Raw genomic sequence first — 54,105 nt, 5'->3', positions numbered from 1 at the left:
CCCATTCGTGAGTTTTGGCGTATTTCAAATTCTTTGGAACGTTCATGGGCCTTTCTTGAGAATTGGTTTCTTCTGGATAACCGCCGGGAACCTTTTTCCACGAATCTCGATTTCAATCTGCGTACCGACAGACGCGCAAGCCGTTTCCACGTAACCCATACCGATACCTACGCTCAAGGTGGGCGATTGCGTGCCGCTTGTGATTTCGCCGACCTTTCGGCCGTTCGCCAGAATAGCATAGTGCGGTCGCGGCGGCGGCGATTTCTCGGCCATCGTGAAGGCGACAAGCTTGCGACCGACTCCTTTCGCCCTCTGCTCCACGAGCGCATCACTTCCAATGAACGCGCCTTTGTCAAATGAGACAAACTTCCCAAGGCCCGCTTCCAATGGCGTGGTCTCCTCGCTAAGGTCGTTCCCGTGAAGCGGGTAGCACATCTCCAGGCGCAGCGTGTCGCGGGCGCCAAGTCCGCACGGCTTGATGCCAAATGGCTCACCCTTGGCCAGCAACATCCGCCATAAATGCGGCGCGTCGGCCGCTTCGCAGAAGATCTCAAGCCCGTCCTCACCGGTGTAACCCGTGCGCGCGACCCAGCAGTCCTTGTCAAATACCTGGTGTCGCTGCACATGGAAATGCGGCAGCGTGGCCGAAAAGTCAAAGAACTTGCTCGCCGCCGGTCCCTGGAGCGCCAGCGCTGCAAAGCGATCGCTTAGGTTCCCGATTATCACTGACACCGTCGTTTCAGTGTTCATCCACACGAAATCTTTCTCGATGTTGCCCGCGTTTACGATGACGAGATAGACGCTCGGCTCAAGACGATAAACGATCAAATCATCCAAGACGCCGCCCTGATGATTGCACATCAGCGTGTATTGGGCCTGACCGACAGAGAGTTTGGTCACATCGTTGGTCAGCAAGCCGTTGAGCGCTCGTTCCGCGTTCGGCCCCGCAACCAGAAATTCCCCCATGTGCGAAATGTCAAAAAGCCCAACTCGCTCGCGCACCGCGGTATGCTCCGCAAGAATCCCCGAGTATTGCACTGGCATTTCCCATCCACCAAACGCCACCATTTTCGCGCCGCACTCAAGGTGCGCCGCGTACAAAGGCGTGCGTTTGAGGGTTTCAGCGGTGCGCATGGCGGGTAACGTTAACGGGGGGCTGCATCGGAGTCAATTTAGGAATCTGCGGCATGAATTTGTGCCCTAAACCACCAAGTTCCCAACGTGTGAGGCCTCGAAAACCCCTGTAAAATGGGTTCGTTTTCCAAAACGAACCCATTTGCAAACGCCTCTGCAAACGGCATAAGTGCTTGTGGGTATCGGAAATACATAAACAAGTCCTCGAATTTGAAATGGGTTCGTTTCGCAGAAACGTATAGGGACCCTCGTTCCCCGCAAAACCACCGACGGAACGCCACTGTGGCCGAATCCGACAAGACCCGGCACGCTGTGATTTCGCCGCAATTTCCCGGTAAGGAACCGTCCCGGTTGCCGCCTTCGCTTTCCATAGTTTGTCATTCTGAGCGAAGCGAAGAATCTCTCATTCGCAGATCGGCGCGAGCAAATCACCTCCGGCCCTACCTCGCTAATTAACCTCCCGCACGAGATCTGTTTGCCGCATTCGGCTTCGCCAAACGAACCGGATTCAATTTCCTCATCTCTCATCGCGTAACCCATTGTGCCCCTAATGATAAATGCTATTTTCCATCAAAAATAAATCCGGTTCGTTTCGCAGAATCGCATGCTTTCAAACCCCTTTGGCCTCCCGAAGGTTTTGGTAGGGTGCGGTGGCCCACCGCGCCGCAGGTTGCGACCAAGCCCCGGCGGAGCTGGATCCGCCACAAACCACTCTGCCAGATCCCCGACCCCATGTTCCCAACATGTTCATACAAGGCCCCTTAACTGGGGGGTTCGTTTCGCAAAAACGTGTTTTGCCGGCGTCCGTCGTCTCCGCTGTAGCCGCGCTGTAAGGCGCGGACATGACGCCGGTGCCGATAGAATTTGTAGCGCGCGCGGCGCGCATGCCGTCGTTGGAAAACCTGCTCCGAATCCTCTTCGAACGTTCAAGGTTCATCTTTGCACCGAGTATACCCACCCGGGAACGCCGTGTCCAGCGCAAATATCGATTAACGATACATCCTTGGCATACTTGTTTGTCATGGGCTTACCGACGACGGAATACAGAATACGGATTCCCTTCTTCCGAGGGGATCTCGAGGGTTGTTCGTCTGGCGAGAGGCATGCTTGATGCTCTAATTCAACCGACCGCGACCGCTAAGGTGGCTCGTCGTGGCTGAAATTTATCATTAGATAATACAAAACGTCATGGGCAAAATTTTCCTTACCTACGGGGCGGTTCCAGAGCTTGCACCGTTGTCTCCTGCCAAGCGCATCGAGGTGTTGCTGGCCAGCGGCGGAAGATTCGGAAAGACGCCACTGCACAAACGCGTTTGGTGGCTCGGCGTCATTTTGAGTGTCTATATTCCGGCGACCGTGGGTTTGTTTATCTATCACTGGAGTAATAATCCTAGTTGGGCCTGTTGGATTTCTGTTGGTCTCGGACTTTTGGGCTATTCCACGTGGTTTCACATTCGCACGAGTTGTCTTCGGCCATATATGCGGGCGTATTTGGCGGAGAATGGGACACCACGGAAGGCTCCCATCAAATTCTATTGGTGGAGGGGTATTCTAGCTATGGTGTTAGTATTCAATATTCCTCTGGCGTTGGTCTCTGCCGCCTTCGAGCGGAGCGTGACAGTGTGGACGTTTTTGCCAGGCTTAGTCATCGATCCTCTGTTGCTTGGCTTCGTGTATGTGCGAGTACGGCGTCGGGGTAATGTGAGTCAGTAAGTATTACGGCAACCCTCGCGAGTACAAACCGCAGGGGTTGCAAACCGTCCAAAGCGGGGATATGCTATCAACTTCGCTCCCACCTCACTCAAACATTTTTAGTTGAGTCTCCCGGCGCGACTTACTACCGTTGCGTGCATGAGTGATACGGTTCTGGTGGGGGACGTCGTTACCGAGAAGACATTCGTGGGCAAGGTGCGCTTTCCGTCATCCGTGCCCGAAAGCTTTGTCGATCATCTGCGCTTTCCAGAAGACCTGTTCGAGCACGCGGAAAAGATGGGCTTGAACGAACGGACCGTGAAATTCCTTTTGGCAGCGCTCAACGGCAAGTGGTCGCTCACGGCCTCGGCTGACCTGCAAAATATCGCCATCAAGACCGCCATGCAGTACGCGGAAATGGACGCCATCGTCCGCGATCTCATCGAGAAGAACTACGCGCGCCTCGATAAGCGCCTCGACCTCTACCGCTTCTGGGTCGTCCTGCTCCACGTGAAGGGCGTCCACTTCAAAAAGGGCAGGGGCTAGTGTCGTGTCACAGAAATGACTTGGCGCTTTTCCGGCTGTCCCCCTCACCTTAATCCTCTCCCCCGGAGGGGAGAGGAAAAGCACTATTGCCTTCCATGGTTCGCCTCTCCCCTTGGGGGAGAGGGTTGGGTGAGGGGTGTTGTTATCTCTCGGCCTGATTGTAAAGCCACGACTGCTACGCCGCACTAGCCGCGCCCGGCGTTTGCCTTTCGCCACAGTTGTTGGTAACCTTGCAGTTGTTGTCATGAATGAGCCATCCCATAAACAGGCGTTCCGCTTCAATTCGATTGAGGAATGCCTAGAAGATATCCGCCTCGGGCGCATGATCATCGTCACGGACGACGAGGACCGCGAGAATGAAGGCGACCTCATCATGGCTGCGGAAAAAGTCACGCCGGAAACCGTCAATTTCATGACGAAACATGGGCGCGGCTTGATCTGCGTCCCGTCTACCGAATCACGCCTCAAGGCGCTCGGCATTGGTCGGATGGTTGCCGAGAATCGCGAGAGCTTCAAAACCGACTTTATGGTCAGCGTCGATGCGCGGGACGGCATCACCACGGGTATCAGCGCCCCGGATCGCGCCCGTAGCATCCGCGTACTGGCTGATCCGAACGCTGCTCCAGGGGATCTCGTGTCTCCGGGTCACATCTTTCCGCTCCAGGCCCGGGAAGGCGGCGTGCTGCGTCGTGCCGGCCACACCGAGGCGTCAGTCGACCTCGTGAAAATGGCGGGACTGTTTCCCGTCGCGGTCCTTTGCGAGATTCTAAACGAAGACGGCACCATGGCGCGCCTGCCCGACCTGATGAAATTCAAGGAAGAGTTCGGGTTGAAGATCTGCACGATTCGCGATTTCATCGAATATCGCCGTCTGCGCGAGAAACTGGTTGCGAAAGAGCAGGAGGTTGCGCTGCCGACCGCCTACGGCGAATTCAAACTGCATCTTTATCGTTCCCTCGTGGACGGCCAGCATCACGCCGCGCTGGTGATGGGAAACGTGCGCGGCAAGGAGAACGTTCTCGTCCGCGTCCACAGTGAATGTCTGACGGGCGATGTGTTCGGTTCGCTGCGCTGCGACTGCGGCCCGCAACTGCACGACGCCTTGAAACGGATCGCGGAAGAGGGCGAGGGCGTTCTGGTTTACATGCGGCAAGAGGGGCGTGGCATCGGCTTCGCCAACAAAATCCACGCCTACGCGCTCCAGGAAAAGGGCCTCGACACGGTCGAAGCCAACGAGAAGCTCGGCTTCAAGCCCGACTTGCGCGAATATGGTCTCGGCGCGCAGATTCTGGTCGATCTCGGCTTGCACAGCATTCGCTTGCTCACGAACAATCCGAAAAAAGTCGTGGGCCTGGAGGGCTTCAACCTCGAGATTGTGGAACAGGTCCCGATCCGCTCCGAGCCGAACACGCACAACACCAAATACCTCGAAACCAAGAAGACGAAAATGGGCCACGCCCTGTAATCATGCTGCGCGCAAAGAAAACTGAACGGCGACTCTCCGCCGCGGGTCTGCGCTTCGGCATCGCCACCGCGCGTTACAACACCGACCTCGCGGACGCGTTGCTGGCAAACTGCATCGACACGTTGGCGAAAGCCGGCGCGGACACGTGCGATATCAAGGTCCTGCGCGTTCCCGGCAGTTTTGAAGTTACCGCGGCCGCAGCTCGCCTCGCCAAGAGTGGCACGTGTGATTGCGTCATCGGTCTGGGAATCTTGCTGGAAGGCGAAACCCGCCACGCGCACCTCATCGGCAGTGCAGTGGCCCACGGCCTTACGAACATCGCGATTCAGACCGGTGTGCCGACCGTCTTCGGCATTGTTGCGGCGAACAAGATGAAGCAGGCGCGTGTGCGTTGCCTCGGCAAGAAACACAATCGCGGTCGTGAGGCGGCCCTGACCGCCATTGAAATGGCACGGTTATGGAAAAACCTGTAAAGCCGCACGGGAAACGCCGCATCGCGCGCGAGTTGGCCGTGCAATTCCTTTATCAATTTGATCTCAGCGGCGGATCATTAGAGGAGGCGCTGCCGCTGTTCTGGGAAACACAATCGGAAGTCGGCGAAGACGGTCGCAAGTTCACCGAGGAACTCATCCATGGCGTGGTTGAGCGCAAGGTGGCCATCGACGAACGGATTGCGAAATACACAGATAATTGGGATTTGCCCCGCATCGCCGCCGTTGACCGCAACATCCTGCGGCTCGCCATGTACGAGATGCTGTTCCGAGACGATATCCCGCCCGTGGTCAGCATCAACGAAGCGGTCGACATCGCGAAGAAGTTTTCCACGCGCGAATCGGGCGCGTTCGTCAACGGCATCCTCGACCGCCTGAAGGCTGACCTGACCCGACCTTCGCGCACGGCCGCGTCTGCGCAATGACTTCCGCCGCGACTCCATCGCGCTTCGCGGATCTGCATCTGCACACGCGCTATTCAGACGGTACCTTCACGCCACGCGAACTCGTCGAGCACGCGCTCAAGCTTGGTTTCACGGCCATAGCCGTTACCGACCACGACACGCTCGACGCGATTCCCGAAGCGCTCGCAGCCGGTCAGGAGCTGGGCATCGAAGTCATCCCCGGCGTCGAAATCACCAGCCGCATTGACACGCAGGAACTTCACATGCTCGCGTACCTGTTCGGTGATTCGTGGCGCGACCCGAATCTGCGCATGGTGTTGGATCACGCCACGCGCGTGCGGCGAGAACGCGTCGATCAATTCGTGGCAAAATTGAATGAGTTGGGCGTCGCGCTGACAGTCGAAGATGTGTTCGCATGCTCTGATTGTGGCACGGTCGGCCGCCCGCATGTCGCCCAGGCGCTGGTAAAGCGCGGCTTCGTCGCCAGTGTGGAAGAAGCGTTCAACCGCTTTCTAAAACGCGGCAAGCCCGCCTACGTCGAACGCTATCGGATGGAAGCTGCCGAGACCATCGGCCACATCAAACGCGCAGGCGGTGTGGCGGTAATCGCGCATCCGGGCCTGAACTATCTCGACAAACGCCTTCACGAAATGGTCGATCAGGGGATGAGCGGCATCGAAGTGTGGCACTCCCGCCACACGCCTGCACAAGTTGAACACTACGAAAAGATGGCGGAAACACTTGGCGTCTGCGCCACCGGCGGTAGCGACTGCCACGGCCTTGGACGTGATGGCATGCTTCTCGGCAGGATCAAGTTACCCTACGAACGCGTCGAGGTGTTGAAAGCCCGCGCACCAGCGAAATCGTAATGGATCTCTTCCAGAAATTCCGCGACGGCCTGCGCAAGACGCAGCAAAAACTTGCCACCGAGATCACGCGTATTGTCACCCGCGCCCCGAAACTCGATGCCGATTCCCTCGAAGAACTCGAAGCCGTCCTCATCTCAACTGACATCGGCGTCGGTACCGCCACAAAGATCATCGAGCAAACCAAGGAAGCCGCCAAACAATCCGGCCAGGTCGATGTCTTCGCCATCGCCCGTGCTGAAATTGAACACGAACTGGGCGTATCATCGCACGGACTGATCAAGGCTTCCGCTCCACCGACAGTCATCCTCGTAGCAGGCGTTAACGGTACGGGCAAAACGACCTCAACCGCAAAACTGGCCCACTGGCTGAAGGGGCAGGGGAACACAGTGTTGCTCGCCGCGTGCGACACGTTCCGCGCCGCAGCCATCGAGCAACTGAAGATCTGGGGTCAACGCGTAGGTTGTGACGTGATCGCCGGTCAATACGGCGCCGACTCCGCTGCGATCGCCTACGATGCCCTCGAAGCCGCCATCAATCGCAAGGTCGATTACCTGATCATCGACACCGCCGGTCGCTTGCACACGAAGAAGAATCTCATGGAAGAGATGAAGAAAATGCACCGCTCGCTGCAGAAGAAGGTGCCCACCGCGCCCCACGAGATTCTCCTGGTGCTCGACTCCACCACCGGCTCCAACGCCCTGAATCAAGCCCGTGAATTCAATCAAACGCTAGGCGTCACCGGTCTGGTCGTCACCAAACTCGACGGCACCGCCAAAGGCGGCATCGTCGTCGCCATTGCCCGTGAACTAAAAATCCCCGTAAAATTCATCGGCCTAGGCGAGCAGGTCGACGATCTCCAGCCGTTCGACCCCAAGCAATTTGCGGAAGCCCTGTTTGCAGAGAGCGGTTCTTGACTGGTAGAATTAACCTCATGGCTTTCACGCCGCAAGACGAACAATTCATGCAGCGCGCGCTCGCACTGGCGCGGCGTGGATTGGGAAAAACAAGCCCGAATCCCGCGGTTGGTGCTCTGCTTGTCCACAATGGCCGTGTCATTTCCGAAGGGTGGCACAAGAGCGCGGGCGGGCCACATGCCGAGGTGCTTGCATTGCGCAATGTGAAGGCGCGGGGCGCGACATTATATGTGACGATGGAGCCATGTTCCACGTGGGGGAAGACGCCGCCGTGCACCGATGCGATCATCGCCGCGGGCGTGAAGCGCGTGGTTGTCGCGGCACTCGATCCAAATCCCCGGCACAATGAGCGCGGGCTGAAGTTGTTGCGCCGCGCGGGGATTCGCGTCGAGGTTGGTTTGCTGGCCGACGAGGCGACCACCTTGAATGAAGCTTTCAATAAATGGGTCACGTCTGGAATACCGTTAGTGATCGCCAAGGCGGCGATGAGTTTCGATGGCAAGATCGCTACGCGCACCGGTGACTCGAAGTGGATCACAAGCACGGCGGCGCGACACGAAGCCCATAAGTTGCGTGCAAAGGCCGATGCGATCATGGTCGGCGCAAACACGGTGATTCGCGACGATCCGCGATTGACGGTACGGCGTGTTGTGCGCGGCAAACAGCCGTGGCGCGTGGTTGTCGATGGCCGTGGGCGTTGTCCTCTGGCCGCGAAATTGTTTACCAACGGGCATCGTCAACGCAGCATTGTTCTAACAACATCCTCTTCCTCTCCGCGCTGGCGAAGAGACCTTGGTCGATCAGGTGTCCGTGTACTCGTCATAAAAGGAAATAAAGGACGCTCGCACTTGCGTGCGGCGCTGCGCGTACTCGGCAAAATGGGCATCACGAGCGTGTTGGTGGAAGGAGGCGGCGAGTTGCTTGGATCGCTCTTCGACAAACGATTGGTGGACAAAGTCGCCCTATTTTTCGCGCCCGTCGTCATCGGCGGTCAAGACGCGGTTACGGCAGTTGGAGGCGAAGGTTCACCAAAGGTTAAGAGCTCTGTGCGTTTACTGGACTGCCACTGGCGAAGAATCGGCAAGGATGAAATGCTCGTGGAAGCGAGAGTCAAGAGATGATCCTGGTCGTTGGTTTGTCTCCTGCGTGGCAACGGACGCTGGTGTTTGAACAGGTTGTCTCCGGCAAGGTCAACCGCGCCACGCGAGTTAGCGAAACCGCGTCCGGCAAAGGAGTAAATGTAGCGCGAGTGGTGTCGATCCTCGGCGCGGATGTGAAACTATTGACCATCGCAGGCGGCGAACGTGGACGGCTGTTGAAAGCGCAGTTGAAAAAGCAGGGATTGAATGCACGTGTCGTACCCGTGAAGGCGGAAACACGGATTTGCCAGACCCTGCTTTCCTGTGACACGACAACAGAGTTGGTGGAGGAAGCGGGGCCGCTCACCTCCGCAGAGGTCAGGGAAGTGCTGCGCGCATTTAGCCTGGACGTACGAAAGGCTGACCTGGTTGTCCTGACAGGAACGGTGCCGAAAGGTTGCGGTGATGATTTCTATGCCCGTCTGGTCGACGAGTCCACACGTCGTGGCGTGCGGGTATTGATCGACGCGCAGAAAGCGCAACTGCGAAATGCCCTCAAGCGGCAGCCCTTTCTCGTCAGAATAAACCGAGATGAACTGGCGGCGGCCACCGGCATCGAATGCGCAGGACGAAAGAGTGTTTTGCCCGCGGTGGGTAAGTTGATGAGACGCGGTCCACACTGGGCAGTGATCGGCGACGGCGCAAAGAGCATTTACGTGAGCGAGATGCCCGGTGTTCAGGCATCGACTTTCACGCCTCCGCAGGTGGAAACAAAGAACCCAATCGGTTCCGGCGATGCCATGATGGCTGGCATTGCATTTGCCTTGGTACGCGGGCAGCCGGTACCCGAGGCCGCGCGGTTTGGCGCAGCCTGCGGCGCTGCCAACGCGATTACTGCCGGGCCCGGTTTCGTGCGAATGCGAGATGTGAAAAGACTTTGCTCGACACTCACCAGACGCGTCTTTATCGTCTAGGGATGTTCACGGGAATCGTTGAAGTGGCTGGTCAAGTTGTGCGCATTCGTTCGGGCAAACACTCGACCGAACTGACGGTTCGCGCCTCCAAGATTGCCCGATCGCTGCATGTGGGAAGCAGCGTGGCTGTCAACGGCGCATGTCTAACGGTGGTCGCAAAAAGCCGAGGCGCGCTCCGTTTCGATGTGCTCAATGAAACTCTTGAGCGGACAAATCTTGAGTTCGTACGGGAAGGCTTTTTGGTGAATCTCGAACGTCCGCTCCGCGCGGATGCACGGCTCGATGGCCACTTTGTGCTCGGTCACGTTGATGGGCGTGGAAAGATTCGCCAGTTCGACCGTAAGGGCAAGGATTACGTGCTCGACGTCGAAGCCCCGTCATCAGTCATGCGGTACATCGTTGAAAAAGGCTCCATCGCCGTTGATGGAATCAGCCTGACGGTCGCCAGTGTGCGTCGCAACTGGTTTCGTGTCTGGATCATCCCACTCACGCGCAAGATCACGAACTTGCGATCTTGCCGCACCGGTGATTTTGTTAATCTTGAAGCCGATATTCTTGGCAAGTACGTCGAGCAATTGATGCGGAAACAGTCGCGGGCGGGGCGTTGACACTCCGCGCGCGGCCCTTTACACTGAATACCAGGAAAAGATTTCATGCTGCCAGTCCTCGAAAAATTGTTGATACTACAGGATCGGGATCGTCGCATCGCCCAGCTCAAGGCCGAGCGCATCCGTATTCCCGAGCAGGTCGCCGCGACGGAACAAAGCCTGAAGGCTGAGTCCGCACGCCTCGATTCCTTGCGCGACCAGGCCAAACATATCGAAGCCGACCGCAAGAAGTTGGAAATCGACGTGGAAGCCAAGCGCGGGCAGATCGCGAAATATCGGACGCAACTTTCACTCATCAAGTCGAACACCGAATACCAGGCCTTGCTCAAGGAAATTGCCAAGGCCGAGCAGGAGATCGATGTCATCGAGACGCATGAGCTGGAAGTGATGGAGAAAGGCGACCAACTTCAACCGGCGGTCAAGCAAGAGCAGGCCACCCTAAAAGAAATCGCCGCGAAGGCAGAAGCGGAACGCGCGGACTTGCAGAAGCGCATCGCGATGGTTGAACAGGAACTGGCACGGCTGCAGGCCGAACGCCAGGGCCTTGTGCAGGAGGCGGACCCGGACGCGCTCAACCGTTACGAACGTCTGATGCACAGCAAGAGTGACTTCGCGATTGTTCCCATCCGCAAGGGTACCTGCGGCGGTTGTCATCTGAATATTCCACCGCAGCTTGTGCATAATGCCAAAAACGGGACTACGCTAACCAGTTGCGACTACTGTGGTCGTATCTTATATTGGCAGCCAGAGTAGCGGGTGCGGGCGCCGTTGGCTCATGCCCTCGGCGTTGGTTGTTTGATTTATATCGGTATTTGGAAGGGCGGATAGTCGCTGTCCCGACACCGTCGGGATGGAGGAAAGTCCAGACTCCACAGGGTGCGATGCCTTTCGCAAGCGAGGGCAGCTCGATGTAATGTCGGGTTGACAGACAGTGCCACAGAAAATAAACCGCCTGCCTCGTCAGCTTCTGGGGCGGGTAAGGGTGAAAAGGCGGGGTAAGAGCCCACCGCGTCGATAGCAATGTCGGCGGCACGGAAAACCTCATCGGGAGCAAGACCAAATAGGCGGCAAGACGCGGCCCGCGTCGTGGTCCCGAAGCAATTCGGGATGAGAGCTGCGGGTACAGGTCGCATAGATAAATGACTATCGATAACAGAATCTGGCTTATAGCCCTTCCAATGAACGAACGACGGGGGTGACGATCGCGTCACCTCCGTCACCAATTTCTGCAGATGCGTTACCCACTTTTTCTCGATCTCTCCAAGCAGCCTACTGTCGTCATCGGCGCGGGCCGTGTCGCCACGCGTAAAATTCGCATGCTGCTGCGGGCTGAGGCCGTCGTGACGGTCATTAGCCCACAAGCAACCACGTCCGTGCGCAGTCTCGCCCAAACCAAACGCCTGCGCTGGTTACGACGACGCTACCGCCATGGTGACCTTCGCGGAGCGCGCCTCGCCATCGCCGCCACTGATGATCTTGCAGTTAATCAGGTCGTTTGCGCAGAGGCGAAACGCCACAAACTGTTGGTGAATTGTATCGCGCCGCCTTCGGCGGGCAACTTCTTCGTGCCGTCATTGGCACGACGCGGTGGGATCTCACTGGCCATCTCCACGGATGGAGCCAGTCCCGCCTTCGCCAAGCGCCTGCGCCGCGATCTTGAACACTTCCTCGGCGACGAGTATCCTCGGCTCCTGAAGGCGATGAGCGCGAACCGCCGCGCAAAGAAAGCACGATGACCGACCGAACAGTTCTCTGGCTCGCCCAGGCATTCTACGCCGTGAGTTGCGTTCTGACGCTGCGCCGACTGCGCGCCGGTGGCAGCGGAGCAACGCTGCAACGGCTCAACTACGCGGCGATGGCGGCTGGCTTCGCGCTGCATACCTTCTTCCTCTACCTGCGCGGCCAGTCCGATGGGCGTTGCCCGCTTACGAACCTTTTCGAGACGCAGGCGTTTATCGCGTGGGCGGCGGTTTTGTTTTTCCTGCTCATTGGTCCGTCCTACCGTGTCTCGTTTCTCGGTGCGTTCACCGCGCCACTCGTATTACTGATTTGCCTCGCGGTATTGATACTTCCCATCGATGTGGTACAGGCGCAACCGGCCACGCGTAGCGCATGGGTTGAATTTCACGCGGCCATCGCCATTCTCGCCTCCGGCGCCTTCGCGTTGGCGTTCGTGACAGGCGTCATGTACCTGCGCCAGGAGCGGCAGCTGAAACGCCGCCAGCTCTCGTCATCCTTCCTGCTTCTGCCGTCCATTGAACAGCTCGATTTGATTCATTACCGACTCTTGATCATGGGATTTGTGATGCTCACGGCGGGAATGATCGGCGGCTTGGTCTCGTATCACATCGTGGGGCATTGGACGACACCCAAGATCATTTGGGCCGTGTCCGTATGGCTGCTGTACGGCGCGCTCGTGCTGGCGCGAGGATTGTGGACGCTGCGCGGACGCAAGGTTGCCCTGGCATCCATGGCGTCGTTTGTCTTCATGCTTGCGGGCTTTTGGGGAGTGAGCCTTCTCTGGCCATGAACCTGATCGTCATCGGTTTGAACCATCGCAGCGCACCTGTGGAAGTGCGCGAACGGCTGGCTTTTGCTGAAGGCCGGCTCGGCGAAGCGACCCGTGCGCTTCTCAACGCCGCGCCTTTGCATGAAGCGGCGATTCTTTCCACTTGCAACCGCGTCGAGATCTACGGTCTTGCCAATAACGCCACTGAGGCCACAAAGGCGGCGCGTCGGTTTCTCCACGATCACCACAAACTGGCTGATTCGATTGACGCCTATCTCTATGAACACCACGACCACGAGTGCATTCAACATCTTCTCGAGGTCGCCTGCGGGCTCGACTCGATGGTGCTGGGCGAGACGGAGATTCTCGGCCAGGTCAAGGACGCGTACCACGCCGCGCAACAGGCCGGCGCGACCGGCGTCGTCCTCAACCGTCTTTTTCAGAAAGCCTTCTCCGCAGCCAAGCATATTCGTTCCAGCACCGCCATCACGCGCGGTTCCACCTCCGTCGGCACCGTGGCTGTCGATCTCGCGGGAAAAATCTTCGGCAAGCTCGGCAAATGCACGGTCATGGTCATTGGCACGGGTGAGATAAGCGGGGTGACGGCACGCGCCTTACAGAGCCGGGGCGCGGGTACGATCCTGGTCTGCAGCCGAACGCACGATCGCGCAGAGGCTTTGGCCACGCAACTACAAGGCCGTGCGATCTCATTCGATCAGTGGCCGGCCGAATTTCCTGTGGTTGATATCGTCATCAGTTCAACGGCTGCGCCGCATCCGATTGTCACGAGGGAGAAACTCATCCCGCTCATGAAAGCCCGACACCAACGCCCGTTGTTCCTCATCGACATCGCTGTGCCGCGCGATATTGAGCGGGCGTGCGGCGAGTTGGAGAGCGTGTACCTTTATGACATTGACGATTTGGAGCAAATTGCGCGTGAAAATATGACCGCTCGTGAACGGGAGATTGCCGCTTGCCAGGTCCTGATTGCCCAGCACCGCCAGCGCTTTGCCACATGGCTGGAAAGCAACCGCGCAGCGCTCGAAGAACGCTACCGCAACCACGTGGTCGCCGCCCGCCCGCCAAAGCCGGCCCATACCCACGTATCATGAAGCCCTTGATTATTGGCACGCGAGGCAGCCCATTGGCACTGGCGCAGGTGGAGATCGTCCGCAATCTGCTGCAGAAATACAGCCCCGCGCTTCCCGTCGAAACGAAGATCATCAGCACGAGCGGCGACAATTTTACAAACCTCTCGCTCGCCGCAGGTGGCGGCAAGGGATTGTTCACGAAGGAAATCGAAGACCAGCTTCTTCGCGGTGAAATTCACGTCGCCGTGCACAGCTTGAAGGATTTGCCCACAATTCTACCAGAAGGTTTGGTGATTGGCGCCGTGCCAACGCGCGAGGATCCCCACGACGTCTTTATTTCGAAGAAGTTCGCGTCAATCCAGGAATTACCGAACGGGGCTCGGGTGGCGACGAGTAGCATCCGACGGCGCGCGCAGTTGTTGTTGAAACGGCCCGACCTGCAGATCGAGGAAATCCGTGGCAACGTGGAAACGCGATTGCGCAAGCTGGAGGAGAACAGTTCGCTGGATGCGCTCATCCTCGCGGCAGCCGGCTTGCGCAGACTTGGGCTCTGGAAAACCTATGGCGATCTCCATTGGCAGGAGATTGATTTCGCAATGATGATTCCAGCTGTGGGGCAGGGGGCTATCGCGTGCGAAGTTCGGGAGTCCGATACAGCGACTTGTGAAGCCATGGCGCTCATCAACGACCCCGGCGCGGCTGCCTGTACGACCGCTGAACGGGTGTTCCTACAAGCGCTCGGCGGAGGTTGTCAGGTGCCTTACGCGGCGCACGCGACTGTGGAGGGCGAACACCTGCGGATGCTTGGCGCTACATTCAGTCCTGATGGGAAGAAAGTCAGCCGCGTTGAGATTGTCGGGTCAAAGAATGATCCGCGTGACGTCGGGGAGCGAGCGGCAAAGCAGGTTCTTGGATGAAGACCAAAGGTAAAGTCTACTTGGTGGGGGCGGGACCTGGCGACGCTGGTTTGATCACCGTGCGCGGTGTGGAATGCATTCAGGCGGCGGACGTGATTCTGTACGACAATCTGGTTAATGCCGCGTTGCTTCGCCATGCGCGGCCGGATGTGGAACTGATTTTCGCGGGGAAGACAGCCAAAAAACATACGCTTACGCAGGATGAGATCAATGCGTTGCTTGTCGAGAAGGCACGCGAGGGCAAAGTCGTCACACGTTTGAAGGGTGGCGATCCGTTTGTCTTTGGTCGTGGCAGCGAAGAGGCTGAAGAACTGCAAAAGGCCGGGCTCGAATTCGAAATTGTGCCGGGGATCAGTTCGTCGATTGCCGCGCCGGCCTACGCCGGGATTCCTGTGACCCACCGGGGTGTGGCGACGGCGTTCATGGTGATTACGGGACACGAAGACCCGACCAAGGAAGAAACGCAGGTGGATTGGGCGAGCGTGGCGAAATTTTTCGGAACACGCGTGATCCTTATGGGTGTAGAGCGCATCGGAATCATCGCGGACGAACTGATGCGACATGGCGCGACGCCGGAAACGCCCGTCGCGATGGTGCGCTGGGGCACGACTGGGAAGCAGCAAACGATTCAGGGCACGCTGGCCACCATCGCCGACGTAGCTGCCGGGGTCGATTTCAAGCCACCGGCCGTCACCGTTATCGGGGAGGTCGCCCGGTTACGCGAAAAGCTAAATTGGTTCGAACGTCGCCCGCTCTTTGGCAAGCGGATTGTCGTGACGCGCAGCCGCGAACAGTCCAGTGAACTGGTCCGTCAGCTCGCCGACCTCGGCGCCGACGTGCTGGAGATTCCGACCATTCGCATCCAGCCACCAAAAAAGGTCGCCCCGTTGCGCGAGGCCATCGATGGCATCGGGGTCTATGACTGGCTGGTCTTTACGAGCCCGAACGGCGTGGACGCGTTCTTTAAGTTATTTTTCGCGCGGTACAAGGATCTCCGCGAAATCGGCGCTGTGAAGATCGCGACTATCGGCGCCGTGACGGCCCAGAAGATCGGGGAATTGCGCCTCGAGGTGGATTTGCAACCCGAGGAATTCACCACCGAGGCGTTGCTGGCGGAGTTCAAGAAGTCGGTAAGCGTTGAAAACTTGAAGCTCCTTCTTCCGCGCGCCGATCTGGCCGACGAACGCCTCGCTCGCGGACTGGAAGACCTCGGTGCCATCGTCGACGATCTGGATGCCTACCAAACCGTGTCCGATACAGAAGACCGCAACGGTCACCGCGCCCTGCTCCTCAATGAAGGCGCCGATCTGGTAACGTTCACCAGTTCGTCGACCGTAATCAATTTCTGCAATCTCCTCGACGTGCCCGGATTGCGTGTGAAGTTTCCACAAATGCGCTTCGCCAGTATCGGCCCGCAAACATCACAAGCGGCGCGCGACAAAGGTTTGGAGATCGCCGTGGAAGCAAAGGTGCACACAATCCCTGGGCTGGTGGACGCCATCAGTACGCTCATGGTAAAATAATGCTCGGCGCAATTCCAATCATTGCGGACAACCGGATCCGTGCAGCAATGGAGCAGGGGATGTTCGACCGCCTCGAAGGCGCCGGTCATCCGCTGTGCGACCTTGATGGCCATTACGATCCCAACTGGTGGCTCAAGCGCAAATTGCAACGTGAAGAACTGGCCGACGACGACATCGTCCTCGCCCGTGAAACACTGAAACGAGCGCACCCCCAAAGGAACTCATGACCAAGGAAGAATACTACGACGAGGGCATGGCGGAGTTCGCGATGGCCGAGTATGAAAAAGCCATCGGGTGCTATCGCAAAGCCGTCGAACTCGCCCCCGATTATTTCGATGCGTGGCACGCGCTCGGCATGGCCTACCTCCGTGCCAACAAAATCCCCGACGCCATCGAAGCCGGCAAACGCGCCATCGAAATCAATCCCAACGACATGCTCGCGCACACAAGTCTCTCCATGTACTACATGAAGGCCGGCGACAAGGCCGCCGCGGAAAAAGAAAAGGGCCTAGCGACCGTGCTCTCGTGGGGTGGAAAAATCGATCAACTCCAGGATCCGCCCAAACCGTAGCCGCGCTCACTGAAACATGTACGACGGCAGGAAGTACAATTTTCCCGACTGCACCTTGAATTGATTCGGTGTCAACTGAATCTGGATCTTCGCCCGGTCGTTCTTGCCCCACAACCGAAACAGGTTGCGTATCGAAAACGGTTCCGTATAGCGAATGACCTTGGCCTTTTTGATCTTGGCCAGTTCCTCAGCCTTGTTGATGGCATCGTCGAAATAACCCACGTCATCCACAAAGCCGGCCGCCTTCGCCTGCTTGCCCGAGAGAATGCGCCCATCCGCCAGGCCATTCTTCAGTTCATCAACCTTCATATCCCGCTCCTCGGCCACGATGCCGACGAACTTCTCGTAAACTTCCATAATCAGTCCCTGCACCAGCGCCTTCTCATCTTCCGTGGGCTCGCGAGCGGGATTCATGATGTCTTTGTACTTGCCCGACTTGAACGTATAAAACTTAACCCCGATTTTTTGCGCCAGGTCGCCGTACGTGAAGCTCTCCATGATCACCCCGATGCTGCCGGTGATGCTGAGCTCGTTGGCCATCAGGTAGTCCGCGCCGACCGCGATATAATACGCCCCCGACGCCCCCACCGTGTCGATGCTGGCGACGATGGGCTTTTTGTCGCGCGCCGCCACTACCGCCTGGTAAATCTCGTCTGACGCGACCACCTCGCCGCCCGGCGAGTTGATCCGCAAAATAATCGCCTTCACGTGTTTGTCATCGACGGCCTGCTGAAGCTGGTCTTCGATGTCCGCCACCATCCCGCCCTCGCTGCTGTACCCGTCCTCCTCCGAGCTGATCACGCCCGATATATAAATCACCACGATCTTGTCCTTCGCCTCTTCTTCGCCGTCGACGAACCGCTCTTCGTAGTGGCGTTGCTGGCTGACGGCGATACCGCCGCCGTGGCCTTTGCCAAACACCCAACCAAACAACGCCAAGTTCGCCAAGACGCTCACGAAAAGGAAAAAGGTGATGATCACCGCGTAGACAATCCAACCCGTCCGCCGGCGCGGCTGCGGGCTCTGGCCGACCGGATAAAATGGAGGCGCATCCATAGGCTGTACATTGCACAACGACCGGGGCCGCCGCAAGTGGAAAAGCACAACGTCGGTTTTCACTTGGTCGCCGCGCAAAAGTGGCGTAGCTTGTCCCGCCATGTTGCTGGTCATCGACAATTACGACAGCTTCACCTACAACCTCGTGCAGTACCTCGGCGAGTTGGGGGTGGAAATGAAAGTGTTCCGCAACGACGAGATCTCCATCGAACAGATCCGCGCCTTGAAACCAGCTCGCATTCTCATTTCTCCCGGCCCTTGTTCCCCGCGCGAATCCGGCCTGTCCAACGACATCATCAAGACCTTCGGCCCCACCATCCCCACCTTCGGCGTCTGCCTCGGCCACCAATGCATGGGCCACGTCTTCGGCGGCGAAGTCGTCCGCGCCGAGCGCCTCATGCACGGCAAAACCTCCGAGATTTACCACAACGGCCGCGACCTCTTCGTCGGCATGCCCAACCCCTTCACCGCCACCCGCTATCACTCGCTCCTCATCAAACGCGACACGATCCCCGACACGCTCGAGATCACCGCCGAAACCAAACCCGAAGGCGAAATCATGGGCATCCGTCACAAAACTCACCCCATCTGGGGCGTCCAATTCCACCCCGAATCGATTTTGACCGAAGAGGGGAAAACCATCCTTTCTAACTTCTTGAAATTGACGAAATAGCTGTAGCGGCGGTCGGCGCCTGCCCTGAGCCCGGCCGAAGGGACCGCCGATTTCCGAGGTAGGGACGGCTGGCCCAGCCGTCCGCTTCACGTTCAAACCGACCCCAATTTCCCTCTCAAAAGTCCCTTGAACCATCAATTTACCCCCTCCCGGTGGGTTCGTTTTCCAAAACGAACCCACCGTTTTCTCTCACAAATTGCCATCGTAACTCCTTGTTCCCCTGAAAGATAACCCCTGTTTGGCATCGCAAAATCGGTGGGTTCGTTTGGTAGAATGGCACATTTCTTTCGAGCTGCGCACAGCAGCGAGTCGCGCCATAGCGGCCTCGCGAAGGCGGAGGGTTGGGTAAATGGAGGCTGGTGTAGCAGCGCGCGTCCCGCGCGCTTTCCTCTTCCGAGGCAGGGACGGCTGGCCTAGCCGTCCGCATTTCCATCTTGCGCCTCTTCCGGGTAGAAAACATGCCCGCACGATACCATTATCGAAATACGATGTCTAGAAGAAATATCGCGTATTAATATCTCAAGCCGTGTTTGTCTCCCTGTAGCCGCGGGCGCTGACCGCAGTCCGCCGTCTGCTTCGGTACAGTGTTCTACCACGGCCCACAAGGGCGTGTTTGTCCGCCGTAGCCTCGGCAAAGGCGGAAGCTCGAAGAGCGAAGGCGGATCACTGATTCGGCGACGGCTCAAGCATCCGGTTCATCCGCTCGCGCTCCTGTCCTTCTGGCGAGTTAGGCCCGGTCTCTGGATCCGGCTTGACCGACGAGCAGCCTTGCACAAAGGCAATGAACATCACCGCGAGAATAAATCGAACCGTTATCCGTTTCATTGGTCCGTCTCCTCCAAACGCCGACAGAATCTGCCTCGTTTTCCACCACGCTTCAAGAAAATTGCGGCCTTTGTAGCCGCGGGCGCTGGCCGCGGGCCGTTCCGGTTGTAGCCGCGCTTGCTAAGCGCGGACCGTTTCTGCCTTGAGTGCTTGCCCCGAATCCTTTTCGGGGTTGAACGTTGAGCGTTGAGTGTTGGAAGTTGAGCGTTAAGGTGTTATTCTTCTACTCATGGCCATTGAATTGACCAAAGAAGAGGTTGCCGACGTCATCCCTTCACTCCGGAGATATTTCAAGGAAGAACTGGAACTGGAAATCAGCGAGATGCGGGCGAAATTCTTGTTAAGCTACTTTCTGAAGGAGATCGCCCCGTTTGCCTACAACAAAGGCGTCAAGGACGCCGAAACGTATTTTCGCGGAAGAGTCGAAGATTTGTCCGGCACCTGCTTCGAGCCCGCCCTGACCTATTGGCTCAAGAAAAAGAAGTGAAGGACAGAAGCATCCCGAGGACTACATGAGTTACTCGCGCGTCATTCTGATCGGTGGCGCTCCGATGTCGGGCAAAACGACGGTTGCCCGCATGCTCGCTGCCAAACTCGGCTATGGCTGCATCTCAACGGATGATCTCGGTGAGGCCATTCGCGCCACCACTACCAAAGACTCGCATCCACATCTGCACCCGATGGATGGGTACGACTACAGAGAATACTATGTCACCCGCTCGGGCGAAGCACTCATCGCCGACATCAACCAGGAACACCGCGCCATGTGGCCTGCGGTCCAGAGCGTGATTCGCAAGCATGCCACCTGGGGCGAACCAACCGTTATGGAAGGGTGGAGTCTCTGGCCGGAGGAGGTCGCCGAATTACGGCTGCCCAGCGTGGGCTCGCTGTGGCTCGCGGCCCAGGAGCAGACCTTACGCGAACGCTTGATCAAGGCGGTAGAGTTCTATCGCGGTGCGTCAGACGAAGAGGCGATGATCGATCATTATCTGGCCCGTAGTTTCTGGTACAACGCGCGACTGAAGGAGGCGGTCAAAAAGTTCGGGCTCACCAGTATCGAACTCCCCCCGCAAGCACCCGTACAGAAAATCGTTGAGTTGTGCCTTGAGCAGCTAAAAAGATAGCGCAACATGAATGACCCAGATCAATATGCTCACAAGGCATCCATAGCGGGCGAGATCATCGCCAAACTGGCGAAAGACGGCTTTGCGGTAGCTGCGTTGGATGGAAAAAGGCACGACTTGTTCCCTGTCGCCATGGATCCCAGGGAAGGCATGGCCCTTCAGGATTGGATCAGGAAGGAAAAGCCCGCTTCGGTTATCGACATAGGGCTCGGATATGGGTTTGCGACGATCAATGCCGTTAAGGCGCTGCTGGAAACCCATGGAGAGGATTTTTTCCTGTTCACAATCGACCCCTATCAGGACAGGCGCTTTTCCGATCTCGGCCTTCAGTTCATTGGCGAGATTGGCGTCAATAATCAAATCGAGTTTTGCAAGCGCCCCTCGGAATTTATTCTGCCTGAACTTCAACAGCAGGGCAGGAAATTCGATTTCGCCATAGTTGATGGCACCCACCGTTTTGAAGGCGTTTTCATTGACCTTCTCTACCTCAACAATCTGTTGGCGCCCAGTAGCGTGATCTTTCTCGACGACTACCAGATTCCCGGCGTTCGCAAGGCGGTTGCCTTTTTCCTGTCCAACATGCAGTGGACCATGGAAGAAGTCTCCGAAGCCTCTGAAACGCACCAGTGGGCTGTCGTCCGCACACGGTATGAGCCGTTGGAAAGGACATTCAAAGACTTTATTGACTTCTGATAACCGGGGTCAGACCTGTCATTGGGCTCAACTCAGTACTCTGGACACATTTGCCTTACCCAACCTCAATAGACGAGGTCCACTTTCAAAATCTGGTTCCGACTCTTCAAGGCGTTTGCAGCCATTTCGTGAAGAGCGGACCCGCCGACACCCAACGCGCCTCCGCCCATTGCTTCGCGTTGGCGCTCACCATCACGACGCTTTCCGACAGATAGACCCGGCCCGACGGATCTGCGTAAACTTTCGGATAATAAATTATCCCGGGCAGTTGGTCGCTGTTTAGCCAGACGCCATTGAGATTGCTGACGCTACCCGCGGCGAGCAAAGAGGAGGGGATAGGGGTCCCATCCCGCATGGCACTCACCACCTCTTCAATCAATGCCGGATCGGTCGTGCGTTTGTGCGCCGCGGGACCCATCGGCGCGGTATACTCCATCGTCTGGAACTTCGCATGCCGCCAGTCGAACGGCGGGAGTTTGCTGTTGCGGTACACCGCATACGCCGGCATCTCGGAGCCTTCATCCACGGCGAGATAGTCCGTCGGTTTCTGCCCGTCGATTGTGTAAACCATCTTGCCGCCGACCGGCCCGCGGCCAATCGCATTCTTCGGCTCGATGTCCTGCAACTGCAATGCATATTCGTCATAATCACTCACAAAGACCGACGTCCCCGACGTGACAGTGGTGCGAAGAAAACCCGGATGGGCCGAGGCCGTTTGCTCAATGCTATAAACCGGCAGCCAACCATCTACGCCCACATTGCCCAAGCCAAAGAACCAGACGATGCATACGATCGCCACCATCGTGACGGAGCCCGCCATTCCCAGCGCAATCAGTATCAACCATTTCTTCGTGGACATTCTCGTCTCCCTCCTGGAAGTTCGCGCAAACCACTTGTCTAGTCATTGGCGTGAACTCTGTAAAGCTGCAATTACTGGGGTCGCCTCTCATAATTCACAAATTTGGCGAGCATTAATGTGGACGTGTTCTCTCGCCCTGATACAGTAGCCCGCTATGGGAGACATTCTGATCGTGTTCGACGTCGATGGCACTCTCGTTGGTGGTGAACCCACCGACTGGGCCAGCTTCGAAGGGGCCTTTGAAGAGACTGCGGGATTCGCCCTGGACAGCGCTTTTTGGGAGAGCCTGGAAGAGGTGACGGCGCAGGCCGTTGTTCATCAGGCCCTGAAGGATTCGTCCCCGGAAAAGAAGGCGCACATGGTTCACGCCGTGCGCGATGGATACCTGCGGCGTTTGCGGGCTGCTCACGAAAACGATTCATCGTCATTTCCGGCCCTCGAAGGGGCGTTGGCTCTTTTGGAAGAGTTGAAGAAGCAGGGCGTCGCGTTCGCCATTGGCACCGGCGATTGGTTTGAAACCAGTACCTTCAAACTCGGTGCGTCAGGCATTCGCTTGGATAGCATTCCGATGGTTACGTCGTCCGATTTCTATACCCGAGGAGATATTATCGCCGGGGCAGCCGCGAAAGCCGGGAGGCGACTTCAGGAAACGGTGTACGTCGGGGATGGACTGTGGGACCTCCGAACCTGCCAAAAACTCGGCATCCCATTTATCGGCGTTGGCCGCCGAAAAGAGAAACTGGAACACGCCGGCGCTACCTACACCTTGCCCGACTTAAGTCCGGCCAGCTTCTGGCGGGTGATGGATACGATTCGGGGGAAGGGCTCAACGCCTTACAATCTACAAACTGCCCGGCCTCTTCCGTAGCCCGCTTCCGCATGATCCCACAGTTATAGATAGTGCTATCCATAATCTTCGTGTCCTTCGCGCCTTCGTGGTGAGCTGCCGTGTGCTAACCGAGATCCGTCCAACTGACCAGGTCCGCCAAATTCGGCCTACCATCATGGTGCCATGACAAGGGTGGACGCTGCATCTGGCCGATGGGGCACACGCGATGCACGCCCATCCTGGCAAGATCGCTGGCAAACCCCAATGCGCGCTCGTTCATCGGCGCGACTCCCACACTTGAGACGCTGGAGGCGATCTTCTGGATGGCGTCGAGAACGCGCTTGTAGCCGTCGGTGGGTTTCACAAAAACAGTCCGGTTGAGACAGGAGGGGATGAAGGAGGGACTGTCGTCGTAGATGACTGTCCAGTCATTGCCCGTCGGACTCGCCCACACTTCCATGCGCTTGTCTGATGCGGCGCGAAATTCGTAGCAAGCCCGGAATTTCGCGTTCTGCGCCGCTTCTTCCAGCGGGAGTTGACCGCGTGGGACGCGCGCTTGATACGCCGCCATCGCGTCGGCCAGCGCCGCGGCAAATTTCCGCGGGCCAAGCTGTCCGCGTTCCTCCACATAATAAACATGCGGCGAGAGGCAACCCAACTGGTCATATACCGACGCGTCAAACGCCGCCGCCTGCGCCAGGTGCGGCAGGTTCTCCTCGGTCATCGCTTCCTTCGCTACCACGGCAAAACTGAATTTGTGGCCGTATCCGAGAAACCGCGCTTGCGGGGACGCGAGTTGTCGCAGTGCGGAAATCGTCTGATCGTCGCCGTACGCGATCACCGCGTCGGCGTCTTCCAGCGCGGTCTGTGTCAGCGCCAGCTCATCGCGTGACCACTCGATCGACGCCACGCAGTCGGCCAGCTCCGTGTCCACCTCGCGCACCGACCCGATAAACAGGGAGGGGAACACCGGGTCGCGCGACGAAACTTTCACCAGGTTCGCTGTCCGCAGCAGCAACCCGCAGCAGATGCTCACGATTCCGGGCATCGGGACGTTGCCCGCCAGAAAATGGACCAGCAGCCGCGGTGCGACGGCCCGCGACTGCACCCGCCCACGCAGGCAAAACTCGTCGAGGACCCGCCGGTTCCCCAACTCGCGGTCCAGCAGTTCGCCGAGCGACTCGTAGTTGATCGCCCCGAAGGTGAGATCGATGGCTTCCTGCACCATCGCTTCGGAAAAGCCCATGTGCTTTGGGGCGGACTCGACTGCGCGCTTCCGCCACGGACTGTTCGGATCCAGCCAATTCTTCGCCGTCTGCGCCAAAACGGCGATGACCGCGTCCGTGCTGCGATGCTGTTGCACCCGCTCACGCGCTTCCCGGGTCCGGCCAATCGCCTCCCGAATCGTCTCAATCGTTGCGCTCATTCCATCACAATATTCTCCGCATTGAGTGAACAGCCACGCACTTCCGCGCCCGCCGATCTCCCCAAGACTTCAAATTCCACCAAACTCGAGTCACTCACCCGGGCAATTCCTAAATCTTCCGTCTGCACACACATCATACTCCACAGGTTTGCCAGGTCAAAGATGCGGACCAGGCCACGCTCATTATCAGCAGCCTCCTTGCCAGTGTTCGGGTCGATAATGAGCACCCGTGCCCAAGGCGGAACCGCCTTCCCATCTGTCCGCCTGCCAACCCGCAGCGTCGCATCATAAAACTGCGTGCTCAACTCCGTCATGCCGTATTCATTGACAACGTGCGTCGTTGGAATTCCCAGAACACTCTCAAATAGCGCATAGAGATCCGCCTTCGACAGTTCACGGGACCGTCCCTTGAACCCACCCGTTTCCATGACGCGACTGCCTTCTGACATTTCAAATTTCAAATTCTGCTGCTCGAGATGATCAAACAAGTGGACAAGGGCAAACGCCGTCCCTAAGAGAAACACCGGCTGATGTGCCCACTGTATCTCGCATAAATCACGCACCAATTTCTCCACGAGCAATTGGCCGCCCTCAACATAATAAGCGCTGTCATCTGCGCCGAACTCCTTCATCACCACACCCATCATATGTGACAACGAGGAGTGCTGCGCCTCCTCCGGCGACGGCGTCAATATCATCATCGGCAAGCGCGCGCCATCCGGCAGCAAGTGCGCCGCGAAGTTCGGACCAATCGCCGCATGGTAAAGTTCCAGCGTGGCCAAAAAATGTTTCCCCGATAGCTCACGCGTTGTCCCGCTCGTGTGAAATTCCGCTACCGCCTGCTCGACCGGAAAACACGTCAGCGCAAAATCCTTGAACGCACTCGTCGGCGTCGCCGGAATCTCTTTCCAATGCATCACCGACTGCGGTGTCTGCTTCCGCCGGTCGCAATAAGCCCGATACACCGCGCAACGCTCATACTGAAACGCAAACACCTCACGCGCCAACCCCTCAAACTCCTCGTCCGTCGTCGCCTGCGCCACCCCGCGCGAGATGAGCGCGAACACCCGTCGCTGGAGATCCGAGGCAGCTTTATCCATGGGAAACCAAATCATCTAGCACGGCCAAACAATGATCCAGCTGCCGTTTCGTAATCACCAACGGGGGAGTGAGCCCGACGACTTCATTGCGGCTGCCTTCGGGCAGGGCGAGAATGCCTCGCTGGAGAAGCTTTTCGACAATCGGAACCGCATTCTTCACTTCCAGTCCGAGCATCAATCCTCGGCCGCGCACCTTGCCGATGCGGGCGAGTCGCGCTGCAAACCATTTGCCTAATTCACGACTGCGGGCGTCCAGCTTGAGCCGTTTCACCTCGCCGATGGAGGCGAGCGCGGCGGCGCAACCGAGCGGATTGCCCATGAATGTGCTCGTATGAATCGCCTCGCCTTCTGACTGGGGCCAGCTATCCATGACTTCCGCGCGCCCAATGCACGCCGAAATCGGAAAGCCGCCCGCCATGGCCTTACCGGCGCAAACAAGGTCCGGCACCACTCCCGAATGTTCACACGCGAACCAGCGTCCCGTCCGACAAAACCCCGTGTAGACTTCGTCGAGAACCAGCAGCAAGCCATGGTCGTCGCAGAACCGGCGCAACTTCGGAAGAAAATCATCCGGCGGAACAATGACCCCTCCGCGCCCTTGAATCGGCTCCACAATAACCGCGCCAAAATCCTGAATGTTCGCGACCTCCGGCAAACGTCCAAACGGAACATGCGCGGTAAAATGGCCAAGTTGCCCGGAAAAAGGTTTGCGGAAGTCCGCGCGCCACGTCGTATCGAGCGCACCGTAGGTGAGTCCGTGATACGCGCCTTCAAACGCAATGACACCCGGCCGTTTGGTGTGGATCGCCGCCGTCTTGAGCGCAACCTCAACCGCCTCTGCACCGGAGTTCGCGAAGACAACGCGCCCCTCCGATTTGCTCCACCGTCCAAACGTCAGCGCCACCAATTCCCGCGCCAGCTTCAACTTCAATTCGTTCGGATGCACATCGCCCATCGCGTGCAATAATTTTCCGGCTTGCGCCTGGATCGCCGCCACAACGCGGGGGTTGGTATGTCCGACGTTCGCCACGCCAAACGCCGCCGTCAGGTCGATGTAGCGGTTGCCATCAACATCCCACACGTTGGTTCCCGCCGCACGCTGCCAAAAAACCGGCCAATGATCTGAAACGTACGTGATGTTGCGGGATTCGTAACGACGTAGTTGGCGGGCGAGGGCGCAGGACTTCGGGCCGGGGATGCGGGTCTTCAGCAGTGGCAGCAGCTCTTTCACAACAACGGCTTCATTCTAGCCGTGCTGGACGAACTTATGAAACGTTTTCCCGGCTTCCTGGTCCACGAGCAGGACAAGATGATTGGCTTTCATGGATTCGACCAGTTCATCGATGCTCAAAGTTTCGTAATCGGCTTTGTCGCCATCGAAGAGCACGGCGAGGTCGGCGTCGGTGTCACGACGGCGCGCGGGCTGGCCGTTGCGTTCCCCGATCCAACCGCGGATTTGCGCGGACTTGATGATGATGCGTAGTGACATGATTCTTATACTCCCCGGGTTTCCGGTCCCCAAATATGCTTGTGCCACTGGGTCTGCATGCGGACGGGCAGTCTATCCGCTAGAATCCATTCAGCAAGCGTTTTGAGCGGCAGCTTGCCCCAAACAGGTGAGAATAAAACAGTACAGCCATTGGTCAACTGATGCTCGCCCATCATCTGCTTCGCCCAATCGTAATCCGCGCGGTCGGCGATGACGAATTTCACTTCATCCTTCTTGTCGAGATGCCGAATGTTATCGTACAGGTTCTTGCCAACCTCGCCGCTGCCGGGACATTTCAAGTCCATGATCTTCACCACGCGCGGGTCCACCCGCGACACGTCCACCGAACCGCTCGTCTCCAGCAACACCCGCTTGCCCAAATCGCAAAGCCGTGTCATTAACGGGAAGACATTCGGCTGCAACAGGGGTTCGCCGCCGGTGATCTCAACCAGCGGGCAGTTGTACTCCAGCACCTTCACAATCACGTCGCCGAGTTTCATCGACGCGCCCTCGTGGAACGAGTACGTCGTGTCACACCACGTGCAGCGTAGGTTGCACGCGGTCAGCCGCACAAACACACAGGGCAACCCCGCAAAAGAGGACTCGCCCTGAATGCTGTGAAAAATCTCGTTAATAACAAGGGTATCGGCCACGAGAGGACATTAACAAATGGATTCGGACACGTCAATTTGCGTACGGCCCGGGCAGTATCTTAATTTGAGACTCTTACCAGACCTCTTGACGCGCTTTCTGTATGCGCTTCCAAACATCGTCTTGGATTGAGCTGTGCCATACTCCACCAAGCAAGTGGTTAAAACTTGGATTCTGTGTCGCTTCACGCTCGACCCTCTCGATGAATAAAGGCCCATGATGGACCAGCAAATCCTCCAGTGCTCCCGCTGCCAAGAGTGCTTCCTGCTCGTCAGTCAGTTTATGTCGAAGAATCTTGAGAATGGCTGACCAGACTTCTTCTGGGACATCCTCCACGGAGCCGAGCATTAGTTCGCCACCTTCAAACCATTCTACTTCTAGTTCCTCCGCCGTCGGCGCTGGAAGCTTGGAATGGCAAACTTTACATATGCCCAAAACGATCTCCATCTTAGTCAACGTGCGAGCGCATGAAGGACAGGTTTTCATGGGTCACGTCATTCCGCCTGAACCTTGGCCGGTCGCCCCGTCTTTGCAGATTCGTACAGCGCCTCATAGAACAACGCCTGACGTAATCCCCAGATCGCTGGCGCAGGATCTTTCGCCTTCCCGAGCACGCAGTCGATAAACCATTGCTGCAACGTCGGCACCTCGGGAACCAGCGGATACTTGATAAGCTTTCGGTCCGGTCCCCAATGCTGCAACCGACCACCGTGAATGCCCGTCTGCACCTCGCCTTTCGTGAACGACACGCGCACCCCTTCATCCCAACCCGACATGGCGTCGCCATTGATCAATGCCGACCCGACCGCCCCGTTCTCATACCGGATCGCCGCGCTACACGTGATATCCACCGGCGCGCTGCGATTGTCGGTCCAGGCAAACACTTCGACCGGCCGCGAGTTCGCCAAATACAGTAGTGCATTGAACACGTGCGCGCCCGTGTCAAACGTCATCCCACCACCGGCCAGTTCCGGTTCCTGTCGCCACGTTCCCTTCGTTCCCTGTTTCCATGCCTGCGCGACAAACCCGTCCGCGGCGATCAACTCGCCGAGCACCCCGCGCTCTTGCAACCCGTGGATGTATTGATATTCGGGTGTAAACGTTCCGGGAAACGCCACGCTCACCATTCGCTTCTTCTTCGCAGCGTGCTTGATAATTTTTCGCGCCTGGTCGGAGGTCATTACCATTGGCTTCTCGACGAATACCTGGCATCCCGCTTCGAGTGAATCCATCACCTGTTGAAAGTGGTGCGCGTGTGGCGTCACGATAAACACGGCGTCCAACTTCACCTTGTCCAGCATGTCCTCATAATTGACAAACACCGGCGGCTTCTTCTTGATTGGCTCAAAAATCTCTCGCTGGTAGCGGTCGAGGTTCCCCTGATGTGTGTCGCACAACGCCACAATCTCCGCCTCGCCCACCTGGGTCGTGTAAACCTTTCCATGGTAGCGGCTCATGCTGCCGCAGCCGATAATGCCCAAGCGTACCTTCTTCATAATGGAGCCAAAGCTAGCAAATGGGCTTGCCCTCGGCAAACTATCTGGCAACGATGCAGGCGTGACGAGATTGACGCCAGAACAGTTCGCCATCGTCGTGCGCGAGGTCGAATTGATGCTTGGGGAAGGGGAGCGTGACGAAACCTGGCGCGTGCTCAAGATGTTTGCGGACGGTCGTTTCAATCACTCCTTGGAGGACTTTCCGCCAGCGCTTCAATCCGAATTCCGTAGTCTTGGCCCGTTGCGGAAGAAGGATTACAGCTCCCTTGCTGCCACCATCCGCGACCTGCGGAAGGACGTGTTTGACGTTCAGGGAATCGGCCGATTGAACTTCGAAGGTCGAGAATACGAACTCTTGAAAACCGCCAGCCGTCCGGCGCTTTCACCGTACGCGGTGCAGGTGCCGATCTGTCTCGTGGCCGGCGTGCATGGCGACGAACCGGACGGTATCCTTGCCTCGTTGGAGTTGGCGCGCCGCTTCGCGCAAAGTCCGCAACTCGTCTCCAATTATTCACTGACGATTTATCCTTGCGTGAACCCCGTGGGGTACGAACACATGACACGCGAGAACGGCGGGGGCAAAGACCTGAACCGCGAGTTTTTCCGCAACAGCACGGAAGAGGAGGTCGTCGTTATGGAGCGCGAGTTGCGCGCGCACGAGTTCGTCGGGTTCATCAGTGGGCATAGCGACTACGAGTCGTTTGGCCTCTATGCCTACGCCACCGGCGCGATCTTGAGTGAACGCCTGGCCAAACCCGCGCTCTTCCAGGCCAGCAGCGTCATCCCGATCAATACCGATGCAATAATCGACGGTCATGCCGCACAAAACGGAATCATCAACCAGAAGTTTCCTGGCTCCCTCGGCCCGCTGTCGAAAGGCGCAAGCGAGCCGTTCGATATCACCGTCGAGACCCCGAATCTCTTTGCCCTCAGCAAACGCGTCGAAGCCCAGGCGATCGCGTTCGAGACCATCCTCCACGAATACCGTGCAGTTGCAGCCGAAGCCGTTAACTTGTAAGCTGGATTCCTGCGAAATGAATAAGTCAACCGTGCTTGTGTTATGTAGCGTCGTCGCCGCGCTGTCCGCCCGGGCCAGCTCACCGAAGCCCGATCGCGACTTCGACGGGCTGAAGGGCAAGGTCCATCAAGTGAGCCATGGCAAACTCATGCCATCCATGGAGGACAAGTCCAGCCATGGCAAATCGGAGACCTACGACGAGCAGGGCAACCGGATAGCCACCATGGAGGTGGCCGCCGATTCCCGTCTCCAACGCTCGTATGTCCACCTCGATGCGCGAACAGTGTTGGAGTATTGGGGTGAGGAGCCATCATTTCCCGGCAGAAAGGAAGACGACTACCGGCTCTCTGCGAAATTCATGTACAAGTACGACGGCAAGGGCAATCGGATCGAGAAATCAGTCCTCAACAAAGACGGCTCGCTCGCTTCCAGGCAAAAGTACACGTACGACCCCAAGGGCCGGCGGATCACTGAGTCCACGGAAGTCGGCAAGGAAGTGAGTGAAGTATTGAAATTCACCTATGATGATGCGGGCAATGTCCTTACTCAGACCAGCGGTACGCAGAAAACGACCTATCGCTACACGCAATTTGATTCTGCGGGAAATTGGATCAAACGGATCGCCAGCGGACTGGGGATCAAAGAAGGGGAAACCCAACCCACCATGCAGGAATCCCCTGAAGAGCGGTTCATTACATACTATTGACCGTGCCATTGTCTCTACAGCGGTGTACTTGCAATGCTTCACGGACAGGCAACGTCCCAACACAGCCAGAAGATTCCCGGAAATAACGGTTGCTTCTTCGGGCGGGGAAATGAATATTGGTGGTGTTGACCATAATCGTTGCTTCAGCGGGCGATTCGGAAAAGGAGGCAGTGTGAATCGAGGTACAGTATGAAGGCGTTAAAATTCTGCTTTGGTGTGGTGCTTTTCGGCACGCTCATCGCGGTCGTTCAGCTTGCCGATCCACCGATGGATACTCCCTCGGCAAGATTTCAAAGGCTGCCGGACGTCGGCGTCGTGAACACCGCGCAAACCGAGTCGGCCGCCGGGCACACGAGCGCGGCGTTGCTCTTGCTTGATTACGCCATCGAGAACGATCTGCCAGATAGACCTCAGGCCGCTGTCGCTCGCACGAATGTTTTCGCACAACTCGCGGCCGAGAACACGCCCGTCAGCCACCTCAAAGCAACCGGTTGGGCTGCCGTGGTCGGCGGCGGAAATTCCTTTGAGAGCCTTGCGGGCAGCACCGTGGCCGACGCGGTGCTCTATGGAGACATCGCCCAAATGGCCCGGGAAGGCAGCTTCGAAGGGTCTCAGGATGACTTCACGAGCGCGCTGAATGCCATTCGCGGGATGGCCACCGTGTTTCCGCCGGCCGAGGGCACGATCACGCTCGCCAAAGCCGCCCGCCGCACCGGCGCGATCAACGAGTCGTTGCTCAACCAACTCAGCCAGATGCTCGGGCTTATGCAGGCCGACCCGAAATCGGCGCTCGCAGTCGAAAAGTTCAAAGATAATTTTATGCCGATGTTTGAATTGGCCAGACACTGCCGCACGTGGGGCGAATTTGAGACGATTCTCCGACAGGCCGACAGCCCCGATCAGTTGAAGGTGCTGACCAAGATGGCCTCCGGCACTCCCGCCGCATCGAAGCGTTTGGCCCAGGTTCTGGCGGTTGCGGCCCGCGATGGTCGGCCAGCGGCGTCCGCCTGTATCGACCTGATCATGCGCCAGGGACCGCGGGGGGTGGACACGTTGTACGCCGCCATTGGCAAGGGAGCGGCGGGACTGGAGTTCGTGGCCCAGCATCCCGAGTTGACGCCGCGCAGTTTGGGCGCGGTAGCGAAGGCCCACCCGTCAACGTTGGATACGATGCAGGAAAAATACCAGTCGCTCCGTTCCCAGTACGGATCGAGTGTACCGTTGGTCAAATACCTGGTGATCGCGATTCTTTGCGGCCTACTGGTTCTCGTGGTTGTGCCCGGCCAGTACCTGGAAAAGTTGATTGCCAGACCCGGCAGCACACTCCACGCCCCAAGCCCGATTCACTTCTTGCTCTCGGCACTGGCCGTGGGAGTGGTGTTGGCCCTGCTGGCGTATCTATTGTCGCTCGCGGTGCGTCCCGCCGTGGAGCCATCGGCGGGTATGGCGGTGGCCGGTGACGCGAGCGCGCCCGCTGTCGGCCAAAGAACCGACAGCGCTTTCCTGTCTGGAACGGTTGTGTTGATCTCCCTGGCGATTCACGTGATCGTTTGGTTCTTTGTCAGGGGGAAGATCCGGCAGGTCGAAGACGATGAGCAATCGCCGACCAAATTACGCCTGAAACGCCTGGAGAACCTCGATGTGTTCCTCGATCTGCCCTTGTTTACCGGGCTGGCGCTGACGGTCGTCGCCTTCATCCTCATCACGCTGGACGCGGGCATGAGCCGGCATTTCGCCTATACCTCCACGGTTGTTGGCATCCTGTCGGCCGTGTCGCTGCGGATCTGGTATCAATACCCGTTGAAGGAGCGCCTCATTCAGATGGAGTAGGGGACGGGATAACATGAAGACGTCTATCCTGATCGTCATGCTCGATTTTCTGGTGTGCTCGTTGTTGCTCTTCGTGATCGGCACGGGCGGTAAGCAGACGCAGTTCGCCACCTCGGCCCCGCCCGCCGTCCATGAAGAGTTTTCCGGGGCAGCACTGCAGGCGCAGCAGGAAGAATGGAACCGCGATTACGAGCAGCAAGCCCTGCGAGCCCAACTCAACACGACCAGCACTGAAAACGAACAGCTTCGCGGTCGCCTGACCGAGACGAGTGCCACCCTGGCTGCCCGGGAGGCCAACCTGAAAGCCTTGTCCGAAGAGACGGCCCGCGTCGAACAGGCCCGCGCTCAGACCGAGCAGGCGCTGACAACCGTGGCGAGTCAACTCGCCCGCGCCACTGCCGAGCAGGCCAAACTCCAGCAGGAAGGCGATGCCGCCAAAGAGAGTCTCACCAAGGTCCAGACGGAACTCACCGGGCTGCAGACCCAGCAGAGCCAGCTTCAACAGGAAAAAACACAACTCGAACAGCACGCCCAACAGTTGGGCCAGACGGTTGCCAGCCAACAGGCGACCATTAGCACGTTGAGCGAAGAAGTTCGGGCTTCCCAAAACCGGGTCGAGGCGCAGCTTGGCGATGTCGCCAAAGAACAGCAGGAAATGGGTTCGACACTGGGACGACTCGATGAATTTGCCCGTACCTTGCCGGCGACCATCCAGAAAAACGTCGCTGGCGTTCACGATGAACAACAGGCGATGCAACAGAATGTCGCCGCGTTGGCCGAAGACGTGAAAGGCCTGCAGTCAGGCCTCAATGCCGACGAGAAAGCCCGTCTAATGCAGGCCGTCAGCGATGTCGCCAAAGGGCAGCAAGAACTCCAGTCGCGTATGGACACCCTGATTAAGGCCGGGCAGAATGATAAGATCGGGCAGAGCCTGAATACGATTGAGAGCGGTCAGGAAGCGCTGCGCCAGCAAACCGCCAAACTGGGTGATCAGATTGAGTCCATCAAGGCCCGCGGCCCGGGTCCCTTCAAGGCCGTCAAGGGTGCGCGGCTCGAACTGTTGGTTGCGATTGGGAAGCGTGATACGCCGGAGTCCCCGACTTCCCGCTTCAAATCAGCGGCCTATCCGCCGGTGGTTAATGTGGGCGGGCGCTCGTTTGTCGTCGCCAATTACCAAACACTAGGCTTTGGGTGGTGGGCCTTGAGCGACATCGGCGAGATCACTCAACTCAAGTATACCGTCGATAAGGCCGGTGAAACACCGTGGACCGGCACGCTGTCGGCACCCGCCTGTGCGCTGCGTGCTGACCCGCACGTCGTGGCGGTGGAATTAAGCGGCACGGTGCCCGGCTTGAGCACCATGGAATTGGCCGGTCCCGAAGCCGTCCTGCAGACCGATCAGCGCAAGCTGCAAGTCTTCAAGAGCACCGCTACGGGCTTGAGTTTCGAGGCCGATACTTCCCCCGACCTGGCCGATCCCCGCTATTTGGTGATCAAACGTCCGCTGCGTGGCGTCGCTTCCTGGTTTGAGAATCCCGCTTACCGCGCTGATACCGGGGACTACGTGGTGACGAGCGACGGGAAACTGGTCGGCATTATGGTCAGCCGGGAAAAGTGTTTCGTCCTGACCAAAGACAACCTGTTGAATTGTGCCGCGACCATTCCGCTGGCGGACGCACGGCAATTCCAGCGCTCGGTGGAAACGTTCCGCAAACTCAGGTAGACGAGGAGATCTTTCGTCGAATTCAAACAGTGGCTGGGCGGAGCTACTCTTTCGCTTGAATACCACCTGGGGCAGATGGTTGTGTCGGCTCGGCAAACTTTTCTTCGAAGAAGTTCATGATACTGAGGCGATGCGCGGGAAGCGCCAGGATCGACGTGTAATGCCCGAGTAGCACGAAATCAGCGCGCGGTTTACCCAGGGCATGCCAGAGCCTGATTTGGTAACGGGTCGGGACCGAACGATCAAAACGCGCAATTAGCATCAGCACGTCATCGCGCGACACATACGGGGCCAATTTGACCGGGTCGGTGCGGATGACATCCTGCAGGTCTTGATAGACCTGTTTACCGGTCAGATCATGGCCCCTGCGGATGCAATCCCAGCTATGGCGCAAGCTGAGTTCGTCGGAGGAACGCATCACCCCCGCCAGCGGGCCGCCCGCAAGGTCGATAACATGAATTTTGATGCGCGGCTCTACAGCGGCAAGAGCTGCGTCGATAATTGCGCCGTAGCTGATCCCGAAGGAAGCAACCCGGTCCGGGTCAACACCCGGCTGTACGAGCAACCAGTCCAGTGCCCGGCGGTGGCGGATTACAGCGGCACGAAGCGTATCTTCCACCTGCGAGAGCGGCCCGTCCGGGTCAAATTTGGAACGGGCGCGCTTGACGATGGCCGCGTGATAACCACAACTCGCGAAGACTCGCGCGCAGTCGTCGACGACGATGGTGTCGCTGCCCCGGATAGGCGAGATCAAGATGAGGGGACGCGGTTCCGGCAGATTTGGCACGAACCAGACGATCTGAATAGGCTCGGAGGTCCCGGGCACGAAGAGCGTGACATCTTTTACGGAGTAATCTGAATGCTCCTCCGTGGCATGCACGAACACGATCGGTTCGGTGGACTGATAACGGTAGTATTGCTGAAGTTCCGGCGGCAGCGGTAGCGCCGCCCTGGGAGATCCGGTAGTCTCGTAAGATGCGCAACCCGCCCCCGTAGCCAACACCGTCAGCGCCAAAATCGTAGCCGTTCTCTTCATCCCGGATGCCATAATCTAGCACAGTTTGGGCCAACCCGCCGCGCCGCCATCGGCGCCGCAAGTGGGTGCTGGACACCGCCTTGACAAGGTTCGGCAATCCTGCTACGTAGATTGTGAAATTTGGAACAAGCGTCGGAGGGTTGGCAGGATTTCAGTCGCATAATGGATTCATACACAAGCCAGTACCTGTTTATCGCCGTGTTTCTCGCGGTCGCCGTGGCCTTCCCATTGGCCCCGCTGGTTATCGCGCGCCTTGTCGCGCCGCGCCGTCCGACGCCGACGAAGAATGACATCTACGAGTGCGGTTTGGTCTCCAAGGGCGATGCGTGGGTGCAGTTCCGCGTCGGCTACTACATTTATGCGCTGATCTACGTTATCTTTGCGGTCGAGACGGTGTTCCTGTACCCATGGGCCGTGGCATTTGTCGGACTCAGTTTCGGGGCGTTTATCGCGATGATGGTGTTCGTGTTATTGCTGGTCGAAGGGCTTATTTACGCGTGGGCCAAAGGCGCGCTGGATTGGAAGTCATAGGGATTTCGCCATGGCAATCGACGAAGGACTAAAGAGCGAGCTTCAGAAACAGGGGATTTTTGTTCTCCCGTTCGAGCAGCTTTATAATTGGGGCCGCAAATCCTCGATCTGGCCGCTGCAATTTGGCCTGGCGTGTTGTGCCATCGAAATGATCGCGAGCGCCGCCTCCCGCTACGACTTGGCCAGGTTCGGCGCCGAAGTTTTCCGCGCCACGCCACGGCAGGCCGACTTGATGATCGTCGCGGGCACGGTCACGAAGAAGATGGCCCCACAGGTTGTCCGCCTCTATAACCAGATGCCGGAACCGAAGTATTGCATCGCCATGGGCGCCTGCGCGATTTCGGGTGGACCATTTAAGGACGGCTACAACGTCTTGAAGGGGATCGACCGGTATATTCCCGTGGACGTGCACATTCCCGGTTGTCCGCCGCGTCCCGAGGCGTTGATCCACGCGATCATGACGTTGCAGCGTAAGATTGCGGGCCAGCACCTCGAAAAGGGCCAACGACCGCGGTGGTACGACAAGCATGCGACCTCCGAATTCCCGATTCCAGCATTCGGCGAACATGATTTGCAACCGCCAGCCAATCGCGAGGTGTGGCAACCGCCGCGCGATTATCGTGACGTGACGCTGGAGGATGTCAAGAAGGGCTGATGGAAGCGATTGAGAAAATCAAGGAGATCGCCGCGCAGGCCGTACCAGGCGCGAAGATCGAGATCATCAACTCGACACCGGCGGCGCAGCAGCCAGCGTTGCTCGTGGACCGTGAGCACATCTATGGAGTGGGGAAGTTCTTTAAGGAAGACCCGCGCTTCCAGATGGATTTTTGTTCGTGCGTGACGGCGGTTGATTATCCGGCCAAAGCCGACAAGCCCGGGTATGTCGAGGTCGTTTATCATCTGTACTCCGTGGCGCAGAAGCAGGGACCCATCGTCTTGAAGGTGCGCGCACCGCGTGAACTCGATCAATGTCGTGTGCCGTCACTGACCGCATTGTGGCGCGCGTGTGAATTCCAGGAGCGCGAGGCGTACGACCTGTATGGCGTGAAGTTCGACGGACATCCTGATTTGCGGCGCATCCTGATGTGGGACGAGTTCACTGATTTCCCGATGCGCAAGGATTACGTCCCGCCGCCGGATTACGAGTGGGAGCCGACACCGCACGACGACACGCTGCAACGCGCCGTGCAAGAGGGCGGTATCATGCCCCCGACCGCAGTGGAAGAGCTGGAGAGGGCAAAAAAGAAATGATCCAGCCACTCACAGACGAAAAGCCGTACACGTTGACGCCGGGTTCCGACGGCGTGATCGAGACCCAGACGCTGGAGGTTTCCATTGGGCCGCAGCATCCGAGCACCCACGGCGTGTTCCGTATGGACTGCGTGCTGGACGGCGAATCCGTCGTCGCGCTCAAGCCCGTCATGGGTTACCTCCATCGCAATCACGAGCAACTGGCCGAGCGCATGGCCTGGTTGGGATCGATGCCGTACACCGACCGGCTCGATTATTTCAATTCCATGACCAACAACTGGGCGTACGCGCTGGCCGTCGAGAAGCTCGCTGGTATCAAGGTTCCCGACCGCGCCGAGTATATCCGCGTGGTCATGGCGGAACTGACGCGCTTGCTAAACCACTCGTGCGTCATCGGGTTCATGTTGCAGGACCTCGGTGCGTGGGGCACCCCGTTGCTGTACGCCTTCCGCGAACGCGAGCGTATCCTCGATTTGTTTGAAGCCGTGAGCGGCTCGCGCATGATGTGCAATTACATGCGGTTTGGCGGCGTGCGCGTGAACATGACCGATGAAAACCTGGCGACCGCGAAAGATATTGCGTCCCGGTTCCCGCGGTTCCTCGATGAGTTTGAGAAATTGCTCACCAACAACGAGGTCCTGCTCGCCCGCACACAGCGCGTGGGCGTTTTGCCGAAGGAGTTGGCCATTAACGCCGGCATCAGCGGCCCAATGGCCCGCGCCAGCGGTGTGGACTATGATCTTCGCAAGGTCGATAAATACGGCGTATACGGACGCGTTGATTTTCGCGTCCCGCTGGGTGAGATCGGCGATGTATATGACCGCTACTACATTCGCGTGCTCGAGATGCGCGAGAGCATCAAGATCCTGCAGCAGGCCTTGCGCGATATTCCACAGGGCCCGCATATCGCGCCCGAGGTGAAGCTTCGCAATTTCAAAATTCCGCCCGGCGACGGCTACGGCCGCATCGAGGGACCGAAGGGCGAGCTGGGTTTCTATCTCGTCTCGGACGAAGGCGGCAAACAGCCGTACCGCTACCATGTGCGTCCGCCCAGTTTCGTCAACCTGACAATTCTGGAAGACATGTGCGTCGGGCACAAGGTGGCTGACGTTGTGGTCATCCTCGGTAGCGTCGATATCGTGCTCGGGGAGGTGGACCGCTAATGGGCTTCATTGGGAAAGGTTTGTTCGAGGGCATGGTCGTGACGGCCCGCAACTTTGTGGGCAGTTATTTTGACAAGGAACGCCTTGTCACGGTCCAGTATCCCGAGGAGCGCGTCCAGGTTCCCGAGAATTCCCGCACGTTTCCTTTCCTCGTGTTCGATAAGGACAGCGATCCGATCGCCTCGATGCGTTGCGTGGCGTGCAAGATTTGCGAGGTGGAATGCCCGCCACAGTGCATTTACATCGTCATGGATCGCGACGAGAAGGGCAAACCGCAGCAACGCCCGAAGGTGTTCGACATCGATATCAGCGTCTGCATGCAGTGCCAGATTTGCGTGGAGGTCTGCCCGTTCGACGCGATCAAGATGGACAACAATTACGAGAAGTCGCAGTACGGACGTTTCGATGAGCTTGTCGAACATTTGCCCGAACTGCTGAAGTCCAACGAGTTCTATAATAAGATCAAACCGACCGAGGCTTCCGCCGTCGACGCCAAACTGAAAGCTGAAGCGGAAAAGAAGGCGAAGAAGGCAGCACCGGCGGGAGCAAAACCCGCGGCACCAGCGCCCAAGCCGGCCGCTCCCGTAGCGCCGAAGCCCGCGGCAACAGCAGCCCCGACGGCGCGAGTTGCGATTCCAGACGATGCGCCGTTCACGCCCGAGCAGCGCCAGTGGCTCAGCGGATACCTTGCGGCTGTTGCAGGATCTGGTGGCGCAGGCGTTGCGCCTGCAGCCGCAGCCCCAGCCACCGAAGGGCCGGTAGCGCAGGCCGCTGAAGCGGCGCCGGCAACCGAGGCGGCACCCGCTGCCGAAGCACCGGCGGGTGGCTGGCCATGGCACGATCCGGGACTTGGAATGCAGCAGCGGCTTGATTTGGCAAAGGACACACCCATCGCCGACAAGTTGATGGCTGCCATGGCGCAGACTGATTGCCATGCCTGCGGTTACGATTGTCGCGGCTATGCGGATGCGATTGCCACGGGGGCGGAGACCGATTTGTCACTGTGCCTGCCAGGAGAAGCGGAAACTGCCAATATGCTCAAGAAGCTGATGCAGGAGGCAGGGAAGTTGTAAGGGTAGCGTCACAGTTCGGCTGTCGTTCCGGTGAGGAAGCGGGTTTGACAGGGGACGGGGGTTTTCCTATAAGAAGCGCGCCCGATTCGGGCTGACTGACGAAGCATGGATCAGGTTTACAAAGTCGCACCACAATTATTGAAGCTTTTGTCGTACCTGCTGGGGTGGTTGCCCTGGATCGGGAAGCCCATCGCCGGTTTTCTTTCCAATCCGCCGGAATGGTTCATCTGGGCGGTCGCGATCGCGGTTCCCATCCTCTTTGTCGTTGCCGTGTTCCCCGGCATCTTCGCCTACACCACGCTGGTTGAACGCAAGGCACTCGGTCGGATCCAAAACCGCATCGGCCCGAACCGCGTTGGTCGCTGGGGCATCCTCCAACCAATCGCGGATGGCGTAAAGCTGCTGACCAAGGAAGATATTGTCCCGCGGAGTTCCGATAAGTTCGTCCACTTTCTCGCCCCGGTCATTGCGGTAATCCCGTCTGTACTGCTTTTCGCGGTGGTACCGGTTGGCGCGGGACTCGTTCCGGTCGATCTCAACATCGGCATACTGTTCGCGTTCGCCATCAGTACGGCCAGTGTACTGGCGCTTTTCATGGGTGGTTGGGCGTCACGCAACAAGTTCTCGCTGCTGGGTGCGATGCGTGCGGTGGCGCAGGTTGTTTCCTACGAAGTTCCCATGGTGCTGGCAGCCGTGGCGGTGGTGATGGCGGCAGGCTCGCTTTCCACGCTGGCCATTGCCAAAGCACAGAGCGGGGGAATCCTCAACGTCTCGCACTGGTTCGTGTTCCGTCCGTGGGGATTTGTTGGGTTCGCTCTTTTCACGATTGGAGCGATGGCGGAGTCAGCCCGCACGCCGTTTGACATTCCCGAGGCGGAATCGGAGATCATCGCGGGTTATCATACCGAGTATAGCGGCTTCAAGTTCGCGCTCTTTCAACTCGGCGAATACCTCGCGTCCATTGCGATGGCGGGCATCACGGTGACGATGTTCCTCGGCGGCTACAACGGTCCCGGCAGTGGCCCCGGTGTCCTGGGTGGCTTGATTTCCATGTTTTGGTTCTTTACCAAGCTGGGAGGCATGATTGTGTTGACGATTTGGATTCGCGGCACCTGGCCGCGCGTGCGCGTCGACCAGTTGATGAGCTTTGCGTGGAAGGTCCTGCTGCCGATGTCGATCGTCAATATTATTGCCGTCGCGATGTGGCATTATATAACCGTGCGGTACATCGCGTGGATCGTGACCACCCTCTGGCTTGTTCTCTGGTTTGTCACCCTCTCCAAACTCGCGGCTTCCGAGACAATCGAGAAACGGGAATACCGGTACGCCTCCTGATTATCATGGAAATCGCCTTCTGGATCCTTTCCGCAATCACAGTCATCGGCGCCATCCTGGCGATTACGATGCGCAATCTCGTGCATTGCGTCTTGTCGCTGATCCTGTTCTTCCTCGGCATTGCGGGACACTACCTCCTCTTGCGCGCGGACTTTCTCTTTGCGGTGCAGGTGCTCATTTATATTGGCGCGGTTGCCGTGCTGATTCTGTTCGCCATCATGTTGACACGCCACGTCACCGGCACGGAAGGTCCGCGCGAGGTGCTCGGCGGTAAATGGTGGGCGGGCATGGGCACCGCGGTCATTATCGCCGGCTTGCTGTGGGCGATCATCGGCAAAGATCCGCTTACCTCGATATTGCCGGTGGGTACGGCCAGTACCTCCATCGCGGAAATCGGCAGGGCGTTCGTCGCGGACTGGCTTGTGCCATTGGAGGCGATGGCGGTGCTGTTGACGGCGGCATTGATCGGCGCGGTGGTTATCGCCCTGGAGGAGGTCATTCGTAAGCGATGACTGTCTCCCTGGCCCATTACCTGATGCTCTCGGCGTTTCTCTTCGCCATCGGTTTGTGCGGCGCGCTGTCGCGCAAGAACGCGATCATCGTGCTGATGGGCATCGAAATCATGTTCAATGCGGGCATCCTGAACTTTGTCGCTTTCTGGCACTACAAGTATTTCGCGTCGCTGACCGCGCAGATGTTTGCCATCTTCGCGATTTCCATCGCCGCGGCGGAGTCGGCCATCGGCCTGGCGCTGGTGATTGCCGTGTATCGTCACTACCAGTCGATCGATGTTGATGAGATGAGGAGCTTGAAGGGGTAGATGAACGAAGCCCGGTACATCGACGAATTGGTTAGGCAACAGTGGTTGATTCCATTTTTTCCACTGGTGGCCGCCGCTATCCAATCTTTACTGAAGCGCCCCCATCGGAAGCTCTCGGCGACCCTGACGATCGGCGCGATGGGTTTGTCCTGCGTTTTTGCGTTGCGCGCCTTTTTCGCCACACTCGGTAGTGGTGAGCACACGGAAGTCCAGCGGGCGATTTGGAATTTCACCTGGTTTAAGTTTGGCAATACGAGTCTTGATCTAGGGCTCATCCTCGATCCGTTGACGGCAGGCATGGCAGCTATGGTGTCATTCGTCGGGTTCTGGATTTTCGTCAACGCAACCGGTTATATGCACGACGACGAGAACTTTACCCGGTTCTTCTGTTTCCTGTCATTGTTTGCCGCCTCGATGCTTGGCTTGGTCATCTCGAACAACCTGCTCCTCTTGTTCATGTGCTGGGAACTGGTCGGCCTGTGCAGCTATCTGCTCATTGGTTTTTGGTATTTCAAGCCATCGGCGGCCGCCGCGATGAAGAAGGCGTTCATCACCACGCGCATTGGCGACGTGGGGTTCTTCCTCGGTATCCTGATGCTGTACTGGAAGACGGGAACATTGAATCTATACGCGGCAGACGGCACCGGGGCGCTGCAGCAGGCCGGTAGCCTGGCTCACCTGGCAGGCTGGTGGGGTTTGTCTGCAGCAAGCACGATTGCCTTCCTGCTTTTCATTGGCGCGATGGGCAAGAGCGCGCAATTTCCGTTGCACGTGTGGTTGCCCGACGCGATGGAAGGCCCGACACCGGTAAGCGCGCTGATCCATGCCGCGACGATGGTGGCGGCAGGCGTGTTCATGGTGGGTCGCATGTACCCGCTTTTCACGGCAGAACCGGGCGCCTGGGTAATGGACTTCGTGATGTGGATCGGTTGTTTCACGGCGGTGTTTTCGGCGACGATAGCCGTCGCGCAGTTCGATATCAAACGGGTCCTGGCGTATTCGACCTGTTCGCAGCTCGGGTTCATGGTGATGGCGTTGGGAGCGGGCAGTCTCCCCGCCGGACAATTCCACCTGCTGACGCATGCGTTTTTCAAGGCGCTGCTCTTCCTGGGTTCGGGCTGCGTAATTATCGGGACGCACCACGAACAGGACATGCGCAAGATGGGCGGGCTCAAGAAGTATATGCCCATTACCTTCTGGTGTTATCTCGTCGGCATGCTGGCGTTGGCGGGTGTCCCACCCTTTGCGGGGTTCTTCTCGAAAGATGAGGTGTTGCTAGCGACCTTCCAACGCAACAAGTACGCGTGGGGCCTGGCGACGTTTGCGGCATTCCTGACCGCCTTCTATATGACGCGGCAAATGTTCATGGTTTTTGCAGGCAAATGGCGCGGCGGAGAAGGTGACCATGGCCATGGCCACCACGACGCACACGAGGATCACGGACATGGCCATCACGGCGAACCGCACGAAGTGCCCTGGAATATGTGGCTGCCCATTGCCGTGTTGAGCGTATTCGCCATCGGGCTGGGCTTTTTCAGCCACAAATTTGGGAGTTATCTTGGAGTCGAGGAGAGCGAAGCTCTCGGCGGTAAACCCATAGTTATGGGCTTGTCGATCGCCGTCGGATTGTTGGGCATTTTCTTCGGGTGGGTGGTGTACGGGCGCAAGACGATGGAGCACGCTTCCGAGCCAGACCCGCTCGCGGCGATGCCGGCCGGATTGTTCACCTTTCTCAACCGCAAGTGGTACATCGACGAATTGTACGAAGCGACCATTTTCAGGTTCACCGCAGCGTGCGCCACGTTCTTCCGTTTCTTCGACAAATTTGTGGTCGATGGAACGTTGCATGCGATCTCCTGGATCGCGTGGGGCATCTCGCAGGTTTTCCTCTGGGGCGGAGATGAACTCTTCATCAACAACGGCTTTGATTCCGGTTGTGAGAGTGTCCGCTCGGGAGGAAAGATCCTGGCGAAACTGCAAAGCGGTCGCGTGCAGAATTATTTCCGTGTGTTGAGTCTCGGGGCGGCGATCCTGTTGCTGATCTACTTCTACTCATGAGCCCCAACACGTCATTTCCTATTTTGTCGCTCATCACCTTTGCCCCGCTGGTCGGTGCGGCGCTGGTGTTGTTGCTGCCGAAAGACAGCAAGGGCGCGATCAAGGTCGTTTCACTGGTCGCCAGTCTCGTCTCGCTGTGCCTGACGCACGTTGTCTGGCATCATTTCGATCCGAATGCCGGGTTGATGTTTGAAGAGCGATCAACGTGGATCACCGCCATGAACGTGGATTACCACCTCGCTGTTGACGGCCTGAGCATAACCATGGTTTTGCTGACGGCAATCATCATGCCGCTGGCGTTACTGGCGTCTTGGAAGCAGGAACGCAATGTGAAATTGTTTTTTCTGCTGTTTCTACTGCTCGAAACCGGCATGTTCGGCGTCTTCACCGCACTCAACTTCTTCCATTGGTTCATCTTCTGGGAGTTGGGACTCATCCCGATGTTCTTCCTGATCCGGATTTGGGGCGCGGAAGACCGAACCTACGCGTCCTTCAAGTTCTTCCTGTACACGTTGGCTGGTAGCGTGGGAATGCTGCTGGCCTTTGCTTTCATTTATCTCGCGACCACCAACGCGGGTCATGGTTCCCTCGATTTCATTGAGCTACGACAGATGGCGGCGTCGGGCGAGTTGGCTGCGGCCCTCGGAAAGTTCGTCGAGGGCATCAACACGCATATTGGAATGCACATCGATTCGGCGCGCTTTGCCTCGCTATTGTTCTGGGGCACATTCCTCGGCTTCGCCATCAAAGTGCCCATCTGGCCGTTTCACACGTGGCTGCCGGATGCGCATACCCAGGCGCCCACGGGCGGTTCCATGGTCCTCGCCGCAATCTTGCTGAAGATGGGCGTGTATGGGTTTTTGCGGATCGTGTTGCCGATTTTTCCTTATCAAGTGCAAGCACATGTTAACGTCCTGCTATTCTTGGCGTTGGCCAGCATCGTCTTTGGCGCGTACGCGGCCTTGGCGCAGACTGACTTCAAGCGCCTCGTTGCGTATTCCTCCGTAAACCACATGGGCTACGCGATGCTCGGCATTTTCGTGACTGTGGCCACGGCGGCCAACGTGACGGACATAGTCAACGAGAAGGCCGCGGCACTGAACGGCGCTATCTTGCAAATGTTCAACCACGGAATCAGCTCGGCGGCATTGTTCTTTCTCGTCGGCGTCATCTACGACCGCACACACACGCGCAAACTGGAAGAGTACGGCGGGCTTCGAAAAATCATGCCGATTTACGCGGGGGTACTGGGCATCTCCATGTTCTCGTCACTGGGATTGCCCGGTCTCAACGGGTTCGTGGGCGAATTCCTCGTATTCAAAGGCGCTTTCCCCATTGTCCCGCTGGTATCCTCGCTGGCAACCATCGGACTGGTCATCACCGGCGTGTTTCTGCTCGGGATGATGCAAAAGGTTTGCTTCGGCCCGCTCAACGAGAAGTGGAAGGGGCTCACCGACATGAACACGCGCGAGATTTCCATCATCGCCATCCTGATGTTCTTCATGTTTTGGATTGGCCTCTATCCAGGGCCATTACTCGACGCTTCCAACAAAGCTGTAGTGCAACTGGTGGGTTTGTTCCAGAACCTGGGACACTGACGAAATCATGCAAGTTGATTGGACAATTTATCTGACGTTCCTCGGCGCGGGCCTGATCCTGTTGTTGCCACGCGACTCGAAGAACCTCATCCGCTGGGTCGCGCTGTTGACCGGGGTAGCTGCCCTGCTTGTTGGCCTGAAGAATTATTTCGACTACAATGCGTGGGTTAACGCGGAGCTCGCGGCCCACGACGGCAGGCTGACCGTTGGCTTACGGGACCTTGTAAATGTCCCCTGGATTCCCGCGCTTAACGTGAACTACCACCTGGCGGTTGATGGCATCAGCTTCCCGCTCATCATTTTGAACGGCTTCGTGTGCGTGACGGGCATCCTGTTCAGTTGGAACATCGAGAATCGGGTCAAAGAATTCTTTGCGTTCTTCCTGACGTTGATCGCCGGTGTATACGGCGTGTTTATGTCGATGGATTTGTTTCTGTTATTCGTGTTTTACGAATTGGCGATCATCCCGAAGTACTTCGTCATTGCGATCTGGGGCTCAACCCGCAAGGAGTACGGCGCAATGAAGCTGGTGCTGTACTCGTTTGTGGGTAGTGCGCTTGTGTTTATCGGCATTTTGGCCGTCTTCTTCAGCGCCGGCGGGCAGACGTTTGATATCCTTGAACTTGTCAAACACCCCTTGGCGCCCGCAGTGCAGATTTGGGTGTTCCCATTGATCTTCGTTGGTTTCGCGGTTCTGGCGGGCATGTGGCCATTCCACACGTGGGCGCCCACGGGCCACGTGGCCGCCCCAACAGCGGCCTCGATGTTGCTTGCGGGTGTTGTGATGAAACTCGGGTCATATGGCTGTTTTCGCGCCGCCATGCTTTTATTTCCTCAGGGTCTCGAGCACTGGAAATGGTGGATTGCGATACTGGCGGTAATCGGCATCGTGTACGGCGCTGGAGTGGCGCTGGTGCAGAAGGATTTCAAGTTTATCATTGGTTACTCGAGCGTCAGTCACATGGGCTTCGTGTTGCTCGGGCTGGCAACGCTCAATGTCATGGGCATGTCGGGCGCTGTCCTACAGATGTTCTCTCACGGTATTGTCGCCAGCCTGTTGTTTGCGGTCGTCGGCCGCATGGTTTACGACCGGACGCACACGCGACAGTTGGACGAATTAGGCGGACTGGCCAAGGTCATTCCTTTTGCGTGCGTTACGTTCGTAATTGGCGGCGCGGCCTCGATGGGTATGCCGGGTTTTAGTGGATTTGTTGCGGAATACCAGATCCTTGCGGGTGCTTTTCAAATGCATCCGCTGCTGGCTCTTGCCGCCGGACTGAGTATCCCGATCACCGTCGCTTACATTCTCAATGCGAATAACAAAGTATTCATGGAACGGGACGAACCCGCTGGCGGACATGGACACGGACATAGTGACGAAAGCAGTTCGCATCCGCCGTTACCGCCGATTACGCTGCCGGAGGGCGTCGCGGCGGTCATCCTGATGGCGTTGCTGGTGATCGTCGGGCTGTATCCGTCGATCATGCTCAACATGATCAAGGCCAACGTGGAACTGTTTTTACGAGGTGGGCAATGACGCCGATTTCCTATCTCGAGATTTTCAAGGCCCTGAATTCGGAGGCAATGCTGGCTGTCGCTGCGCTCGCCGCGTTAACGCTGGATCTGGCGTCGTTGCGCCGCGCCGAGCCCGTCATGCGCAGGCGGACCATCGGCACGGTGGCCGTCATCGGTCTGTTGGCGTCGTTCATTCCTCTGTGGCAGCAGCTTGGCCATCCGCGAACGGTGCTGTTGGGCGGCACACTGGCCGTCGATGATTTGATCATGGTGTTTAAACTCGTGATCGTGGCGCTGACGTTGATCACCGTCTTGATCTCAATGGATTACGACGTGGGGCGACATGTTGGTGAATATTTCGCGGTGATGCTGTTTGGCGCGATCGGGATGATGCTGCTTATCAGCGCGGAAGAGTTGCTAACGATCTTCGTCGCACTCGAACTGACCAGCATTTCCCTGTACATCCTGACGGCTTTTCACAAAAGTGAACTGCGCTCCCAGGAGGCAGCACTCAAGTACTTTATGTTCGGCGCGATTTCGTCTGCGTTTCTCTTGTTCGGGTTGAGTTATGTGTATGGAGTGACCGGCGCGACCAGTTTGCACGGGATCCGGGAGGCGGTGAAGAACAGCGGAGTTGGGATGAGTCCGCTGCTGGCAACGGGGATGCTCTTTGTTATTATCGGCTTTGGATTCAAAGTCGCTGCCGTGCCATTTCATTTGTGGGCGCCCGATGCCTATGAAGGCGCGCCGACGCCGGTCACCGCATTTATCGCGACGGGATCGAAGGTCGCCAGCTTCTTCGTGCTGTTGAAGGTGCTCTTTATCGGCTTCGCGGGGCTGGAAGGTTCGGCGTTCTGGGGTCATTTCTCTTCGGGCTGGACGATGCTGCTGGCCATCACGGGTGCCTTGAGCATGGTGCTCGGGAACTGCGCGGCCATTGTACAGCGGAACGTGAAACGGCTGTTGGCGTATTCCAGCATCGCGCACGCAGGCTACATTTTCATCGGACTTGTCGCGGCTTCGCGGATGGGCGCGACCTCCGTTCTCTTCTACATTATCGTGTATTCGCTGACGAATCTGGGCGCGTTCGGTGTGGTGGCCGCGCTGTCCAGTCGCGCCGGTGGCGATGAGCTGCAGGACTTCGACGGCATGGCGAAGCGGGCGCCGTTTCTGTCATCGCTGATGTTGATCTTTGTGCTTTCGCTGGCAGGGATCCCACCGCTGGGCGGATTCCTGGGCAAGTTCTACCTTTTCGCGTCGGCGATCCAGCGTGACGCGCAGAACTTCGGACTCTTATGGTTGGTGGTGTTGGGCATCCTCATGAGTGCCGTTTCGCTTTACTATTATCTCGTGCTGCTCAAGCATATCTACGTGGTTGAAAGCGAGGACCAGGCTCGCATCATCACCCCGACATACCTGAATGTGGCATTGGGCCTCGTCGCATTGGCCGTCGTCCTGCTGGGCGTCTGGCCGAGGCCGATTCTTGAGCTTCTCAACAGCCTCGTTGTTGCTTTATAATCGCTACCCTGATGCAATGAGGCGCGTTCACCACAACCTGCCTCGGTTTGATTTTCATGCACATTGACGGCTCAACAACGATTGTCGGCGTTTTCGGCGCGCCCATCAAGCACACCGCATCTCCCGCGATGCACAACGCCGCCTTCGCGGCGCTCGATATGAATTGGGTGTACCTGGCGTTGCATGTCGATCCACAGAATTTGCGCTCGGCGTTGCGCGGCGCAAGCGACATGGGTGTGGTGGGAATCAATTTGACTCTGCCGCACAAAATTCTGGCCCTCGACTGTGTCGATGAGCTCGACGCGGAAGCCCGGAAATTGGGGGCGGTCAACACCGTCACCATGGAAAAAGGAAGGCTGCGCGGGTTCAATACCGACGGCTACGGTTTTCTCAAGGCGATCAAAGAGGACTTCAACCTGTCCATCAAGGGCAAACGAGTGCTGGTGCTCGGCGCAGGCGGAGCGGGGCGGGGGATCGCTGTGAAATGCGCGCTGGACGGAGCCGCCCGGGTCATCGTCGCCAACCGCACGCTGGCGCGGATCGAGCCCATTGCGAACGAAATTCGCGGGACGAAGAGCGAGTTCCTGCCGCTCAAACTTGCGGCAGACGAGATCCGCAAGGTGATCCACGAGGTCGATCTCGTGGTGAACGCCACATCGGTTGGCCTGCAAGGAGGCGAATTGCTCGGGCTTGGCGCGGAGCTCTTTTCGCCACGCTTGCATCTGTACGACACAATTTATCGTCCTGCGGAGACGGAGTTGCTGCGTGTCGCGGAGAGCGCGGGCGCGAAAGTCGCGAACGGACTGAGCATGCTATTGCACCAGGGCGCCAGGTCGTTCGAGATTTGGACCAAGCGGAAGGCGCCGCTGGCGGTCATGCGCCGGGCGTTGCGGGCGGCGGTCTACGGGGAAAAAGCGTGACCGGGCTGCAGCTCTACATCGATTTCCTCGTCTTTGCGTTTGGCGCGGTCGTCGGGAGCTTTCTCAACGTCTGCATTCACCGGATGCCTCTCGATCAATCGATTGTCTTTCCGCCATCGCATTGCCCGCACTGCGACCAGCGCATCCGTTGGGCCGACAACATCCCGCTCTTTAGTTACCTGGCGCTACGTTGCAAATGTCGCAACTGTGGCGCGAAAATCAGCCCGCGCTACTTCATCGTGGAACTATTAACTGCGGTGTTGTTCCTGCTAATGTGGCTGAAGCTAACACAGTGGGACGATCCGCCCGTACACGGCATTTACTTCCTGAAAGCGCCGATTTATTGGATGGTGATTGCCGGTTTAATCGTTGCAACGTTTATCGACTTTGAGCACTATATTATCCCTAACGAGATTACGCTCGGCGGGATCGTCGTGGGTCTGCTGCTCAGCATCGTGTATCCGCCGCTGATGGGCGCGAATTCGCTCCAGATGTCGGTTGTGCGGTCGGTTCTGGGAGTGTTGGTTGGCGGCGTGACGCTGCTGGTCGTTGCGACGGTGGGAGAGATAATCTTCAAGAAAGAAGCCATGGGAATGGGAGACGTGAAATTTCTGGCGGCCATTGGAGCGTTTTTCGGGTGGCAGGCGACGCTCTTCACGGTATTCGTGTCGTCCATGCTCGGGGGAGTCATCGGGTTGATTCTGGTGATCGGGAGCAAAAAGGGATGGCAGAGCCGCATCCCGTACGGGCCGTACATCGCGCTGGGCGCGTTGCTGTGGATGTACTGCGGACGCGAGATTATGAAGTGGTACCTGGGTTTCATTCAAGGATAACAATGCCGCAATTGCGTTACTTCACCGCGGGCGAATCGCACGGCCAATGCCTGATTGGCGTGGTCGAAGGCCTGCCGGCCGGCCTGAAATTGGATCGCGCCGCCATCAATCGCGACCTCGCTCGCCGTCAGCAGGGCTATGGACGCGGCGGTCGTATGAAGATTGAAGCCGATGAGGCGGAGATCGTATCGGGGGTGCGCCACGACGAAACCATTGGCTCTCCCGTCACGTTGATGGTGAAAAACCGTGACTTCAAGATCAACGAACTGCCGGCCGTCACGAAACCGCGTCCCGGCCATGCCGACCTTGCCGGCGTTATAAAATATGACCGCCAGGACGCACGCGATATCCTGGAACGCTCCAGCGCGCGGGAGACCACGATGCGTGTGGCAATCGGCGGGGTCTGCAAACTACTGCTCGCCGAAGTCGGCGTCGACATCGTCGGCCACATCGTCAGTCTCGGCACGGTACAGGCAAAGACAGATGGACTGACATTCGCGCAAATCCGCGAGCGGAGCGAAGCCAGTGAGGTTCGCTGCGCCGATCCCGAAGCCGAGAAGAAGATGATCGAGGCCATTGATATAGCCAAAGGTCAGGGCGATACGATCGGCGGTGTGTTTGAGGTGATCGCGGTCGGTGTCCCGATTGGGCTCGGCAGCCACGTTCATTGGGACCGGAAGCTCGATGCGAACCTGGCCCGGGCCTTGATGAGCATCCAGGCCATGAAAGGTGTCGAGGTGGGGCTCGGATTTGAAGCAGCGCGCCGCTTTGGTTCGCAGGTCCACGATGAAATCCTACCGGCGCAGGACGGGGTCTTCACCCGCGCGGGCAACAACGCTGGGGGTTTTGAAGGTGGCATGACCAACGGTCAGCCGGTTGTCGTCCGCGTCGCCATGAAACCATTGTCGACGCTCATGAAGCCGATGCGGTCCGTGGATATCCAGACCGGGCAGGAAGTAAAGGCCACGGTGGAACGTTCCGATGTCTGTGCCACGCCGGCGGCGGCGGTCATCGGGGAGGCGGTCGTCGCGGTCGAGCTGGCGAAGGCGTTGCTCGACAAGTTCGGCGGCGACAGCGTGCGCGAGTTAAAGCGCAACGTGGAAAGCTACCGCGAAGCTTGCCAGCGGTGGTAGCGTGGGAGACGTCTGAAGTTGGCGCTCACAGAACGCCGCTACAGGAACGACCGGATTACACCTGCTTCTTCAGTTCCAGCTTGGCGATCTTGCCGGTGGCCGTTCTTGGTAGGGCTTCCACGATGCGGATTTCACGGGGGATTTTGTAGTCGGCGAGACGATCACGGCAGAAGCTTAGAATCTCGCTCGACACAAGTTTTGCGCCTTCAGTCGGGCTAACGAAGGCGATGGGGACTTCGCCGCGCTTCTCGTCGGGCTTCGGGACAACCGCGACTTCGCGAACATTGGGGAACTGGTGCAAGACTTCCTCGATCTCGCGCGGGTACACGTTCATGCCGCGCACCAGCAGCATCTCCTTGCGGCGGTCCACGATGTAGATGTAACCGTCATCATCCTTCTTCCCCATGTCGCCGGTGTGCAGCCAGTTTTCGCGTAGGGCGGCGGCTGTTTCCTCGGCGTGATTGTAATAACCACGCATAACATTCGGACCGCTCACGACGATCTCGCCCACCTGTCCGGCGGGCAGTTCCTGGCCATGGTCGTCGAATATCTTCACCTGCACGTCGGGCAGTGGCAGGCCGACCGAGCCCGCCTTGCGGACGCCGCGGATGGGGTTGAAGGACACCACGGGCGACGCCTCGCTCAGTCCATACCCTTCCAGCAGGGGGAAGTGGAATTTGCGATCGAATCTGGCGAGAGTCTCGCCGGGCAGGGGAGCGGCCCCGGAAACGGCCAGATGCAGTTTCAGCACCCAATGCAGCCAGAAGGGGATTTTGGCGTCCGCCAGCGCCTGGAACAACTGCGGAATGCCCACCAGAATCGTGGCGCGGTTCCGAATGATCTCGCGCATTGCCAGCTTGAACGGCTGGACGGATTTGATCAACACGATACCCGCGCCGACCGAAAGCGGGGTGAAGATGCACACGGTCAGCATGAAGCTGTGAAACATCGGAAGCAGGAGGGTGAGACGGTCGGCTTTCGTTGGTTCAAGGGCCTTGATGCAACTGCGGACGTTGGTGGCGATGTTGCCGTGCGTCAGCATCGCGCCCTTGGATTTGCCCGTCGTGCCGGAGGTGTAGATGATCACGGCGAGGTCCGTCGGCTGGATAGGAGACCAGTTTGGCGCGCTGGTTTGAGTACCTTGCCCAAGGTCCGCCAGTGGAACCACGGTAACGCCCTTGACCTTGAAGATTGTCTCGTCAAAATCCGCTGACGTAACCAGGCACTTGAGTTGGCAGTCATCAATGATGTGCTGGATTTCGGGAGCTTTTAAGAATGTATTGATGGGGACCACGGTCGCGCCCGACTTCAAGGCGGCATAGAGCGCGTAAATGAATTCGGGGCTGTTCTTGAGCAGGATCCCCACGCGATCGCCCGGCCGCACGGCGTAGGCGGCTTGCAAACGGGCGCCGTAAGCATGGATACGAGCGGCCAATTCCGCATAAGTGATGCGGTCCTTGCCCCAGAAAATGCAGACCTTGCGCGGCTGCGCTGCCACAATCGATTCCAGGCGGGCGATGACAGTTGGCTCGGTCATAAAGAAACGCGGGCGCTATCTACCAGAGGAACGACTTTTTCTCGGCGACAAGCTGATCACCATTCCAAAGAGTCACGCGCCAGGCGGAGACCGAACCTCCTGCCCGAAAGTCTTCCCTCCGCACCTCGAAAAGATACGCCACGTCTCCATTCGGCGTGTAGGTCTTCTCGAATACCGTGGCGGCCTTGGCCACCTGTCGATACTCGAATTTCACCAGGCTGACGCTGCCGGGTGTCCAGCGGACGTAGAACTCCTCGCGCTGATCCTCGATGGATAGATCCTGAGGCTGGTAACGGAAGCGCGAGGCCTGGTCATAGCCGAAAAATGCTTTTTCGTCTGCGGGACCGACGTCCTGGAGCCGTGTCCGGCTGCTGACCTCGACCACACGTGGTGTCGTGGTGGAACAGCCGAAGGTGAGGAGGGTCAGCACGGCGGCAAGAACAGCAAGACGGAGCGGATTAAATGTGATGTGGTCGTTCATTCGCGGCAACCCTCGACGATGACGGTAATTTCACCTTTGACGGAGCGGTTCTCAAGCTTTTTCAGGATGGCGGCGAGGTCGCCGCGGAGGATCTCCTCGAATTTCTTGGTCAACTCGCGGGCGACGACGGCGCGGCGATTGCCGAGCTGATCATGCATGTCCTGGAGGCTCTTCACGAGGCGGTAGGGCGACTCGAAGAAGACCAGCGCGTAGGGCAGGGGAGCCAGGCGAGTGAGGGCGTTACGGCGCTGCCCGGATTTGTGCGGGAGGAAGCCGTAGAACATAAAATGCCCGCCGCCGAGCCCGCTGCCGGTCAGTGCCATGGTGATGGCCGAGACGCCGGGGATGACCTCCACGGCGATACCGGCATCGATGGCGGCACGGATCAGGCGCTGGCCCGGGTCGGAGACGGTGGGCATCCCCGCATCCGAGACCAAGGCGATGCTGCGGCCCTGCTGCAGCTCCTTGAGCAATTCGGCGGTACGTTTGGCCTCGTTGAACTCGTGGTAGCTGACAAGGGGTTTCCTGATCGAATGGCGGGCCAATAGCATCCCCGTGTGGCGGGTGTCCTCGGCGGCCACGAGGCTGGAATCCCGCAGCACCCGCAGGGCACGGAGCGTGATGTCCTCCATGTTGCCAATGGGAGTGCCGACGATAAAGAGCCTGCCAGAAGACATGCGGCGACTCTATTGAGTCGGCGGGGAAAAAACAAGAGCGGGGCTGGCGGATCACAGGCAGGGACGCCTGCGCCACCGATTGAGTCGGAGGGGGAAAAGAAAGAGGCCAGTCTTTCGACTGGCCTCTCAGAAACACACCAAGGGTTTATCGCTGTGTACTGCAACTTATTTTGGCGCGGGCTTCGGAGGTCCGGTCCCCTTAAGCGCGCAGAGCTACTACGGCCCGAATTTACCCAGGTACATGTCGAACCCGCCGGCGGAGAGCTGACTGCCGCCACCCAGATCGATCGAGGTCATGAAACTCCCCGTCGTGAACACGTTGCCGGTGGAGTCCGAGGCCA

56 protein-coding genes, 1 other RNA gene and 1 pseudogene are annotated in these 54,105 nt (G+C 58.1%); 43 read left to right on the top strand and 15 right to left on the bottom strand.

The genetic code is table 11. The features are described 5' to 3' along the window. Positions 1-42 precede the first annotated feature (42 nt). Positions 43-1,134, bottom strand: coding sequence for a glycine cleavage system aminomethyltransferase GcvT (gene gcvT / locus VNL17_11855; GenBank protein ID HXI84769.1), 1,092 nt, complete (start codon positions 1,132-1,134; stop codon positions 43-45). Between the two features lie 1,188 nt (positions 1,135-2,322). On the opposite strand from gcvT, the gene VNL17_11850 reads away from it, so the two are divergent. From VNL17_11850 to VNL17_11760, 19 genes are all read left to right on the top strand, one after another. After that, the gene (locus tag VNL17_11850; GenBank protein ID HXI84768.1) at positions 2,323-2,847 is read left to right on the top strand and encodes a hypothetical protein; all 525 of its coding nucleotides are present in this window, start codon (positions 2,323-2,325) and stop codon (positions 2,845-2,847) included. 138 nt (positions 2,848-2,985) lie between these two features. Continuing rightward, the gene (locus VNL17_11845; protein ID HXI84767.1) at positions 2,986-3,372 is read left to right on the top strand and encodes a hypothetical protein; all 387 of its coding nucleotides are present in this window, start codon (positions 2,986-2,988) and stop codon (positions 3,370-3,372) included. Positions 3,373-3,616: 244 nt separating this feature from the next. After that, a complete protein-coding gene (locus VNL17_11840; GenBank protein HXI84766.1) occupies positions 3,617-4,837 on the top strand; it encodes a bifunctional 3,4-dihydroxy-2-butanone-4-phosphate synthase/GTP cyclohydrolase II in 1,221 nt (406 codons plus the stop codon). 2 nt (positions 4,838-4,839) lie between these two features. Then, the gene (gene ribH / locus VNL17_11835) at positions 4,840-5,310 is read left to right on the top strand and encodes a 6,7-dimethyl-8-ribityllumazine synthase (GenBank protein ID HXI84765.1); all 471 of its coding nucleotides are present in this window, start codon (positions 4,840-4,842) and stop codon (positions 5,308-5,310) included. After that, complete coding sequence (gene nusB / locus VNL17_11830) at positions 5,295-5,753, top strand: transcription antitermination factor NusB (GenBank protein HXI84764.1); 459 nt, start codon at positions 5,295-5,297, stop codon at positions 5,751-5,753. Before ribH ends, nusB begins: the two co-directional genes overlap by 16 nt. Beyond that, positions 5,750-6,601, top strand: coding sequence for a PHP domain-containing protein (locus VNL17_11825; protein ID HXI84763.1), 852 nt, complete (start codon positions 5,750-5,752; stop codon positions 6,599-6,601). The genes nusB and VNL17_11825 overlap by 4 nt, the downstream gene beginning before the upstream one ends. Continuing rightward, positions 6,601-7,515, top strand: a complete 915-nt coding sequence (gene ftsY, locus VNL17_11820) for a signal recognition particle-docking protein FtsY (protein ID HXI84762.1) — start codon at positions 6,601-6,603, stop codon at positions 7,513-7,515. The genes VNL17_11825 and ftsY overlap by 1 nt, the downstream gene beginning before the upstream one ends. A gap of 17 nt (positions 7,516-7,532) precedes the next feature. Further along, a complete protein-coding gene (ribD, locus tag VNL17_11815; GenBank protein ID HXI84761.1) occupies positions 7,533-8,636 on the top strand; it encodes a bifunctional diaminohydroxyphosphoribosylaminopyrimidine deaminase/5-amino-6-(5-phosphoribosylamino)uracil reductase RibD in 1,104 nt (367 codons plus the stop codon). Continuing rightward, positions 8,633-9,568 carry a 1-phosphofructokinase family hexose kinase gene (locus VNL17_11810; protein HXI84760.1) on the top strand — a complete coding sequence of 312 codons (936 nt, stop codon included), beginning with the start codon at positions 8,633-8,635 and terminating at the stop codon, positions 9,566-9,568. The genes ribD and VNL17_11810 overlap by 4 nt, the downstream gene beginning before the upstream one ends. 2 nt (positions 9,569-9,570) lie before the next feature. Then, entirely contained in the window at positions 9,571-10,176 is a 606-nt protein-coding gene (locus tag VNL17_11805) for a riboflavin synthase (GenBank protein ID HXI84759.1), read from the top strand. 45 nt (positions 10,177-10,221) lie between these two features. Beyond that, positions 10,222-10,929 (top strand): C4-type zinc ribbon domain-containing protein, encoded by a 708-nt coding sequence (locus VNL17_11800; protein ID HXI84758.1) that lies wholly within the window; start codon positions 10,222-10,224, stop codon positions 10,927-10,929. Between the two features lie 59 nt (positions 10,930-10,988). Beyond that, positions 10,989-11,359, top strand: an RNA gene (gene rnpB / locus VNL17_11795) — RNase P RNA component class A. Between the two features lie 49 nt (positions 11,360-11,408). Next, entirely contained in the window at positions 11,409-11,912 is a 504-nt protein-coding gene (locus tag VNL17_11790; protein HXI84757.1) for a bifunctional precorrin-2 dehydrogenase/sirohydrochlorin ferrochelatase, read from the top strand. Next, positions 11,909-12,706, top strand: coding sequence for a cytochrome c biogenesis protein CcsA (ccsA, locus tag VNL17_11785; protein ID HXI84756.1), 798 nt, complete (start codon positions 11,909-11,911; stop codon positions 12,704-12,706). Before VNL17_11790 ends, ccsA begins: the two co-directional genes overlap by 4 nt. Continuing rightward, entirely contained in the window at positions 12,703-13,797 is a 1,095-nt protein-coding gene (gene hemA / locus VNL17_11780; protein ID HXI84755.1) for a glutamyl-tRNA reductase, read from the top strand. Before ccsA ends, hemA begins: the two co-directional genes overlap by 4 nt. After that, the gene (gene hemC / locus VNL17_11775) at positions 13,794-14,693 is read left to right on the top strand and encodes a hydroxymethylbilane synthase (GenBank protein ID HXI84754.1); all 900 of its coding nucleotides are present in this window, start codon (positions 13,794-13,796) and stop codon (positions 14,691-14,693) included. The genes hemA and hemC overlap by 4 nt, the downstream gene beginning before the upstream one ends. Further along, entirely contained in the window at positions 14,690-16,216 is a 1,527-nt protein-coding gene (gene cobA / locus VNL17_11770; protein HXI84753.1) for a uroporphyrinogen-III C-methyltransferase, read from the top strand. The genes hemC and cobA overlap by 4 nt, the downstream gene beginning before the upstream one ends. Then, positions 16,216-16,443: a DnaJ family domain-containing protein gene (locus tag VNL17_11765; GenBank protein HXI84752.1), complete on the top strand. Its 228-nt coding sequence runs from the start codon at positions 16,216-16,218 to the stop codon at positions 16,441-16,443. Before cobA ends, VNL17_11765 begins: the two co-directional genes overlap by 1 nt. Next, entirely contained in the window at positions 16,440-16,787 is a 348-nt protein-coding gene (locus tag VNL17_11760; protein HXI84751.1) for a tetratricopeptide repeat protein, read from the top strand. The genes VNL17_11765 and VNL17_11760 overlap by 4 nt, the downstream gene beginning before the upstream one ends. Before the next feature lie 6 nt (positions 16,788-16,793). Here the strand turns inward: VNL17_11760 and sppA are convergent, their stop codons facing one another. Further along, positions 16,794-17,843 carry a signal peptide peptidase SppA gene (gene sppA, locus VNL17_11755; protein HXI84750.1) on the bottom strand — a complete coding sequence of 350 codons (1,050 nt, stop codon included), beginning with the start codon at positions 17,841-17,843 and terminating at the stop codon, positions 16,794-16,796. 100 nt (positions 17,844-17,943) lie between these two features. On the opposite strand from sppA, the gene VNL17_11750 reads away from it, so the two are divergent. Next, positions 17,944-18,516 (top strand): aminodeoxychorismate/anthranilate synthase component II, encoded by a 573-nt coding sequence (locus VNL17_11750; GenBank protein HXI84749.1) that lies wholly within the window; start codon positions 17,944-17,946, stop codon positions 18,514-18,516. Between the two features lie 663 nt (positions 18,517-19,179). Here VNL17_11750 and VNL17_11745 read toward each other — a convergent pair. Beyond that, positions 19,180-19,341 (bottom strand): hypothetical protein, encoded by a 162-nt coding sequence (locus VNL17_11745; protein HXI84748.1) that lies wholly within the window; start codon positions 19,339-19,341, stop codon positions 19,180-19,182. A gap of 229 nt (positions 19,342-19,570) precedes the next feature. On the opposite strand from VNL17_11745, the gene VNL17_11740 reads away from it, so the two are divergent. From VNL17_11740 to VNL17_11730, 3 genes are read left to right on the top strand one after another with little or no spacing between them, the layout of a single operon-like run. Continuing rightward, positions 19,571-19,828, top strand: a complete 258-nt coding sequence (locus tag VNL17_11740; protein HXI84747.1) for a DUF2164 domain-containing protein — start codon at positions 19,571-19,573, stop codon at positions 19,826-19,828. 25 nt (positions 19,829-19,853) lie between these two features. Continuing rightward, complete coding sequence (locus VNL17_11735; protein HXI84746.1) at positions 19,854-20,465, top strand: AAA family ATPase; 612 nt, start codon at positions 19,854-19,856, stop codon at positions 20,463-20,465. 6 nt (positions 20,466-20,471) lie between these two features. Beyond that, entirely contained in the window at positions 20,472-21,158 is a 687-nt protein-coding gene (locus VNL17_11730) for a class I SAM-dependent methyltransferase (protein HXI84745.1), read from the top strand. 106 nt (positions 21,159-21,264) lie between these two features. Here the strand turns inward: VNL17_11730 and VNL17_11725 are convergent, their stop codons facing one another. Further along, on the bottom strand, positions 21,265-22,017 hold the full coding sequence (locus VNL17_11725) for a hypothetical protein (protein ID HXI84744.1): 753 nt from the start codon (positions 22,015-22,017) through the stop codon (positions 21,265-21,267). Between the two features lie 154 nt (positions 22,018-22,171). On the opposite strand from VNL17_11725, the gene VNL17_11720 reads away from it, so the two are divergent. Beyond that, on the top strand, positions 22,172-22,885 hold the full coding sequence (locus VNL17_11720; protein HXI84743.1) for an HAD hydrolase-like protein: 714 nt from the start codon (positions 22,172-22,174) through the stop codon (positions 22,883-22,885). 85 nt (positions 22,886-22,970) lie between these two features. Here VNL17_11720 and VNL17_11715 read toward each other — a convergent pair whose 3' ends face one another. The 7 genes from VNL17_11715 to VNL17_11685 form a co-directional block, all read right to left on the bottom strand. Continuing rightward, positions 22,971-24,272: an acyl-CoA reductase gene (locus VNL17_11715; GenBank protein HXI84742.1), complete on the bottom strand. Its 1,302-nt coding sequence runs from the start codon at positions 24,270-24,272 to the stop codon at positions 22,971-22,973. Further along, a complete protein-coding gene (locus VNL17_11710; GenBank protein ID HXI84741.1) occupies positions 24,269-25,372 on the bottom strand; it encodes a long-chain fatty acid--CoA ligase in 1,104 nt (367 codons plus the stop codon). Before VNL17_11710 ends, VNL17_11715 begins: the two co-directional genes overlap by 4 nt. Then, positions 25,365-26,603: an aspartate aminotransferase family protein gene (locus VNL17_11705; GenBank protein ID HXI84740.1), complete on the bottom strand. Its 1,239-nt coding sequence runs from the start codon at positions 26,601-26,603 to the stop codon at positions 25,365-25,367. Before VNL17_11705 ends, VNL17_11710 begins: the two co-directional genes overlap by 8 nt. A 15-nt stretch (positions 26,604-26,618) precedes the next feature. Further along, positions 26,619-26,861: a hypothetical protein gene (locus VNL17_11700; protein HXI84739.1), complete on the bottom strand. Its 243-nt coding sequence runs from the start codon at positions 26,859-26,861 to the stop codon at positions 26,619-26,621. Between the two features lie 5 nt (positions 26,862-26,866). After that, positions 26,867-27,514, bottom strand: a complete 648-nt coding sequence (gene queE, locus VNL17_11695; GenBank protein HXI84738.1) for a 7-carboxy-7-deazaguanine synthase QueE — start codon at positions 27,512-27,514, stop codon at positions 26,867-26,869. Between the two features lie 73 nt (positions 27,515-27,587). Beyond that, the gene (locus VNL17_11690) at positions 27,588-27,998 is read right to left on the bottom strand and encodes a hypothetical protein (protein ID HXI84737.1); all 411 of its coding nucleotides are present in this window, start codon (positions 27,996-27,998) and stop codon (positions 27,588-27,590) included. A gap of 8 nt (positions 27,999-28,006) precedes the next feature. Next, a complete protein-coding gene (locus tag VNL17_11685; GenBank protein HXI84736.1) occupies positions 28,007-29,008 on the bottom strand; it encodes a Gfo/Idh/MocA family oxidoreductase in 1,002 nt (333 codons plus the stop codon). Position 29,009: 1 nt separating this feature from the next. Here VNL17_11685 and VNL17_11680 point away from each other — a divergent pair, with 1 nt between their 5' ends. From VNL17_11680 to VNL17_11665, 4 genes are all read left to right on the top strand, one after another. Further along, complete coding sequence (locus tag VNL17_11680) at positions 29,010-30,026, top strand: succinylglutamate desuccinylase/aspartoacylase family protein (protein ID HXI84735.1); 1,017 nt, start codon at positions 29,010-29,012, stop codon at positions 30,024-30,026. Between the two features lie 16 nt (positions 30,027-30,042). Beyond that, the gene (locus tag VNL17_11675) at positions 30,043-30,732 is read left to right on the top strand and encodes a hypothetical protein (protein ID HXI84734.1); all 690 of its coding nucleotides are present in this window, start codon (positions 30,043-30,045) and stop codon (positions 30,730-30,732) included. A gap of 189 nt (positions 30,733-30,921) precedes the next feature. Further along, a complete protein-coding gene (locus VNL17_11670; GenBank protein HXI84733.1) occupies positions 30,922-32,562 on the top strand; it encodes a hypothetical protein in 1,641 nt (546 codons plus the stop codon). 13 nt (positions 32,563-32,575) lie between these two features. Further along, on the top strand, positions 32,576-34,285 hold the full coding sequence (locus VNL17_11665; GenBank protein ID HXI84732.1) for a hypothetical protein: 1,710 nt from the start codon (positions 32,576-32,578) through the stop codon (positions 34,283-34,285). Between the two features lie 43 nt (positions 34,286-34,328). On the opposite strand, the gene VNL17_11660 is transcribed toward VNL17_11665, so the two are convergent. Continuing rightward, positions 34,329-35,333, bottom strand: a complete 1,005-nt coding sequence (locus VNL17_11660; GenBank protein ID HXI84731.1) for a CocE/NonD family hydrolase — start codon at positions 35,331-35,333, stop codon at positions 34,329-34,331. A 150-nt stretch (positions 35,334-35,483) separates the two neighbouring features. On the opposite strand from VNL17_11660, the gene ndhC reads away from it, so the two are divergent. From ndhC to aroC, 15 genes and pseudogenes are all read left to right on the top strand, one after another. After that, positions 35,484-35,852: an NADH-quinone oxidoreductase subunit A gene (gene ndhC / locus VNL17_11655; protein HXI84730.1), complete on the top strand. Its 369-nt coding sequence runs from the start codon at positions 35,484-35,486 to the stop codon at positions 35,850-35,852. A 10-nt stretch (positions 35,853-35,862) separates the two neighbouring features. After that, positions 35,863-36,429, top strand: a pseudogene (locus tag VNL17_11650) (NADH-quinone oxidoreductase subunit B). Positions 36,430-36,506: 77 nt separating this feature from the next. Beyond that, positions 36,507-37,103: an NADH-quinone oxidoreductase subunit C gene (locus tag VNL17_11645; GenBank protein ID HXI84729.1), complete on the top strand. Its 597-nt coding sequence runs from the start codon at positions 36,507-36,509 to the stop codon at positions 37,101-37,103. A gap of 53 nt (positions 37,104-37,156) precedes the next feature. Next, the gene (locus VNL17_11640; protein HXI84728.1) at positions 37,157-38,266 is read left to right on the top strand and encodes an NADH-quinone oxidoreductase subunit D; all 1,110 of its coding nucleotides are present in this window, start codon (positions 37,157-37,159) and stop codon (positions 38,264-38,266) included. Beyond that, the gene (locus tag VNL17_11635; protein ID HXI84727.1) at positions 38,266-39,339 is read left to right on the top strand and encodes a 4Fe-4S dicluster domain-containing protein; all 1,074 of its coding nucleotides are present in this window, start codon (positions 38,266-38,268) and stop codon (positions 39,337-39,339) included. The genes VNL17_11640 and VNL17_11635 overlap by 1 nt, the downstream gene beginning before the upstream one ends. A 105-nt stretch (positions 39,340-39,444) precedes the next feature. Further along, positions 39,445-40,674 (top strand): NADH-quinone oxidoreductase subunit NuoH, encoded by a 1,230-nt coding sequence (gene nuoH, locus VNL17_11630; GenBank protein ID HXI84726.1) that lies wholly within the window; start codon positions 39,445-39,447, stop codon positions 40,672-40,674. 5 nt (positions 40,675-40,679) lie between these two features. Beyond that, positions 40,680-41,186, top strand: coding sequence for an NADH-quinone oxidoreductase subunit J (locus VNL17_11625; GenBank protein HXI84725.1), 507 nt, complete (start codon positions 40,680-40,682; stop codon positions 41,184-41,186). Continuing rightward, on the top strand, positions 41,183-41,494 hold the full coding sequence (nuoK, locus tag VNL17_11620; protein HXI84724.1) for an NADH-quinone oxidoreductase subunit NuoK: 312 nt from the start codon (positions 41,183-41,185) through the stop codon (positions 41,492-41,494). The genes VNL17_11625 and nuoK overlap by 4 nt, the downstream gene beginning before the upstream one ends. Beyond that, positions 41,495-43,552: an NADH-quinone oxidoreductase subunit L gene (gene nuoL / locus VNL17_11615; protein HXI84723.1), complete on the top strand. Its 2,058-nt coding sequence runs from the start codon at positions 41,495-41,497 to the stop codon at positions 43,550-43,552. Next, complete coding sequence (locus VNL17_11610) at positions 43,549-45,150, top strand: NADH-quinone oxidoreductase subunit M (protein HXI84722.1); 1,602 nt, start codon at positions 43,549-43,551, stop codon at positions 45,148-45,150. Before nuoL ends, VNL17_11610 begins: the two co-directional genes overlap by 4 nt. A 7-nt stretch (positions 45,151-45,157) precedes the next feature. Continuing rightward, positions 45,158-46,687 (top strand): NADH-quinone oxidoreductase subunit M, encoded by a 1,530-nt coding sequence (locus VNL17_11605; GenBank protein ID HXI84721.1) that lies wholly within the window; start codon positions 45,158-45,160, stop codon positions 46,685-46,687. Further along, on the top strand, positions 46,684-48,183 hold the full coding sequence (locus tag VNL17_11600; GenBank protein HXI84720.1) for an NADH-quinone oxidoreductase subunit N: 1,500 nt from the start codon (positions 46,684-46,686) through the stop codon (positions 48,181-48,183). The genes VNL17_11605 and VNL17_11600 overlap by 4 nt, the downstream gene beginning before the upstream one ends. Before the next feature lie 56 nt (positions 48,184-48,239). After that, positions 48,240-49,103, top strand: coding sequence for a shikimate dehydrogenase (gene aroE / locus VNL17_11595; GenBank protein HXI84719.1), 864 nt, complete (start codon positions 48,240-48,242; stop codon positions 49,101-49,103). After that, positions 49,100-49,936: a prepilin peptidase gene (locus VNL17_11590; protein HXI84718.1), complete on the top strand. Its 837-nt coding sequence runs from the start codon at positions 49,100-49,102 to the stop codon at positions 49,934-49,936. Before aroE ends, VNL17_11590 begins: the two co-directional genes overlap by 4 nt. Before the next feature lie 2 nt (positions 49,937-49,938). Further along, the gene (aroC, locus tag VNL17_11585; GenBank protein HXI84717.1) at positions 49,939-51,069 is read left to right on the top strand and encodes a chorismate synthase; all 1,131 of its coding nucleotides are present in this window, start codon (positions 49,939-49,941) and stop codon (positions 51,067-51,069) included. Between the two features lie 55 nt (positions 51,070-51,124). Here the strand turns inward: aroC and VNL17_11580 are convergent, their stop codons facing one another. The 3 genes from VNL17_11580 to rsmI are packed head-to-tail and all read right to left on the bottom strand — an operon-like array spanning position 51,125 to position 53,764. Then, positions 51,125-52,606, bottom strand: coding sequence for a long-chain fatty acid--CoA ligase (locus tag VNL17_11580; GenBank protein HXI84716.1), 1,482 nt, complete (start codon positions 52,604-52,606; stop codon positions 51,125-51,127). 19 nt (positions 52,607-52,625) lie between these two features. Next, positions 52,626-53,087 carry a hypothetical protein gene (locus VNL17_11575; GenBank protein HXI84715.1) on the bottom strand — a complete coding sequence of 154 codons (462 nt, stop codon included), beginning with the start codon at positions 53,085-53,087 and terminating at the stop codon, positions 52,626-52,628. Further along, the gene (rsmI, locus tag VNL17_11570; protein ID HXI84714.1) at positions 53,084-53,764 is read right to left on the bottom strand and encodes a 16S rRNA (cytidine(1402)-2'-O)-methyltransferase; all 681 of its coding nucleotides are present in this window, start codon (positions 53,762-53,764) and stop codon (positions 53,084-53,086) included. The genes VNL17_11575 and rsmI overlap by 4 nt, the downstream gene beginning before the upstream one ends. Positions 53,765-54,105: the final 341 nt, after the last annotated feature.

The organism is Verrucomicrobiia bacterium (genome assembly GCA_035577545.1).
Taxonomy (GTDB): domain Bacteria; phylum Verrucomicrobiota; class Verrucomicrobiia; order Palsa-1439; family Palsa-1439; genus Palsa-1439.
Note: the sequence above shows the minus strand (reverse complement) of the source record. Positions and strands in the feature narration are given on the sequence as shown.

What these genes read in the sequence shown, in the direction of transcription:
- ndhC (HXI84730.1), top strand. Translation starts at nt 35,484, where the DNA reads ATGGATTCATACACAAGCCAGTACCTGTTTATCGCCGTGTTTCTCGCG.
- VNL17_11685 (HXI84736.1), bottom strand. Translation starts at nt 29,008, where the DNA reads ATGAAGAAGGTACGCTTGGGCATTATCGGCTGCGGCAGCATGAGCCGC.
- VNL17_11790 (HXI84757.1), top strand. Translation starts at nt 11,409, where the DNA reads ATGCGTTACCCACTTTTTCTCGATCTCTCCAAGCAGCCTACTGTCGTC.
- ribD (HXI84761.1), top strand. Translation starts at nt 7,533, where the DNA reads ATGGCTTTCACGCCGCAAGACGAACAATTCATGCAGCGCGCGCTCGCA.
- VNL17_11765 (HXI84752.1), top strand. Translation starts at nt 16,216, where the DNA reads ATGCTCGGCGCAATTCCAATCATTGCGGACAACCGGATCCGTGCAGCA.
- sppA (HXI84750.1), bottom strand. Translation starts at nt 17,843, where the DNA reads ATGGATGCGCCTCCATTTTATCCGGTCGGCCAGAGCCCGCAGCCGCGC.
- VNL17_11825 (HXI84763.1), top strand. Translation starts at nt 5,750, where the DNA reads ATGACTTCCGCCGCGACTCCATCGCGCTTCGCGGATCTGCATCTGCAC.
- VNL17_11725 (HXI84744.1), bottom strand. Translation starts at nt 22,017, where the DNA reads ATGTCCACGAAGAAATGGTTGATACTGATTGCGCTGGGAATGGCGGGC.
- ccsA (HXI84756.1), top strand. Translation starts at nt 11,909, where the DNA reads ATGACCGACCGAACAGTTCTCTGGCTCGCCCAGGCATTCTACGCCGTG.
- VNL17_11580 (HXI84716.1), bottom strand. Translation starts at nt 52,606, where the DNA reads ATGACCGAGCCAACTGTCATCGCCCGCCTGGAATCGATTGTGGCAGCG.
- VNL17_11750 (HXI84749.1), top strand. Translation starts at nt 17,944, where the DNA reads ATGTTGCTGGTCATCGACAATTACGACAGCTTCACCTACAACCTCGTG.
- ribH (HXI84765.1), top strand. Translation starts at nt 4,840, where the DNA reads ATGCTGCGCGCAAAGAAAACTGAACGGCGACTCTCCGCCGCGGGTCTG.
- VNL17_11575 (HXI84715.1), bottom strand. Translation starts at nt 53,087, where the DNA reads ATGAACGACCACATCACATTTAATCCGCTCCGTCTTGCTGTTCTTGCC.
- VNL17_11850 (HXI84768.1), top strand. Translation starts at nt 2,323, where the DNA reads ATGGGCAAAATTTTCCTTACCTACGGGGCGGTTCCAGAGCTTGCACCG.
- VNL17_11730 (HXI84745.1), top strand. Translation starts at nt 20,472, where the DNA reads ATGAATGACCCAGATCAATATGCTCACAAGGCATCCATAGCGGGCGAG.
- VNL17_11710 (HXI84741.1), bottom strand. Translation starts at nt 25,372, where the DNA reads ATGGATAAAGCTGCCTCGGATCTCCAGCGACGGGTGTTCGCGCTCATC.
- ftsY (HXI84762.1), top strand. Translation starts at nt 6,601, where the DNA reads ATGGATCTCTTCCAGAAATTCCGCGACGGCCTGCGCAAGACGCAGCAA.
- VNL17_11810 (HXI84760.1), top strand. Translation starts at nt 8,633, where the DNA reads ATGATCCTGGTCGTTGGTTTGTCTCCTGCGTGGCAACGGACGCTGGTG.
- VNL17_11805 (HXI84759.1), top strand. Translation starts at nt 9,571, where the DNA reads ATGTTCACGGGAATCGTTGAAGTGGCTGGTCAAGTTGTGCGCATTCGT.
- nuoH (HXI84726.1), top strand. Translation starts at nt 39,445, where the DNA reads ATGGATCAGGTTTACAAAGTCGCACCACAATTATTGAAGCTTTTGTCG.
- cobA (HXI84753.1), top strand. Translation starts at nt 14,690, where the DNA reads ATGAAGACCAAAGGTAAAGTCTACTTGGTGGGGGCGGGACCTGGCGAC.
- gcvT (HXI84769.1), bottom strand. Translation starts at nt 1,134, where the DNA reads ATGCGCACCGCTGAAACCCTCAAACGCACGCCTTTGTACGCGGCGCAC.
- VNL17_11675 (HXI84734.1), top strand. Translation starts at nt 30,043, where the DNA reads ATGAATAAGTCAACCGTGCTTGTGTTATGTAGCGTCGTCGCCGCGCTG.
- VNL17_11700 (HXI84739.1), bottom strand. Translation starts at nt 26,861, where the DNA reads ATGTCACTACGCATCATCATCAAGTCCGCGCAAATCCGCGGTTGGATC.
- VNL17_11760 (HXI84751.1), top strand. Translation starts at nt 16,440, where the DNA reads ATGACCAAGGAAGAATACTACGACGAGGGCATGGCGGAGTTCGCGATG.
- VNL17_11635 (HXI84727.1), top strand. Translation starts at nt 38,266, where the DNA reads ATGGGCTTCATTGGGAAAGGTTTGTTCGAGGGCATGGTCGTGACGGCC.
- VNL17_11745 (HXI84748.1), bottom strand. Translation starts at nt 19,341, where the DNA reads ATGAAACGGATAACGGTTCGATTTATTCTCGCGGTGATGTTCATTGCC.
- aroE (HXI84719.1), top strand. Translation starts at nt 48,240, where the DNA reads ATGCACATTGACGGCTCAACAACGATTGTCGGCGTTTTCGGCGCGCCC.
- VNL17_11610 (HXI84722.1), top strand. Translation starts at nt 43,549, where the DNA reads ATGAGCCCCAACACGTCATTTCCTATTTTGTCGCTCATCACCTTTGCC.
- hemA (HXI84755.1), top strand. Translation starts at nt 12,703, where the DNA reads ATGAACCTGATCGTCATCGGTTTGAACCATCGCAGCGCACCTGTGGAA.
- nuoL (HXI84723.1), top strand. Translation starts at nt 41,495, where the DNA reads ATGAACGAAGCCCGGTACATCGACGAATTGGTTAGGCAACAGTGGTTG.
- VNL17_11845 (HXI84767.1), top strand. Translation starts at nt 2,986, where the DNA reads ATGAGTGATACGGTTCTGGTGGGGGACGTCGTTACCGAGAAGACATTC.
- VNL17_11715 (HXI84742.1), bottom strand. Translation starts at nt 24,272, where the DNA reads ATGAGCGCAACGATTGAGACGATTCGGGAGGCGATTGGCCGGACCCGG.
- VNL17_11740 (HXI84747.1), top strand. Translation starts at nt 19,571, where the DNA reads ATGGCCATTGAATTGACCAAAGAAGAGGTTGCCGACGTCATCCCTTCA.
- aroC (HXI84717.1), top strand. Translation starts at nt 49,939, where the DNA reads ATGCCGCAATTGCGTTACTTCACCGCGGGCGAATCGCACGGCCAATGC.
- VNL17_11660 (HXI84731.1), bottom strand. Translation starts at nt 35,333, where the DNA reads ATGGCATCCGGGATGAAGAGAACGGCTACGATTTTGGCGCTGACGGTG.
- VNL17_11600 (HXI84720.1), top strand. Translation starts at nt 46,684, where the DNA reads ATGACGCCGATTTCCTATCTCGAGATTTTCAAGGCCCTGAATTCGGAG.
- VNL17_11800 (HXI84758.1), top strand. Translation starts at nt 10,222, where the DNA reads ATGCTGCCAGTCCTCGAAAAATTGTTGATACTACAGGATCGGGATCGT.
- VNL17_11665 (HXI84732.1), top strand. Translation starts at nt 32,576, where the DNA reads ATGAAGACGTCTATCCTGATCGTCATGCTCGATTTTCTGGTGTGCTCG.
- VNL17_11645 (HXI84729.1), top strand. Translation starts at nt 36,507, where the DNA reads ATGGAAGCGATTGAGAAAATCAAGGAGATCGCCGCGCAGGCCGTACCA.
- rsmI (HXI84714.1), bottom strand. Translation starts at nt 53,764, where the DNA reads ATGTCTTCTGGCAGGCTCTTTATCGTCGGCACTCCCATTGGCAACATG.
- VNL17_11670 (HXI84733.1), top strand. Translation starts at nt 30,922, where the DNA reads ATGAAGGCGTTAAAATTCTGCTTTGGTGTGGTGCTTTTCGGCACGCTC.
- VNL17_11605 (HXI84721.1), top strand. Translation starts at nt 45,158, where the DNA reads ATGCAAGTTGATTGGACAATTTATCTGACGTTCCTCGGCGCGGGCCTG.
- nuoK (HXI84724.1), top strand. Translation starts at nt 41,183, where the DNA reads ATGACTGTCTCCCTGGCCCATTACCTGATGCTCTCGGCGTTTCTCTTC.
- VNL17_11840 (HXI84766.1), top strand. Translation starts at nt 3,617, where the DNA reads ATGAATGAGCCATCCCATAAACAGGCGTTCCGCTTCAATTCGATTGAG.
- VNL17_11690 (HXI84737.1), bottom strand. Translation starts at nt 27,998, where the DNA reads ATGAAAACCTGTCCTTCATGCGCTCGCACGTTGACTAAGATGGAGATC.
- VNL17_11625 (HXI84725.1), top strand. Translation starts at nt 40,680, where the DNA reads ATGGAAATCGCCTTCTGGATCCTTTCCGCAATCACAGTCATCGGCGCC.
- nusB (HXI84764.1), top strand. Translation starts at nt 5,295, where the DNA reads ATGGAAAAACCTGTAAAGCCGCACGGGAAACGCCGCATCGCGCGCGAG.
- VNL17_11680 (HXI84735.1), top strand. Translation starts at nt 29,010, where the DNA reads ATGGAGCCAAAGCTAGCAAATGGGCTTGCCCTCGGCAAACTATCTGGC.
- VNL17_11720 (HXI84743.1), top strand. Translation starts at nt 22,172, where the DNA reads ATGGGAGACATTCTGATCGTGTTCGACGTCGATGGCACTCTCGTTGGT.
- hemC (HXI84754.1), top strand. Translation starts at nt 13,794, where the DNA reads ATGAAGCCCTTGATTATTGGCACGCGAGGCAGCCCATTGGCACTGGCG.
- VNL17_11735 (HXI84746.1), top strand. Translation starts at nt 19,854, where the DNA reads ATGAGTTACTCGCGCGTCATTCTGATCGGTGGCGCTCCGATGTCGGGC.